The organism is Lentilactobacillus buchneri, from assembly GCF_018314255.1.
Taxonomy (GTDB): domain Bacteria; phylum Bacillota; class Bacilli; order Lactobacillales; family Lactobacillaceae; genus Lentilactobacillus; species Lentilactobacillus buchneri.
This window is the reverse complement of record NZ_CP073066.1, coordinates 1441784-1499454: the sequence shown is the minus strand read 5'-3', so window position 1 is coordinate 1499454 and position 57671 is coordinate 1441784. Positions and strand designations below refer to the sequence as shown.

Sequence of the window (57671 nt, the reverse complement as noted above, 5' to 3'; positions counted from 1 at the left end):
TGCCGTTAAATGTGTATCCGAAAGCACCATTACTTTGTGTCAGACCGTACAAGAACTGCTGGCCTTTCTTGATGCTTGATTCAACCGGACTGGTTGTTGATTGTCCTCGTGATAATCCAGTCAAAACCATACTCGTCGTATCGGCGTCCTTAGCTCCTTGTGCGTTGTTATAGGTCCAGCCATTATTCTTCAGTTGAACCTTTACCAACCGGGAACTCAAGCTGGCCTTGCTAAATTTGGCATTGCTGGGACGTTTGAAATGATTGCTCATCGATACGGCAATCAAGGTTTCGGCCTGAGAACTGGCCGTCTGCTTGGCAACGCTGCTTCGATACAGTCGTGAGACCAAGTTAATGCCCGTTTTATGGCCATACGGCTTGTAGTTCTGCGCGTTCATCCCCATGGCTTGGACGGCCATCACGGCATTGGCCAAAGTTGCGGCGGTGCTATTGCTCTTAATGACCAAGTTTTTCCTCAGGAGATTCTTTTCGCCTGTGGTGAATTGATAATGGTTCCCTTTCAGACCCAGTAAGAAATCAGAATAACCAGAGGAAGCCCCGGTTTCTGAGTAAAGTTTCCGGCTGAAAATCGAGCTGGTCTTACCAGACAAACCCGTCTTGTTTTCTTTAAGCATCTTCTTTGCGTAGGCGTATGTCAGTGCAGTCCGGCGGTGAATCGTTGACGTGCTGGCCTTATGAATGGAAGCTGCACCGGCATTGGCCGTCAAGGTGACGGTCATGACCACTGCACTAATCGAAGCTAAAATATTTTTAGTTAATTGATTCATTTTGAATACCCCTCTTATTTATTGTAATTCAGAGAAATCCGGTCACCATTGGCCACCACATAGGCACCAATCGATGTATTGGGCTGGTTACCATTAATCGAGTAAAGCCAGCCGGTCATCGTGCCGGCGGGGCCGGCGTTATAGCCGTTAATCCCTTTCACATAAGCCGTGATGCCGGAGCCGACCGTTGTGATCGACATGTTGTGCTGAGAAGCCAGCGCATTCAAAGCATCCAGCGCGGTGGCGCCTTTGGCAAGGGTAATGCTGCCACTGGCCAGCACTGATCCGTTGGCATTGACACTTACCGTGACCGTTTCGGTGGTGGCATTCGTATTCGTACCTGAATTGTCGTTAGTGGTCCCGGAAGTGTTGGTCGACGAAGAACTAGCATTGTTGGACCCGGTTGGCGTCGTAGTTGGCACGCTCGGAGTGGTAGTTGTCGTGGACGACGAACTGGACGTTGAGGTCGTCGGTGATGGCGCCGTGGCAACCGGCGTTCCAGCTGCATCGGTATTCTGGCCGCTGGTCTTGGCAATCTTGGTTGCCAGAACCAACCGTTTATTGGCTGACACGTACCGGCCATTGGTGAGTTGCAATCGGGACGTGTGCCCATAGTCGACCACTTTTTCAACATTTAACGACCGATTCTTTTTAACGTGTTTCTTTCGCCCGCTTAGTTGTCGATTACTGTATTCATTGATGCCCTTTGGATTAAGAACCTTAACCCGGGTGACTTTGGCTGAGTAGTAGGCACCAGTCAAATATTTCGCAGCCGAAAGCATGTAGCCGGTCTTGCCACTCCTCAAATCTCTAACCCGATAAATGGCATGACCCTGTTGGTTAGTCGTCTGCTTGAGGACCAAAAACATTGGCCGATTAATGCGGGCCTGCTTCTTGTAGATTTTAGTCAGCTGACGCTTATTAAAATCGGTACTCTTGTAAAGCTTAACGGTCGTTAAAGCATAAACAACCGATCCCTTGGCACTCTTGGCCTTCTTGGTTGTGGTCGGTTTAGTGACCGGTACCGCAGATGATGAACTGGAAGCCACTGAAGAACTCGATGAACTTGGGGCGCTGTTAATAATTGTCGTGTAGTTATTGGTAATCGTCGTGCCACTGCTGGACGAAGCTGCACTTGAATCAACGACTTTGACATTGTTAATTTCCGCAACACCAACTGCCCGATCGGCAATCGCCGCTTCATCGGTTGTATCAGCATTAATCTTGGTAATGTAGTTCTCAAGCGTTTGGTTAATCGTGCTGATCGCAGTTGCTTTGTCGGTAGCTGACGATTGTGAATCATTGTTGATTGCTTGCCGTTTGGTCGTTGCAGCCGCATTAAGTTTTGCCAGTTCCCGCGCTCTAAAGGTTGGGTTTTCGCCAAAATTAAAGATCCACCCCTGGCCGCCGTCTTTGGTAAATTTCGCTTGTTCCAACGTGTAAGTTGCCTGCTGGAGCAGCATGGAGTTACTGTCAGCACTAATATCTTTCTGGTCCAATAACCGTTGAACCGGTGCTTGATAATCAGATTTACCGTTTAATGATGTGTAGACGTCAACACCGGCAGCGGCAAGGGCGTTAACCATCGTAATGTTATTGTACTGATCTTCCTTATTGGTCTGATTCCCAAAGCCACCATTTTGTTGATAATAATCATTTTCAATCACACTAACCGCTTTTTGAATGGCAGCTGGAACTCCAGGCTGATCCATATTCATAGAAAGAGCTTGAATAGCACGGGCCGTCAGGTCAACATTTCCCCATGAGGACGTCCAGATTCCAGCAGCTGGATCGCGGTCGGCCAAGATCTGTTTAGTCAAAGTAGCCCGCGCCGTTTCGCTGGCTTTACCATAACTGCCGGTACTCAATGCTTCAAGATCGTTAACCAAGGTGTACAAACTCGGTTTGGCAATTTTGGCCAATGGATCATTGATAACTTGACCCACAAGGTCCTTCTTTTCAACATTAGCTGGGTCTTTGCCCAGTGCTCTTAAGCCAATGACCCCGGCAACATCTGAGACACCGCTCGGATCTTGCACAGTTCCGCTTAAGAATCCATTAGTGGTGATGATATCCTGATAAGCATTTTGGGCCTGAGCATCAGTGATGCCATTATCACTCGTCGCCAAAATCATGGCATCCCAAGCATCCAAGGTATCCTTTTGAGCGGTCAGCTTAACGCCGGTCGTAATCGCCGAATCAACATCAGCGGCGGTATCAGCTTGGGCGAAGGCTTCGCCACCAACAAATACCAGGAACATCCCGACTACCAGTGATACCCAATAAATAAACTGTTTCTTCTTCATACCTGCGCGCTCCTCCAAATCATGAAATAGTGATGGTACCCTCAACAAAAAATGAACACAACAAAAAAGCCTGGCTAGTTAGACTAGCCAGGGCCGTTTCTCAATCACTAATAACCTAAATTCAGATATTGAATCAGAGCACACAAAAATATCCGAGAAATACGCTATTAATTGACAAAGCCGACCCTAAGAAGCTTTGCAATCGGCATAACAAACGTATCCTGACTTGATCTCGTCCTACAACTGTCCTCTTTCCAGGGTGACCCAGTGAGTTGTGACAGCTTCGTCAATCTTACAGTAGCGAAGGGGCTGTAAAGGATTTGCACCTTTTTCCGTTTTACTATGCTTCTTAACATGAAAATTATAGCATGGAATTTGGGTGGATTTAGAGTAATTGAGAAATTTATTGATAATGGGGCTAATTGTTTCCTGGCTTGAGAAGGTGACGCTCCTCTTTTTTTGCTGGAGAGATATTGGTTTCTGCGAGGACTGGGCTGTTTTTGTGGACAGCTACGCAAAACAGCAGAATCTAAATTAGAGAAGAGCCCCAGCCACGCGAGTAATCGCGCAACTGGGAATCTGGTCCACGGTTACCAAGTGATCGATACTATTCAATTGATTGCTTCTTTAAGGATTTTCCCAGTTTGAGTCTGCTTTTGAGGACAGCTACGCAAAACAGCAGAATCTAAATAAGAGAAGAGCCCCAGCCACGCGAGTAATCGCGCAACTGGGAGTGTTTTCCGCGGTTACCAAGTTGAGAATGCTATTTAATTGTTTGTTTATTTAAGGATTCTCCCAGTTTGAGTCTGCTTTTGAGGACAGCTACACAAACCAGCGATACCTAAATAAGAAAAGATTCCCAGCCACGCGAGTAATCGCGCAACTGGGAATCTTTTCTTATTTAGGTATCGCTAAGCGGTTTGCTTCGCTCACTATTTTTCCACATTAGTCCCCTCATAATCGTCAATCATCAACTGTTTCAAATCGGCAATCAAAGGTTCCTTTGGGTTAGCAGTCGTGCATTGGTCTTCGTATGCTAATACTGCAAGACGGTCAACTGCTGCATCGAATTTGGCTTTATCAACGCCCCAAGCCTTCAAGCTTAAGGTAACGCCAACTTCGTGAGCCAACTTGATAATTCTTTGAACTAATCCTTCGATTAACTCATCGTCGTTCTTACCTTGGATCCCAACGTATCTGGCAATTTCTGCGTAGTCCTTGTTGGCACGGAAGTACTCATACTTAGGCCATACGGCGATCTTTTCCGGTAATTTGGCATTGTATCTGATAACGTGTGGCATCGTGATTGCAATGGCAATTCCGTGGGTTAAGCCGAATTCCCCACCCAGTTTGTGGGCGATTGAATGGTTAATTCCCAGGAACGCGTTACCAAATGCCATTCCGGCTAAGGTTGCGGCGTTATGCATTTCTTCTTTAGCGTGCATGTTGCCATTGTATGAGTCTGCCAAGTTGTCAAATACCAGCTTGATGGCTTGCAGTGACAATGGACGAGTGTAATCAGATGCCATGGTTGAAACGAATGATTCGATTCCGTGGCATAAAGTATCCAATCCGGAAGCGGCAATGTTACCCTTTGGAACAGTTTCCACAAATTGTGGGTCAACAATCGCTACATCAGGTGTCAAAGCATAGTCAGCTAATGGGTACTTAACGTGGGTCTTTGAGTCAGTGATAACAGCGAATGGGGTTACTTCTGAACCAGTACCGGAAGTCGTTGGGATAGCGATCATTTGCGCCTTCTTAGGCTTGTTGAAACGGTATGCCCGCTTTCTGATATCGATGAACTTCTGCTTGGCGCCGAAGAAACTCGTCTTAGGATCCTCGTAGAATAACCACATGTTCTTGGCAGCATCCAATGGTGAACCACCACCCAAGGCGATGATTGTGTCAGGCTTGAATGCGTTCATTTGACGAACACCCTTTTCAACTGTGTCAGTGGTTGGATCTGGCTCAACACCTGAGAACAGTGAGTATTCGATTGGGTTTGGACGGCGTTTCAATTCATCAAGCACCTTGTCAACGTAGCCAAATTCAACCATTTCTGGACTGGTAACGATGAATACCTTGTTAATGCCAGGCATGTCCATGAGGTAACGAACTGAAGTCTTTTCAAAGTAAACCCGAGGTAACTTAATCCATTGCATATTATTTCGTCTCTTTGCGATAGTTTTGATGTTCAAAAGGTCATAGTCGGTAACGTTATGAGAAATTGAGTTGGCACCCCATGAGCCAGTTCCCAATGTCAATGATGGGGTCATTTCGTTATAAAGGTTACCAATTCCACCGAAGCCGCCTGGTGTGTTAACCAGAACCCGGGCTGCCTTCATCTGCTTACCAAATTCCAAGGCCAAGTCGTCGTCCAGAGTTTGGATGCCGGCAGTGTGGCCCATTCCACCAAAGTGAAGTAATTCGTCACAGAGTTTGAAACCTTCTTCATGGTTCTTAGCTTTGTAAATACTGATCACTGGGCTGAGTTTTTCAGCTGACAGTGGGTACTTAGGACCAACGCCAGTAATTTCAGCAGCCAGAACTTTGGTGTTGTCAGGTACTTTAATACCAGCCAGTTTGGCAATCCCTTTAGCTGATTTGCCGGCGATTGGACCCTTAACACTGCCAGTCTTAGGGTTGAACATTGCTTCTGCCAATTTGTCATGGTCCTTCTTATCAACAAAGAAGACACCGTTCTTAACTAATTCCTTCTTAACTTCAGCGTAGATATCAGAATCGATAACCGCGCTGTTTTCAGTGGCACAGATCATACCATTATCAAAGGTCTTTGAGAGCACCAGGTCGTTAACAGCACGCAAGATGTTGGCAGTCTTTTCGATGTAAACCGGACCGTTACCAGGACCAACACCCAATGCCGGCTTACCAGTTGAGTAAGCAGCTTTAACCATGCCTGGACCACCAGTTGCCAGGGTACTTGCGACACCTGGGTGGTTGATTAATTTCGTTGTGGCTTCGATACTTGGTTCTTCAATCCATTGAATGCAGCCTTCGGGAGCGCCGGCAGCAATCGCAGCGTCGCGAACAATCTTAGCGGCTGCAATTGATGACTTCAATGCTTGTGGGTGGAAACTGAAGATGATTGGGTTTCGAGTCTTCATTGAAATAATTGATTTGAATAAGGTGGTTGAAGTTGGGTTGGTAACTGGTGTAATTCCGGCCAGGACACCCAAAGGTTCAGCAACGGTGATTAATTGACGTTCTTTATCGTCTTTAATGACACCAACTGTTTTGTGATCACGAATGCTGTGCCAAACTTCTTCAGTGGCGTACATATTCTTGATGGCCTTGTCTTCAGCAACTCCACGGCCGGTTTCTTCATAAGCCATGAGTGCCAGGTCCATGTGTTTGTCTTGGCCGGCCATTACCATTTGGTGAGTGATGTGGTCAACTTTTTCTTGGTCAAATGAATCCATAATTTCAAGTGCTTTTTGCGCTTTTGATACCAAGCCGTTGATGACAGTGTCAACATCAGTTGTGTTCGTCTTAGCTGCTTTGGTTTCTTTTACTTTATTATCAATCATTGATTTTCCTCCAATGAAAAGTTTATAGGTTGTTTGTGCTTTGTTATCTTTTTCACAATATTAATAATATCACGGATTTTTAAAATGTAAACAGTTTTGTTCAAAAAATCACAATTTATTTTTTGTAAGTGCTTGCACACTGATATAACAATATCCAAAACAAAAAGGACTTGTTCAGCAAGTCCTTTTTTTATGAAAGCGGTTCCATTATTTATATGTGAATGATTTCACGACTTTGGCTATTTGGTCACTTTCGTGAGTGGCTTTTGAATAATCGCCAAAAGTTTCTCGGATTGGATTCGGTCAATAATGACATTGACAGCCACCTGCATTAATTTGTCATTCAGATTCTTTTCTTCCAATGCCCGGCTGTTACGGCTATCCATGTTCTTGAATGAGAACATGAGCCGTTTGATAAAAGTGTCGTATGCCTGCTGCGGATAAATGTTGGCCGTCACCTGATCGATTCCGTGACGAATCGTTTCCAGGGAAAAGGCCGGCTTCAATAAGCTGATCAAAATCAGATCAGCAACCTGCATGGTCTGATACTTCCGCTTGACCGGTGCCATAATCGCTTTGTTCTTGACGTAATTGTTGATCATTGCCGGAGTGACTTTATCAATTCCGATTGGCCCCAACGTCTCGTTCACCAGTGCCACGAGTTGATCCATGTACAATTCAAATTTGGGTAAATCTGCCCACAGCGGCAATTCCACCTGCTTGAGTTTTTGTTCCCACTGCTCGTATTGTTCTTCATTGTATGCCATGTTATCACTCCTTCGAGTTTATTATACCACGTTAGCTAGTATGTGACACTAGATAGTCTAACTTGGAGTGGAGTAAGAGGCGCTTTGATCTCAGAATTTAAGCCGGCAAACCAAATACTCCTGACTTTGGAATAATTGGTTTGCCGGCTTAAATGGCCGGGATCAGCCGATTGCTGCACGTTTCCGCTAGATAACAGTGGCGCTCAGCATCTCAGTCGTCTCGCTTTTATTTACTTCCCGCTTGTTTGCGCAGTCGTCTCTTCTCGCGTTTGTCCAAGACAGTGGCAATAACCCCCTGCATGAACATGTAGAGCGGATAGGCCGTTGCGATAAGCGGAATGGCATACAGCCAAATGTCTTTATTAAAGAAGGAGACCAACGAGAAAATATTATTAAAGAAGATGATGATCGTTAAAAATGCCACCAGTACCAGGATGTCCATCCCAATCTTCAGCCGGTTCAGTGGCCGTGATACCATCACTAATGCCAACCAGCAAATTGCCCCGGTCAACAGGACACACAGCGTTGAGGTGAACTCGTATTGGAGTCCAAAAAGCTGGCCGATGATTTCAATTAACATCACGTAGCCAACAACCCAAATCGCTGCTGGCGTTGAGATGATCAACACCTGCTTCATGAACTGATTGGTAATCTTGTTGAAGTTAGGCTCCAAAGCCAAGAAGAACGATGGAATTCCCACCATTAACGATGTAATCGGAGTCAACTGAATAGGTTCAAAGGGGTACCCCGTGGCAAAGAAGACAAAGATAAATGACAACGCAACGGAGTACATCGTCTTAATCAGGTACATAGAAGCAACCCGCTCGATGTTATTAATAACCCGGCGGCCTTCTTTCAAGACATCAATCATGGCGTCAAAATTGGAATTAATCAGCACAAAGTCAGCAATACTCTTGGTGCTCTCACTTCCGGAAGCCATGGCGATCCCACAGTCGGCCTGTCTTAAAGCAAGTAAATCGTTAACCCCGTCGCCAGTCATGGCAACGGTATGTTTTTTGGACTGGAGACCGGCAATCAGCCGCTTCTTTTGGTCAGGGGTTACCCGGCCAAAAACGGTATTGTTGGCAGCAATTTCCCCAAAGTCGTCTTCATCCTTAACCGTTGTCATATCAACGCTGTTGGCAGCATCCTGAATGCCGGCCTGTTGAGCAATTGTGGAAACGGTGGTCGGGTCATCCCCGGAAATCACCTTGATATTGACATCTTGATTGCGGAAATATTCGAAAGTGTTGGCAGCATTGGGCCGGATGACATCAGAAATCAATACCAGGCCAATCAACTTTGGTGCGTCAAGTGGCTTTCGTGGATCCAAATCATCCACTTGGGCAACCGCCAGGACTCGGTACCCTTTCCGGGCATTTTGAGTAATCACGGCTTGAACCTGTTCATCCAAGTGTTCAAAAATAAACTGCGGTGCCCCAAACACATAGTCGTGGCCATCACTCAAACCAACGCCACTCCACTTTCGATCCGAGGAGAATGGGATGATCTTTTCGGTCTTTAGCTCAGGATCATCAACAGCATCTTTGATCGCGTTGGCCGTTTCATTCGCGTCACCGGTGCCATAGGTAATCCCGGCAACCACTTTTTCAACTTCCGCGGCAGAAACATCCTTCATCATGGGAATTGCCTCGACAAATTTTAGATCGCCGCTGGTAATCGTCCCGGTTTTGTCCAAACAAATCACGTCAACCCGGGCCAAGGTTTCAATGGCTGGCAGGTCCCGCACCAGCGTTTTCTTACGGGCCAAATGCATCGCCGAAACCGCCAGTGTCATTGAGGTTAACAGCACCAAGCCTTCCGGAATCATGCCAATCATCGCTGCAGCAGAACCCAGAATGGCCCGATTGATGCCGGTGCCGCCATATAATTTGGCAACAAATAAAATAATTCCCAGTGGAATGATGACGTACGTCAAAACTTTGATAATCCGATTAATCGTATTTAACAGAATGCTGGAGGCGTCCTCGCCCTGCTTGGCTTCGTTGGATAAATGGTTAACAAAGGTGTCCGCACCAACAGTTGTCACCTGCATTTTGCCGGAACCGCCGACCAGATACGTACCGGAGGTTAATGGATCCCCAATATTTTTGGAAATGGTTACCGACTCACCGGTAATCGGGGATTCATCGACTTCAATCCCCCGTGACCGGACGACGATGCCGTCAACCGGGATCTGGTCGCCTCGTCCCAACTGGATAATATCGCCCAGGACAATATCGTTGGAGTAGACCTGCAGATCCTCACCGTTTCTAATCACGTTAATTTTTCCTTCCGCCAATAAGACCATTTTGTCGACTTGGCGTTTGGAACGGATTTCTTGGATAATCCCAATCGCGGTGTTAAAGATAGCAATCCCCAGAAACAGCAGATTTTTGTAGCTGCCGGTGTAGAAAACCAGCGCCCCCAAAATCACGTTAATCAAGTTAAAAAGCGTGAACGTATTGTCGCGCAAAATATCCGAAACACTTCGGGTAAGTGATTCCTCGCCAGTATTTTTGTGGCCGTCTTTAATGAGTTGCTCAACTTGAGCGTCACTCAATCCAACTTCGGGGTCGACCTGTTGACTATTTCCGTCTGCCATCGCTTAACACCTCGCTTTACCATAATTGTACAAAATTACGGCCGAAAATCACATTTATTTGGACGCAACGAATTAAGTTTATCGGATTTTTATGATTTTCAGGCCAAAACGTTGCCAAACATCGACTGGCGGGTATGCTAAAATGAATCTAACTAACTCGCAAGGGGGAAATGAAATGTTTCAACCAGATAAAAGCACCTATCAATTAGCCGATGGCCATCAAATGCCAAAGCTTGGTTTCGGCACTTATAAAATCGACAATCCCGAATTAATGGATCATTCGGTAGCCACTGCCTATGACAGTGGCTACCGAATGTTTGATACCGCGCAACTCTACCGCAACGAAAAACAGCTCGGCGACGCCATCAAAAAAGTTGCCAGAAGAGAAGATGTCTTCATTATCGACAAGGTCATGGAAATGAACCAGGGCCATGATTTGACCATTAACAGCACCGATTTTTCACTCCAGCAGCTGGGCACCGACTACGTTGATCTCTTATTAATTCACTGGCCGGTCGCTGAACACTTCTTTGAAACTTGGCAGGCAATGGAAGAATTGAAGAAGCAGGGCAAGGCCAAATCAATCGGCGTCAGCAATTTCACCCGTTCCCAATTGGAATTACTGAAGACCCAGGCCAACGAAATGCCGGTGGTCAACCAGATTGAAACCCACCCATATCTCACTCAGCAGCCTTTGATCGATTTCGACAAGAAGATGTCGATCGTGACCCAGGCGTGGAGTCCGTTGGGAAGAGGCATTGTCTTGGATAATCCGATGCTCAATAAGATGGCCAAGCATCATGGCAAAACGCCGGCCCAAATTATTTTAAGATGGGACCTCCAACGCGGAATCTCCATCATCCCCAAGTCAAAGACGCCGGCGAGAGTCAAAGAAAATACCGAATTGGACTTTGAACTCAGCCCAGACGAGATGAGCATGATTGACGTCATGAATAAGAACCAGCGAACTGGCAATGAGCCTGAATTGGTCTATGAACTGGGCCACCAATACTAATTTGGGCTCGCAAAAAGGAGGCTTTCACCATGTCCACAGAAGAACAACGGATGCTGTCCGGTAAACTCTATAACGTTTACGGTAAGGACTTGGCCAAGAAGTACGCCAAAAAAGATCATTTGCTTCATCAGATTAATTTTGCCGAAGAAGGGACCGACGTTCAAAAGCTCTTCAGACAACTGCTGGGTCGAACCGGTAACAACGTCTATTTTGAACCGCCGTTTTTCTGCGACTTTGGCGGAAACATTACCGTTGGCGATGATGTCTACTGCAATACCAACGGCGTCTTCTTGGACTCCGGCAAGATTACCATCGGCAGTCGCGTCCTGATTGGGCCACGGGTCAACTTATTTGCTGCCGGCCACCCAATTGATGCCGGTGTCCGCAATCAATGGCTCGGGTTCGCCAAGCCAATTACAATCGGCGATGATGTCTGGATTGGCGGCAACGCCACCCTGAATCCCGGTGTGACCATTGGCAATAATGTGGTCATCGGTTCCGGATCGGTGGTGACTCACGATATCCCTGCCAATTCGGTGGCGGTGGGAAATCCCTGCCGGGTCATTTGACCAATCACCGCAGATGATAAAACTGAGTGGGAAAATCAGGAAGCTGAATACCGGAAATCTTTAAAGTAATATTTCAAATCTTAATAAGGAAGTGATGGCATGGCCCTTGGACAACTGACGAATCAAATTGTGTTGATGTTTGTATTGATGTTAATTGGTGTCCTCATCAACAAAGTCGGGTTTATGCATACCCAGACTTCCAACGATCTCACTAACATTCTGCTGTATATCGTTTCGCCCTGCCTGATCATTGGGGCATTTGAACAAACCTATTCGGCTGCTCGCATGAAGCAATTGATGCTGGTATGTGTCGGCATCTGCTTCTTTTACATAATTGAAATCCTCATCGCCAAATTTTCCTTTGGCCGCATCAGCAACATCGACCTACAGCGAATTACCAAATATGGGAGCATTTACTCCAACGCCGGGTTTATGGGCATTCCCCTGACCTCCGCATTATTTGGCAACACGGGGGTCTTCTTCGCCGTCGCGTCACTGGCTGGTTTTAACATTTTTAGCTGGACCCACGGTGTTTCATTATTTAAAACGACCAAGAAGCATCCCGACCACTGGCAGAACTTTCGCGAAATCATCATCAATCCCAACATCATTGCGATCTTTGTTGGCTTGGTTATTTTCCTACTATCGTTTCAGCTGCCGACACCGGTCGACCGCGTCATTCACTACGTCAGCTCGATTAACACGCCGTTGTCAATGATCGTCATTGGTAACAGCTTGGGAAATATTCGCATCAGCCGTCAACTGATTGACTGGCACCTATGGTTGGCGATCTTCTTTCGCAACCTGTTATTCCCAATCGTGGCGATGCTCATTCTCCAAGCATTGACCGTTTCCGGGGTTGCCTTGGATACGACTGTATTGATGGCTGCCTGCCCAACGGCTGGTTTGGTGGTTCTGTTCACCTTACAGGCATACGGAGATGCCAGCCCGGCAGTTGCGTTGATGAGTTTATCGACCATTTTGAGTTTGGCGACCATTCCGTTAGTGTTTGCTGTAATGATGGCATTTTAAATTTGATAAACCTGAATAAAAAGAGGGGGAAACAAAGCATTGCGCTTGTGTTTCCCCCTCTTTTAGCATTCATTATTATTCCAAAAAAAGGATTGACCCTCATCCCCACTTCCAGGGAATCGGCATCAATCCCTTTAGCTTTAGTGAAATTCGCAATCGTAACTGGATTGTTAAATTCACTAAGCAACTCAATTAAAAATTAACGAACGATCTTTTGACCCATTACGTCAGCTAATTTCTTTAAAGCATCGTCACGAGTCTTAATCACATCCATGTTCCAAATGATTGTGTCGATTTCACCTCCGGCATAGTCAAACTTTTCATAATAGATGTAAGGATCCTTGTCGCTGTCTTTAAATACATTATCGATCTTGTCGGCAAATCCCTTTGACCAGTCATCGTCATCCATTTCTGGAATATCCTTCTTGGTCACGTAACCTTGCTCGTTAATCAGATCAACTGCTTTTTTAATTTGTTCGTCGGTGTATTTGAGGTCTTTATCATTATCTCGTTCTTCGGCATCGGCTTTCTTTTCGGCAGCACTTTCCTTTACCTTTTCAGCCATGATAACATCCCCTTTATTTTGATCTATCTTAATGCTAGCACTGATTGAAGACAATAGTTAAGAAAAACGACCATTTCCATCAATAATATTTCAAACACTTTTAAAAATACCTTGTGGGGGCGTATAATTAGATGTAATCTGTAGGTTACAGATTGATCTAATTTGAATATATCATTTTTGAAATGAGGAATTGAATTTTGGACGATAGCCAGATACTGACTAATCTAATTATTGTGATAGTAACGTTTTTGTTCGCTGCTTTCTTCGTGGCAAGTGAATTTGCCCTGGTTCAAACACGGGCAAGTGCGCTGGAAGAACGCAAGAAAAATCTAGAAGAAGCCAAAGGCAATAAAGCCAAGGGGTTAAAGAAGCTCGACCGTGAGATTCACATGGTCACCAACCTGAATGAATATCTTTCGACCACCCAAGTTGGTGTCAGCTTGGCCGGAATTATCCTAGGTTATCTGGGTGAATCATTTGTGGTCACAATTTTGGTTGATGTGATGGAAATCCACAACTCGCCAATTGATCCAACCGCTGCTCACGCTGTGGGCGCTGTGCTGGGGATTATCATCTTAACTTATTTGGAAGTTGTGTTAACTGAAATTGTTCCCAAAAACATTAGTATTGATATGCCAATGCAGGTGCTGTCCTTTATCAGTACGCCACTGCATTATTTCCATGTCATCTTTTATCCGTTTGTCTGGTTGCTCAACATTTCAGCCAACGGAATCGTTAAGATGCTGGGCTTAAAAGTTGCCAACGAAAACGACGAGTCGTTCTCACAAGCAGAAATCTTGAACCTGTCGAGAAATGCCGTTAAGAGCGGTGCCCTTGAACAGAACGATTATCTGTACATGCAGCGGGCCTTCCAGTTAAATGATAAGGTTGCCAAAGACATCATGATTGACCGGACTCAGTTGGTCGTCATCGACATTACAACCACGGTTAAAGAAGCCGTTCAAGTCTATCTGCAGCAAAAGTTCAGCCGAATTCCTGTGGTTGCCAATGGCGATAAGGATAAGATTCTGGGCTATGTCTACAACTATGACCTGATTCGTCAATCTCAAGTTGACCCCACCATCAAGATCGACCGCCTGCTCAGAGATATTTCAACCACGCCGGAAATGACGCCGATCACTGATGTTCTCCACCAAATGATTCAGAAGCGGACACCAATTGTCGTCGTTGTTGACGAATACGGTGGAACTTCCGGAATCATTACTGACAAGGACATTTACGAAGAGTTGTTTGGAACTGTTCGGGATGAAATTGATCCATCAATTACCGACTATATCTTCAAACAGCCAAACGGCACCTATCAGGTGAACGGAAAATTAACCACTCATGACTTTGAGCGATACTTTGATGCTGATTTCCCAGAGTTTACCAATTCAGACGCCGTTACCCTGGCCGGATACTTCTTGGATAACTACCCGGATATCAAGGCCGGCGACGTGATCTCATTTGAGAACTTCGATTTCAAAATTGTTGACTACGAAAACTCATTTATCAACTGGTTTGAGGTAACCAAGCACAAGGTCGTGCCAAAGCCTGACGATGATGACGATCACCATGACAATTAATGGTTAAAGTTTCAATAAGACTGTGACAAGACAATTGTTTTGCGAGCAGTCTTTTTACATATTAGAGACGATTTAGACATCATAACGTTTAAGGGGGATCTAACAAGTGAAAAAGCTATGGCAAAAAACACCAGCGTGGATCACATACACGGTGCTGTTTACCGCGCTGATCTGTGTTTTAGTCGGTTGCTTGTTCTTAACAGGTCGATCAATGATTTGGGAGCTGGACGGGATGGCCCAGCACTATCCCATTTTAGTGCAGCTCAGGCACATGATACTGTCATTTCTGCACAATCCAAGTGGCGGCTTTACTCATTGGGCCTGGAACATCAGCTTAGGGTCCGATCAGCTGACCAATCTTGCTTATTATGTGATTGGCGACCCGTTCAATTACCTAATTGCACTATTTCCAAAGAGTCAGATCGAAAATGTCTTTGCCTTACTGGTCTTTCTCCGAATGTATTTTTCCGGTCTGAGCTTTATGTTGTGGGCTTCATCGTATCAATTTAAGAAGTCCAGCCGGATCATCGGGTCGATCGCCTATGCATTTAACGGTTACGCCTTGGCAACTGCTTTGCACCACCCATTCTTTATTCTGCCTTTGATTTTCTTCCCACTGCTTTGCTACGGCATCGATCGCGTTTTACATAACAAGTCATGGCTGCAATTGATCTTTGCGGTCTTCCTGGTTTTTTTAAGCAATTTCTACTTTGCCTGGATTCTGGGATTTGGTTCAATTGCTTATGTCATTCTGAGAATGCTGAGCCTGAGAAAATGGCCTGATTTTACGCCACTCAAATCCTTTGGTAAATTGGTCCTTTCAGCAGCGATTGGCCTTGGGATGGCGGCCATCGTCTTCTTGCCAACGATTATTTTGGCGACGGGCTCCACCCGACTCAATGACAACTTTGCCAATGGCATGACTTTCTTTCCGCTCCAGTATTACTTAGACATTCCTGGGGCAATTCTACCGACTGGTCGGGCGATGAACTTTTGGCTGGTCATCGGGATTTCCGGGTTGTCATATCTCGGCCTGGTGTACATGCTGAGGCACTTTAAACGCTATTTATGGCAAAATGTCGCCCTGATTACCATGTTCATCGGGATCCTATTGCCGGCTGTCGGCGCCATTATGAACGCGATTTCGACGCCTTCCAACCGCTGGGTCTTCCTGGTAAACATCCTGTTTGGGTTTGCAACGATGGTCTTTATTGAACATCTCAGCGATTTTACGAAGCAGGATATCGCCTGGTTCGGTTGGGCTTCGATTGGCCTGATTGTCTTAGTCTGGGCATTTGGCGGCTTCTTAATGAATCTCCAGCCCCACGATTTCATCGTCTACGGGTTCTTACTGCTGACAGTGATTGTGGTGATGGGCTGTGTCGTCTTTGATTGGAAACGCTCGACTAAAGTCATCCTGGTCTCAACCGTCTTCATGCTGAACTTATCCGCCAACATCATTGGCATTTACAGTCCGCACTCCAGCAAATTAGCGCTGCAGCAGCTAAACCGCGGTCTGGCAACCCGATTTAGCAACGATTACTTTAGTGGGGCTCAGAAATACCTCAAAAAAATGCCCGGCTTCTTCAGAGTTTCCATGAATCCGCGGTATCACTACAATACCCACATTCAAAATTTAGCCAACTATTCGAATACCAATACAGATTTCCCAATCAACAGTGGGCTCAACGACACATCAGTCTATCTGACCCTGCAGAATGGTTATCTGGGTAAATTCTCACAGTCCGTCGGCAACAGCCAATTTTCAATGAACACGCCGATTGCGCAAGGTGATTATCGAACCGCCTTTAACAACCTGCTGGGCGTCAAGTACATGTTTGCCAAAGCCAACACCAAGAATCCACCGGTTGTCCCTTATGGCTACAAACCAGTTCGTGACAAGAATGGCCAAATCAAAGTCTTTCCTGCTAAGGCGCGGACGGATGCCGTCCAGGCAATCGAAAATATGTATGGGACGACAATTTATAAATCCAATAACGCACTGCCGCTGGTTTATACGCAGTACAACACCGTTTCACCCAGTGCCTATGACAAAATGAGTGCTGTCGATCGGGAGCGTGTCATGACTCAAGGGGCGGTGGTGAATCAATCAAAGTATAATACCCATCCCCTCAATTACCAATCACCCAAGAAAAACATTGATTATACCGTGAAAATGGATACCTCCAAGATTGTCTATAACGGCCGTCAACTCACCAAGTATCGACTTGGCATTATCAATAAAGCCAACTCGGATCAGCTGGTCGACCAACCCCACGAACAGGTCAGCCTGGGTGCCAACCTGCAAAAGACCAAGGACCTCTTGGCAACCAACCGCTCGATCATCGAGACTAACCACTACAAGAACATTAATGGCCTAAAAGAGATGACCTCAGACGTTGTTGGTAATCCAATCGACTATACCTTGAAGGTTAAGAACCCCAAGGCCACCAAGAACACTGAATTGTTCCTGGTTCTCTCCGGGATTAAGCAAACCGATGGTACCCCTGCCGAACACAGACAGTGGATGGCTAACCAGTTCCTGTTGGATAACAAACTCTACTCGCGGATGGGCAAGATGGACGAGTATCGTCACAGCATTTTGAAGCCCACCTTTGGCGGTTACATTTTCAATGCCTTCGCTAAAGATCATCAAAATGGGTATAACCAATATGACAACAATAATCTATCCAATTACCGTCAGATCAGTAATATCGTCCTTAATCTGGGTTACTCAACTCACCAACGCAAGAACATTGACCTCAACTTCAATCAGGTCAAGAACATCAAGTTCAAGTCGGCCAAGCTGGTTGCCATGCCGTTCAATAAGACTTATGACACTCAAATGCAGAAACTCAAGCAGACTAAGCCTGCCAATTTGAAAGTCAACGGCAATCACGTCAGCGGCACGGCCAACAACCAGCGCTCTGGCACGATGGTTACCTCGATTCCATACTCAACTGGCTGGAAATTAACCATTGATGGGAAACCGACGAAGACCTTCGTTGTTAATAAGGGCTTTGTCGGCGCCAACCTGCCTGCTGGCCAGCACCAGATCAAGCTTGACTATACGACGCCAGGCATTAAAGTCGGCAAGTTGGTTTCAGGTATCAGCTGGTTGGCATTTATCATCCTGCTGGGCTTTGCGATCATCGGTAAATTCTTACCGGAACGAACCGGTCAACAGCACAAGCCAAAACATTGCAAGAGCCAGTCAAATTGAGGTTGCCAACTGGTGGCCCAATCGTTAAAGTTAGGATAACAAACAAATTTTTCAAAAATCATTTCCATCTAATCTGAGGAGGTCCATTGTGAGCCCAATAAAAATTCTATTCATTTCAATTGAGGGAAATACGCGTTCATTCGTTAAAAATTTAACCAGTTATGCGACTGGCATGCACGACCAAGATCCAGCCAATCCATTGGTGGTCTCAAAGGAAATCAGTGAACAGACAGATTTTGCTGACGAGACGGAACCATTCTTTGCTTTTGTCCCAACGTATTTGGACGGCGGTAACGGCATTGACAACGGCGTTAAAGAGCTGATGACCAATGCCTTAGGGGAATACATCGCCTACGATGACAATGCCAAATTGTGTCACGGAATTGTTGGCAGCGGCAATAAAAATTTCAACGAGCAGTATTGTCTGACCGCCAAGCGTTACGCCTCACAGTTTAATAAACCTTTCCTTGCGGACTACGAACTCCGCGGAACCGGCCGGGATGTTGAACGGATTTATAAATTGTTGGCCCAAAGCTAAACGGGTTCCACAATTAAATTAACAGGAATCAAATGATTCTGAATTAATATAAAGCAACTGGTTATCCTCACCCTGAGAATAATCAGTTGCTTTTTTATATCATCGTCAAAAAAATCCAGTTAGCAGCTGAACTAAGCCAATTGCTAACTGGATTGATTTCTACATTATTTCGTTTCAGCGAGCTGTTGCCGCGTCCGCCGTCGATTCATCGCCCACAAAATGACCACAAAGATAATGATCAAGCCGGCTGCTAGTGAGAACAGCTCTTTATAGGACGCAAAGTCCAGCACAATGCCGCCAATCAGCGGTCCAACTGCCCGGCCGCACGACATGAACAGGTTATACAAGCCTTGGAACTTTCCCCGTTGTTGAGGCGTCGATAAGCTGTCAATCCACGCTGGAATCCCAGGAAAGCCAATCATCTCCCCAATTGTCGTCACGATCATCACCAAAACAAAGGCAGTATAATCGCGGGCAAAGATTAACCACACAAACGATGCCGCAAAGATTGCCACCCCTACGTAGGTCTGAGTACTCAGTTTGAAGTGCGTCCCAATCCGATTGACGAACGGCTGACCGATGACAATCATCAACCCGTTTAACGTCCACAGTAAACTGTAATTTTCAAATGGAATGTGCAGGCTGGTCATGTGCACCGGCAGGACACTTTCCCATAAGGCATACGCCAGATAGACTGACAGGACCACGCCACAAATTGCCAGAATCATCCCGCCAACTTTGGCTTCAACTGGTGCGCCTGGCTTGACTGGTTTCCCAGGTGCCCGCCGATCAACGTGAACATTGAATTCCAAAATCGTGATGAGGACCAGCACGGCATAAAAGGCTGCCGTCACGGTAAACACCAAGGTGACCCCATGTTTTAACAGGAAGCCAACCATTAAAGTCCCAATCACAATCCCGACGTTTTGGCCAATGTACAAGATGTTAAAGATATCCCGTGTCGAACGGGTCTTGATACTGGCGGCATATGAATTCAGCAGCGTCAAACAAGCACCGTCACCAAAGCCAACGAACAGCAGCATAATCCCAAACATCGGCCAGCCATGGAAGAAGACCAACGTGACAATGGCCGTCGTTGAAATCAGTGAACCGATAATCGTTGCCTTGTAGGGAGACCAGCGATCAAATAAATAGCCGCCAAGATAGTTACCCAGCATCATACAACACGACATCGCCAGCAGGACCATTCCGGCTAGCGTCAACGACTTATGTAGGTAGTTATGCAGATACACCGTCACCAGCGGCCACATGAAAGCCGCCCCGGCGTTTAAAATCAGTGAATACACAATGACCGAATTAAATCTAATTTCACTCCGTTGTTTTATCAATTGCTCAGTCCCCTCTTACACTCATTTTTAACCACAAAATCTTCTACGTCCATTTTCGCATATTAATGACAGAAACTGTATTTATTACTGAAGATTATTTAAAATAATTCCTTTTTCAGCCTAATATCGTCTTGATCGGTAATCTTTCTCACCACGTGACAAGGATTGCCCACTGCCAGGGAATTGGCCGGAATATCTCTGGTGACCACACTGCCGGCGCCAATCACTGATCCGTTGCCGATCGTCACCCCACCGATCACGGTTACGTTACTGGCCAACCAGCAGTTGTCCTCAATTGTGATTGGCTTGCTGTACTCCTTGCCGGGTAAATCATTATTGGCAGCAAAGTTTCGGTCCTGGTAGCGCAGTGGATGCATCGGTGTGACCAAGCTGATATTCGGCCCAAATAAGACGTTGTCGCCGATGGTAATCATGCCGGTATCCAAAAATGTGATGTTGGTGTTGCCGTAGAAATGATCACCAATCTTGATGTGAGTGCCATAATCCACAAAGATCGGCCCCTGCAGATAAATTCGTTCAGATGAATTAGGCAGCAGTTGCTTCAATAAATCAGCCCGCTTCTCACGTTCATCATCAAAGGTGTCGTTATATTGTTTGACCAGCCGATGGGCCAATCGCTGACGCGCCAATAATTCGGGGTCGCGGGGATTGCTCAATTTGCCGGCAAGCATTCGTTGATCTTCATTCATCATTAAGGCCTCCAAACCTTTGAGTTACAGCTATCATAGCATAGGCAGAGTGGAACACGAGGCGTTTTGATCCCAGAATTTAAGGCACAAATCGAGTTATTCCTGTTCTTGGAATGACTCGATTTGTGCCTTAAATGGCCGGGATCAGCCTCGCGTTCCACGTTTAATCAAGGATAACAGTAGAAACTCAAAAAGAGGCTGGAACATAACATAAAAGCAGTCATGTCCCAGCCCCGAATCAAATAGCTGGTTAAAATTATTTAACTAAAGCAAATTTGTAGTAGTGAAGCGGTGTGTTGCCATATTGAACCTTGATCGCATGGTTGGCTTTGTTGACAATGATGAAATGCGTATTGTCAGTGAATCTCAAGTAGAACTTGTGGTAAGTCTTGCTGCCGCGTTCACGGTAAGTAATTCCCCAGAAGGTCTTTGAGTAAGTCGTAACTTTGTAGTTGGCGAAGTTGATCAGCTTCTTTTGATACTTGCCATTCTTATACAAGCCTTGGTTCAAACCACCCTTTTGGCTGAAGTTGGTGACAACGCTGTAGCCATTGTTGTTGCCTGATTGCCAACGACCAGTTGGTTCTGAAATGTTGATCTTACTGCTGGTTGATTTGGTGCTTGAACCAGTCGTGGTTGTTGTCGTGGCAGTCTTAGGAGTCTTAACGGTCATAATTCGGTAGAAGTATGAGGTTGATGACTTCCGGGCGTAGACATAAAGCTTCTGGTTGGCTTTAACACTGGTGTGCAGCTCGGCACTGAACTTGCCAGTTGAACTGTCAGCAGTGGTGCTGGCAATGGTGGTTTTGTTGGTGTTTCGAACAATAATGGCAACACCTTTGGTGGCAGTTCCAGTCACTGCCTTTGAGGTCGTGTAAATGTTATTGACTTTAAGTGACGGAGAACTTGCAGAAGCGTTGACACTGAACCCAATCAAAAATGATGCGAGGACAGCAAAGAACGCGATAAACTTAAATTTCTTCATTTGATATTGCTCCCTAATCTTTATTTTGCATGACTCATTATAAAGGATATGGGCAAAAAAAGCCGTCAAGTCGGCCTTCATTTATCCTTTTCTTAAGAAAACCGTCACTGTTTAGGCATCGCTTTTAGCGGGCTAATTATGAAAAGAATATGCTTGTAAATTTTATTCATTTACATTGGCAATTCGCTTTTGTTGGGGTCTCATGTGTTATATAATGTTGGGGAACTGGTATAGACATATACCAAATTACTTAGTTAATATTCTGATAGGAGTGAACATTTTGCCAACTGAAAGACGTTCTTTGATTATGCTCTTCGGAGCAACTGGTGACCTTGCCACTCGTAAACTTTATCCCGCAATGTTAAAGCTTTTCGAGAAGGGAAACATTCGCGATCACTTTGCTGTGATTGGAACTTCCCGTTACAAGTTCGATGATGAAAAATACCGTGAAATGGTCATCAAGTCTGTTTCTAAAGAATCTACTAATAAAAAACAAATTGCTGATTTCGCCAGCCATTTCTATTTTGTGACCCATGATGTGACTGACCTTGAACACTATTCTGTATTGAAAAACAAAGCCAACGAGTTGGACAAGAAGTATGAATTGAACGGGAACCGCGTGTTCTACATTTCAATGGCACCCAACTTCTTCGGAACCGTTGCTAAAAACCTTAAGGCTCAACACCTTCTCTCCGAAGGAAACGGCTTTAACCGCTTGGTCATTGAAAAGCCATTTGGCCGTGATTTCGAATCAGCCAAACAGTTAAACGACGACCTAAGCAATGCCTTTGAAGAAGACCAAATCTTCCGAATTGACCATTACTTAGGTAAGGAAATGATCCAAAACATCGAAGCTATTCGTTTCGGTAACACCATTTTCGAAGCCCTCTGGAACAACCGTTACATCGACAACATTCAAGTCACCCTTGCTGAGAAGCTGGGTGTTGAAGAGCGTGCCGGTTACTACGACAACTCCGGTGCCCTTCGTGACATGGTTCAAAACCACATCATGCAGATTGTCAGTTTGCTTGCGATGGAACAACCGGTTGCGTTCAAGGATACTGATATCCGTGCTGAAAAAGTCAAAGCATTGCGTAGCCTGCGGGTTTACAACGTTGCCGAAGCATCAAGCAACTTTGTCCGTGGTCAATACGCTGCCGTTGGTAACGATAAAGAATACCGTGAAGAAGACGGTGTTCCAAAGGATTCCAACACTGAAACCTTTGTTGCCGGCAAGTTGTTATTCGATAACTACCGTTGGTCAGGCACACCGTTCTACATTAGAACCGGTAAGAAACTCGCTGACAAGTTCACCCGAGTTGATGTTGTCTTCAAGAAGCCATTAGTTGACATCTTCGCCTTCCCACAAAGCGGCAGTGCACCACTGAGTGCCAACGTTTTGACTATCTTCATCGAACCAAACCAAGGCTTCTCATTGATGGTTAACGCCAAGAACTCCGAACAAGGATTCCACACTGAACCCGTTCAGTTGCAATACCTTGAAGATTCAAAGCGCACCCGCGAAACACCACAACCTTACGAACGCTTAATCCACGACGTTTTGAAGGGCGACGGTACCAACTTCGCCAGCTGGCCAGAAGTTGCCAGTGCTTGGAAGTTTGTTGATCAAATCCGTCGAGTTTGGGATATTCAACAACCAATGTTCCCTAACTACATTCCAGGATCAATGGGCCCAGTTTCAGCTGATGAATTGCTTGCCCGCGATCACCGTGAATGGGTATACAAATTGAATAAGTAACATCTAACCAATTTAGCTGACCGAAAACCAATTCGTTTTCGGTCAGCTTTTTGTTTGGGTTAACGTTTGAAATAAATTGTAAATTTTTACCATTTTGCTGAAAGTCCATGGATCCAGATTTACATTTTTCAAGCAACAAAATCCCTCAATGATTGAAAATCGGTCATTTTGAATTATGTAAGCGCTCCCCACAAAACGACTTTTCATTTTCACAATCTCTCATCTAACAAATTCGGCATACTGTTCCAACGCGTTTTTGTTTCACTTTCCACTTGTGAGATGGTACACTAATTGTGTAGTAATTCTTATATAGAAAAGGATGGTTTTGAAATGGCTGATCAAAAAGCAAACATTGGTGTTGTTGGTATGGCTGTTATGGGTAAGAACTTAGCCCTTAACATCGAAAGCCGCGGTTACACTGTTGGCATTTTCAACAGAACCGGCTCCAAGACTGAAGCAGTTATGAAGGATCATGGAGACAAGAAACTAGTTCCAAGTTACAAGATTGAAGACTTTGTTAAATCACTTGAAACGCCTCGTCGAATTATTTTAATGGTTAAGGCTGGTAAACCAACCGATGCTGTTATTGATGAATTACTGCCACTCCTCGATAAAGGCGATGTCCTGATCGATGGTGGTAACACAAACTTCCACGATACGATGGCTCGAAATGCCCGTCTTGATAAATCAGGAATCAACTTTATCGGCATGGGTGTCTCAGGTGGTGAACTTGGTGCCTTACAAGGACCATCATTGATGCCAGGCGGCCAAAAAGAAGCTTATGATTTGGTAGAACCAATTCTCAAGCAAATCGCTGCCAAGGCACCTGCTGACGGCGAACCATGTGTTACTTACATTGGACCAAATGGTGCCGGACACTACGTTAAGATGGTGCACAACGGTATCGAATATGGTGATGAAGAGTTAATTGATGAAAGTTACAACATTTTAAGAAACCTTGCCGGCTACTCAGTTGATGAATTGGCTGACATCTTTAAAGATTGGAACAAAGGTGAACTCGACAGCTACTTAATCGAAATTACCGCCGACATTTTGACTCATAAGGATGATATTGGTGCTGACAAGACCAAGCCAATCGTTGACATGATTCTTGACCGTGGTGCCAACAAAGGAACTGGTAAGTGGAGCTCACAAGATGCCCTCGAAGTCGGTGTTGACCAATCAGTGATCACCGAAGCCGTTTACGCTCGTTATATCTCAATGATCAAGAACGAACGTGTCGCAGCATCCAAAGTCCTCCCTAAGCCGGAAGGCAAAGTTGATTTTGATAAGAAAGAAATCGTTGAAAAAGTTCGTGAAGCCCTCTACTTCGGTAAAGTTATGAGTTATGCCCAGGGCTTTGCTCAATTAAAGGCTGCTTCAGAACAATACAAGTGGGATATCCAATTAGGCGAAATGGCCAAGATTTGGAGAGCCGGCTGCATTATTCGTGCCCGATTCCTTCAAAACATTACCGACGCCTACGACAAGAACCCAGATTTGCAAAACCTGCTGCTGGATCCATACTTCACGGATATCGCCAAGAAGTATCAAGAATCAGCACGTGACGTCGTAGCATTGGCAACCAAGGCCGGCGTCCCAGTACCATCATTAGCCGCCGCTGTCTCATACTACGACTCATATCGTTCAGAAGTTGTCCCAGCAAACTTGCTCCAAGCACAACGTGACTACTTCGGTGCCCACACCTATGAGCGTGTCGACCGTCCAGGGAGTTTCCATTATACTTGGTATGAAGAACAATAGAGTGCCCTTTAAGCCGGTTAGCTTTTGAGCATTAATGGAATAACAGGTGTTGATGCGCTTTTTGCATCAATGCCTGTTATTTTATTAAGCGGAGAAAGCTGGCTTAAATGGCACGTTTCCACTATGTAGAAGTCGAGAACACACTACTCAACCTGTTGGAAGAACAGTAGTGAGCGACGAAACCCGGGTTGACCCCGGAACATAAGTCAGAAAAATCATGGATGAACGCTTCTTGTTCATCCATGATTTTTTTGGCTTATGTGGTAGGGGTCAGGGTTGTCGGAGCTGTCCTCAAAGGCAGCCAAATCTGAAAAATAACCATAAATGCCAATCAAGCTTTTGAGCATTAATTTAACAAGGACCGTTAACGCTGTTTTTACGTTAACGGTCCTTATTGGACTAAGCGGGAATTCCGACTCTTTACAAAAAGAGCTAGCACTAACACACCAGCTCTTGGTATTTCACTTAATTGGCAGCCACAATGTCGACCGCCAAGGTACATAAGCGTTTACGAAGTTTATCAGGAACTTGACCAATGATCGCGCCGTTACGGGCAACATAATCATAATTGGGTGTTTGCCAAGTCACAATATAGCCATTGGTACGACTACTTGGGTCAAGAATCGGTTCGAATCCCTTTTGAATTTGACTAGTGCCGTGCGTGATAGGCATCACGACAACAAATCCTGTCAACCGATTATATTGGGCGTTCGATACCACCACTGCTGGTCGTCGCAGGTGGCTAGTCGTATGTCCGCCCATTTCATGCCCAGTGTGGGGGTCAAAATCTAAAACAATAATATCGCCTTGTTCAGGAAAGGATGTACTCATAATTCCCGACCTTTCCTTGACTCGTTTCCAACATTGAAACCAATCTCGTCAATCTGGCTACGAAAATCAACATTGTCATATGCGCCCGATATCCACGGGTTTTTATGGCTGTGGGCGCGCCGGATAATCAAAGTATCTTCATCCACTTTTTCAATTACCACCGGCTCGTTGCTCGAAAATCCTGTGCTTTTAGGCAAGGTTACGCTGACCGAATTGCCAGTTTTATGCGTTTTTGTGTTTGCAATTTTTAAGTTATTCATGATCAATTCCTCCCTAAAATTTGAGCTAAGTATATCGTAATTACAATGTTATTACAAGTACTTACCTTGGTAAATACCCATCCTTTAAGATGAGCTGATCTTGATATTTGAGCATCAAATTTGTTCACTCAAGCACTCAGATAACATACCCACTCAATCACTGTCAAATTAACACCAAATCCCTTTCCAGGATTCAAATTCAAAATCCCATTAATAAAAATTGCTCGCAATCATATTAAAATACTATATTTATTGTTATAATAATTATAGATAGGAAAACAGTTATAGAGTGAGGGCTCTTGAATTGACTGTTTCCAAGTAGACATGATGGCCAACTTGGCTCACACCATTGACAAGGATGCCGTCAGCAAAGCACTTCAGTGTGCTCAAATCAATTTTGAAAATAGATTATTTCAATGCTTCGACATAATATTCATGCCTATATCGTTATACATAACCAACAGGGGGGTGATGATAACGCATTACTTTTTGACGTCGCAGATTGATGAGAACACATCTGCGATCGAAATTGCGGAGATTCAACGATTACATTTGTTTTCGAAACTCAAGGTTCCTGCCAAGATTGTGACCCGCAATCGCAATCGTGGTAGTAATCGGGTGTTACAGCAGCTAATCGACAATCATCAAATCATTAACCTCTACCAATACTTTACTGAGCTTCCCAACCAAACCGAGCCGATGCCCAAAGCTGAAGATGTGTTGCACGATTTCACCAACATTCCGATTGAAAATAATCTGGGATATAAGGACGGCAAGCTCCGGGTTCGGGTCAATGAACAGAATGGCTGGATCAATAACATCGATTATTTGGACCCGTTCGGCTTCACCGACCGTCGCGACCTGTACGACTTCAATCAGCGGGTGTCTTCAGAATACTTTGACGATCATGCAAAATTAATCACGCGGGTATTCTATCAAAAAGATGGGCACATCGTCATGACTGAATACTATCGGGGTGGCCCTGGCAACCAGCCGGTGCTGACACTGATTCACTTACGGCATAACGGCCGGCTCTGGCAGTTCGATAATCAAGATGAGTTAATGGGCTACTTTCTTGACTGCCTGGCAACAGACGATTCCAACGCCACGTTTTATAGTGACCGCGAGGACGTTGCCATCCCCGCATTTAAATTGATGACCAAGCCCGCCAAACGCTATCTCATTTTGCATTCTATTTTTACGCAAAATGCCAAGCACGATGGTGAGCTATTTCCATATTTCCAGCAAGCAATTGAACTAAAGGACAAGTTATCCGGCATCATCGTTTCCACTCAGCAGGAAGCCAGTGACATTCAGTCGCGGTTCCCGATGGTTCAAACGACCGTTATTCCGGTCAGTTACCTTGACGACCAGCTGATTCATCAGTCGGAATCATTTAGCGACCGGATTCCCGGCAAAGTGATTGCTGTCGCGCGGATCACGCCGTTAAAACAGCTGAGCCACATTATTCAAGCCATTATCTTAGTTCATCAACACCTGCCCTTCGTTACTCTGGATACTTATGGGTACGAAAATGTCAATGATTTTCAGGAAGGCAACAAGCTGCGCCAACTCGTCAAAACATCTGGGGCTGAGAGCTATATCACTTTCAAAGGCTACGTTCACGATTTGGCGTCAGTCTATCAGCACGCGGACTTGTTAACCCTGACCAGTTCATATGAGGGGTTTGCAATGGCGATCTTAGAAGCCCTTGGTTACGGGTGCCCGGTCCTTAGCTACGATATCAATTACGGGCCGGCAGAAATGATTCAAGACAAGCATAACGGGGAACTAATCACAGCCGGCGATGAACGCGAACTTTATCGCCGACTGCTGCACCTGTTGACACACCGAGAGATCCTTCAACGATACGGTCAAAATGCGCCGGCGTCTGTTGAGAAGTATTCGGCAAGCCATGTGCAGCAGATGTGGCACAACTTTATTCAAAATCAATGAATGACAAACTAATTGAACAATTCAATTAAGTTCATTTCTACAAAATACATTATTCGAGGGGAAATAATACCATGACAAAATTAAATCGAACCAATTCAAAGGTTCATTACAAAATGTATAAGGCCGGGAAACATTGGCTGTACGCTTCACTACTCACCGTTGGCTTGATGGCCGGCGGTGCGTTTGGTGCCAGCACAGTCGAAGCCGATACCAGCGATAATCAGGCACCGGCACCAACTACGACAGCTGCGACTACTCAACCGAGTGCCGATACGCAAACCGCTGCCCAAACCAGTTCAGCTGACAGCTCGACAGCCACAACGGATAATAGCCAGACTCCAGCTCAGTCACAGAACACTGCAGCGACGACCACTTCTGATTCTAACCAAGCAAGTGGTGCAACCACCACGACTCCTGACGCTAATCAAACAAGTGGTGCAACCACTCCAGCAACGACGGCAGATGATCAGGGAACTGATCAAGCACCGACTGCGGATCCTGCAACAACGGAGACGAATAACTCGACCCAGACGACTGGGACTGATCAAGAGAGTAATCAACCCGCAACGACTACGAATACGACTAATGATCCATCTACAACCGGCACTGACAATGATGCCACCACGACTGACCCATCGAACCAGACAAGCGACCAACCTGATCAAAATGCGGCTGACGACCAGAACAAAGCCTCTGACCCAACCACAACCGATGATCAGAACACGGCCACTACTGAAAACACTGATGCAACTGCTGATTCCGCAAAGACAGCCACTACCGCGGACCCCACTGCTTCATCGGCAACAGCCGATCAGACTGCTTCGTTAGCCAAGACACCCATTGATACCCAGTCACTGGCGGACCCAAATTCCAGTGATTTTTGGGAACAGGTCTTTCAACTAGCGACTATTATTCCACAAGCCATTGCCGGCGCAGTCATTTCGGCACCTGCAATTCTTGGTGGTGGGACAATATCCTTGTATCCGATTAACTCCTCATCGGAACCGATCGTGATTCCTGGACGAGTTCTTCAGTTCTTAACTGGTGGACTGTGGTCTTCCCCTTGGGATATTTGGAATGCCTTGAAGGATGGGTTGGGGCTTAATAGCAGCTCAACCACTACCACCGCCCCTGTAACTAGTCCTAATCAAAGTGAAACGACAAACTTAGCGACCGCGAGTGTTTCCGGCCAACCTATAGATTTTGGTGATACGATTGGCGAGTTTATTGATTCCATGGTGGCCACCATTCTTGGGGAACTGCAGTACCCAATACTTTCTGACGTCCCTGGAATCATTCTGTGGGTTACTCCATCCACGCCTAATCAGCCAACTGAACCAAACCAACCAACTCAGCCGAACCAGCCGACGCAACCGAACCAGCCAACTCAGCCGAACCAGCCGACACAACCTAACCAACCAACTCAGCCTAATCAGCCAACGCAACCTAATCAACCAACGCAACCTAATCAGCCAACGCAACCAAATAAGCCAAATAAGCCAAATAAGCCAAATAAACCAAATCGGCCTAATCAGCCGAATAAGCCAAATAAACCAAATCGACCGAATCAGCCGAATAAGCCAAATAAACCGACACAACCTAATCGACCAAATACGCCGAATAAACCAAGTCGGCCAAATCAGCCTAACCAGCCAACCAAGTCGACTCACTCCAATTGGCCGACTAAGCCAAATCATTCAACGGGAACCACTACTAACCGCACATCGCGGAATTCCCGAGATATAACTGGCAAGACACCAATTGAAAAAGCATCCGTCTTACCACAAACTGGTGATAAGCGACAAAATTGGCTCAGTATTCTGGGTGACGTTTCATTGGCCGTCATTATCATTTCCGGCGCCATGATTTTCAAACGGCGTAAGCGTGATTAATTAATTTTGAATAAATCACGTAAGTTCTACATTTCATAAATCTTCAGATGCTTAAAATGGCCCATGGCCAAATTCCGATCATGATTGTTCTCACGAACATCATGTTACCGGGATTTGGCCATGGGCCATTCTTTGTCTAAATGGTTATTTAACGGGTCAACAATTAACCAAACGCTAGCCCTGCTCGCCAGCCTTAATCTTCTTACCAAAAGCAGTTTCATCAAAATGATCGATCACGTTTTGAAGATCCGCCTTGGTTAAGCTAGCGCCAAACAGCTCACTGCCGGGCTCCGTCATGATGCCGTCAGCAATGTTGTAATAAACCACGGTGTCAAAGCCCATGCTGTCGACAAATTCAGCCACTTGATCAACGGCTGCTTGGTTATCGCCGGTCACAAACAACGCTTTGCGATTGTCTGCTCCAGCTGGTTTGGCCTCTTCCTGCAGGTTGTGATAGCCCATGTGGTTAAATGTTTTCACCACGGTACTCTTATTGAAATACTGCTGAACCTGTTCACTGGAAGTCGACGATGGATCCAAAACTTCTTCTCGAATCCCGTCAGTTTCCCACCAGTAGTTCATGGCATCGATCACCAATTTGCCCTTTAAGAGCTTGGATTTGATGTTCTTGTAGCGGCTCAGTGGAATCGCTAAGATAATCAGATCACTTTTGGCAACAACCCCTTGATTGGTCGCCGGAACTGCACCCGGTACCAAAGTCTCGATGGTCATGGCAATTTTTTCGACCGATCCGGAACCGGAAATTCGCACGTGGTAGCCAGCCTTTAACGCTAACTGAGCTAATACGATACCTACTTTGCCGGCACCCAGGATGCCCACATTTTTAATTTCAGCCATGCTTAGCCCTCCTCAGACAAAATTTCTTTGACGCGAGGAATCACCTTAGTCGCGTACAGCTCAATCATGCGTTCACGCTGGGCAGCCGTCTGGTTGCCGGCACCGTAAACCAAGTCAAATCGACCCAGGTTCATCAGGTTGATGGTGCGGGCCATTCGTTGGGCGACGTGTTCCGGATTACCGACGTAAAATGAGCCGACCTTGGTTTCACCGTCAAATTGTTCCCGACTCATCGGGGCCCAGCCGCGAGTTAAACCGATGCGGTCGAAGTTGGCCTTGATATTCTTCCAAGCAACTTCAACGGCCTGATCCTCATCGTCAGCAATAAAGCCATGAGAGTGAACGGCAACGGGTTGAACCGGCATATTGTATTTTTCGGCAGCTTTCTTGTACAAATTCAAATACGGCACAAAACGATCCGCCTGGCCGCCGATAATCGCCAAGATGACCTTGTAACCATACCGGGCAGTCCGAATAATTGATTCGGGTGAGCCGCCGATACCGATGTAAGTTTCAATGCCGTTATAATCGGTCTTTGGATAGACATCCTGATCCTTCAAGGATTGGGTAAATTTGCCATCCCAAGTAATCGGCTTTTCCTTAATCAGTTGGCTGTACATCTCTAATTTTTCATTGAATAAATCATCATAGTCGGTTAAATCATAACCAAAGAGTGGAAATGATTCCGTGAAGGATCCCCGGCCAAGCATCACTTGAGCGCGGCCTTGAGATAAGCCTTCAAGCGTGGCAAACCGTTCATAGACTCTGACCGGATCATCAGAGCTTAGCACAGTCACCGCGGTCGCCAGCTTGATGCGGTCAGTCACTGAAGCAAGTGCGCCCAGGACAATTTCAGGACTTGAGACACTGTAATCGGGCCGGTGATGTTCGCCGATCCCAAAGACATCGACGCCCAGCTTGTCAGCCAGCTCGCCTTCCTTCACGATTTGGCGAATGGATTGGCCAGCCGTCAACAGCTCGCCGTCTTCTCCCCGAACGATATCGCCAAACGTTTCGAGGCCAAATTGTAATTTGTCTACATCAACCATGCTCATGCTTTTTCCTCCCGTTGCTTACTTTTTGTAAGTATGATAATAGATTATAGTAATTTGGGGGAAATTGCAACTAAAATAGCTGGGGAATTGGCTTCAAAAGTCTAAAGGCAGAAATTAGGACTCGCACAATAACAGGCAAGGCTGAAAGTTAGTTCAAATCATATTCAAACTGTTGGAAAAAGGATTGAAGCCGCCATTGAATAAATTAATTCATACCCTCGATTTAAAATTGAAGTGCAACACCTGCTCTACTAGACCAGTTCTTTATTCAGACTAGTCAAAAAGGCCATGAAGACCTATTCTTAATTCACCACAAACAAGAAAGAGGTATCTTCATGACCCGAATTAAGAATATCATATCTAATCAGTATCACCAACTCAATTTAGCTGAACGTGGTCGAATTGAATCCCTAAGGGACTTAGATTGGTCTATCCGCCGGATTGCCCAGGCCCTTCATCGTAATCCCAGCACGATTTCACGTGAATTAAAACGTGGGACAACGACACAGATTAACGCTAGTACTCATATCTTTGAACAGTCATATCTGGCAGAAACTGGTGAAGCAATTTATCGTAAGCACCGACTAAATAGCTGTTATCGTGGACTCTTTGATCATTGTCAAACCTTCTGTAATGCTTTGGTGACAGCTTTAAAAGCGCGTCCCAGGATGCATAGTGTGGATACTTTTGTCCACCAATTCAAGACTGATCACCCAAGGCTTGTCTGCCCCTCAACACCGACGGTGTACCGGTATATTGATGACCAGCGTTTAGTTATCCGCAATTCAGACCTACCAGCTAAACTACGTCGCCGGATTAAATGCCCCGGGGCAAAGCATCATCGAATCAATAAGAAAAATCTGGGCCATTCAATCGAAGAGCGTCCCGCCATGGTTCAAGCGCGTCAAGAGCTTGGACACTGGGAAGGTGACTTGGTCAAAGGCAAACGGGTTGAATCTGAGCCAGCATTAATGACTTTGACTGAACGTGTTAGTCGCTTAGAGATCATCGTTAAACTTCCCAATTATCATGCCGACACTTGCTTGAAAGCCCTCCAGAATACCTTATATGACTATGGAACCGAGCACTTTAAAACCATTACTTTTGATAATGGTGCTGAGTTCTCAAGCTTGAGTCAAGTCAAGGGAACTGACATCTACTTTGCCCATCCTTATTCACCATGGGAACGTGGAACCAATGAGAACACTAACGGCCTTTTGCGCGAGTTCTTCCCGAAGGGCAGATCCTTGGCTTCGGCCTCACTCATTGACATTCAGCTGGCTCAAGATACCTTAAACAACCGGCTACGGCGGTCATTGAACTATCGCTGCCCAGCCGATCTAATGCCTGAACTAGCTTAGCAACTAGACCACTTCTAAGAATAGATTCTTAGTGTTGCACTTGATTTGACAATTGAGGTTATGATTTAAATTCCAGAATACTGCAGGATATTGGCGCCCCATCATATAAAGCGTTAAAAGCCGCCTGCGTTGACAGTGTTAGTAATAGATGGTAAATTAAATGTACAGAGAAATAAATAGGGCCTTAAGGCCACAAGGCGGCAGTTCCTTTGGTGCCTTCGATAAAACAGCTACTCATTACGAGTAGCTGTTTTTGGTTTCTTAAGCTGGAATTTAAATTCTAAATGAGGCCAATTGTAGCTGTCACTTATGATCCTGCAAGAAATACATTTTAAGTCAACAATGAACCAAAAGATTGTTTAGATTCCTTCTGCAGTATTTGCTGAATGTATGTTGCTTCTGGAACACTATTCGTGGCCCGATATAATTTACCCAATAGCTTCCTCAACCGCATCCCGCAACTCCCGGGTAGCACTCGCCGGATCGGCAGCCTTCATAATCGCAGAAACCACAGCCACCCCATCAACGTGGGCACCATCAATAGCCTCGACATTATCGGCCTTCAAGCCGCCAATCGCATACACGGGAATATCCACCAATCGTTTGATCTTACCAAGGGTTTCTACCGTCGTATGAACGGTCTTAACGTGTGTCGTGGTTGGGAAAATGGCTCCGGTTCCCAGGTAATCGGCGCCCATCTCTTCAGCTGCTTTAGCCTGCTTCAATGTCTTGGCCGTTGCACCGATAATCTTCTTGGGTCCTAAGATTCGGCGAGCGATGTCTACCGGCAAATCACTTTGACCAAGATGAACACCGGCGGCATCAACCGCTTGAGCAATGTCCAATCGGTCATCAATAATCAGGGGAATCTTGTACCGATCGGTAATGGCCTTTACCTTTAGAGCAAGTTCAAAAATTTCGCGGCTACTGCCCTCTTTTTGCCTAAGTTGGACCAAGCCAACCCCATTTTGCACACCCGCTTCAATCGCGCCAAAGAATTGTTCATCAGTCAATCCGGTGTGGTCCGTCACCAAATAGAGTGGTCGATTTGTTAGTTTCACAATCATTTCCTCCAATATTTTCTCATTTGCCATCAGTGTAAATGAACCTCGGCAAAAAGTATAGAAGTATTTCTCACTTGACTTTCAGATTGTAAGCGGTTATAAATAGATTATGAGCTTGAGCAAAGTTTCAAGCCTAATTGAATATTTCGTCTGGGGTGCCTGAAACGGCTGAGATTACACCCATCGAACCTGATGTAGTTTGTACTGCCGAAGGAAGAGCGAATTTAATGTTGAATTTATTTTGACCTTAAACCTTCTTTTTGCAGAAAAGAAGGTTTTTCTTTTCTGTGAATCGAACTTAATGTTGAAAAGACATCCACTGACCTCTTTCTTCGGAATCTGAAGAAAGGGGTCTTTTTGTATGGTGATGGTTAACGGTGAACAAGAATCCGGTATGGTTGGTCAAACAATCACCGAGTTCTTGAAACAAAGAGAAGCACCAATTGAAAACATCGTCGTCGAACAGAACGGCAAGATTGTCCACCGCTCTGAATTTGACACAACTAAAATTGCCGACAACGACAAACTGGAGTTAATCTCGTTTGTTGGTGGCGGTTAGGATGGTGGTTCCAAGCAGGAGTCTCCTTGTAAGCACCTCGGAAGCAAATCCCCAAAACCAGGGAATTTACTTCCGAGGAGACTTACAATCCGACGGCCGTGAAACGCCTAGCCTACTTGGCGACTCCTAACCGCTTGGATCCGCTCACTGATTAGGACAGCTCCTCCAAGCAGGAGTCTGCCTGTAAGCACCTTCAAGATAAATTCCAAAACCGGGAATTTCTCTTGAAGGAGACTTACACTCCGACTCCTAACCGCTTGGATCCGCTCACTGATATAAAAGGAGTCGATTGACAACATGCAAGAACCAGAAATTCAAGGAATGAGTTACGATGACGTTTATCTCGGCATGAAAGAACGCAATGTTAAGGGGTCAACTGACAAATTAGCTGCCGCTCACGTCACGATTGCCGGGGCCGGTGGTTTAGGGTCCAATATCGCGATTGCGCTGACCCGGATTGGCGTCGGCCACTTGACGTTGATTGACTTTGACACAGTTGAGCTCAGTAACCTCAACCGTCAGCAATTTAAACTCAGTCAGGTGGACATGCCAAAAGTTGTGGCCTTAAAGCAAAACCTGCAGGAATTTAATCCGTTCGTGGAAATTCAAATTCACCAAACTAAAGTGACTCATGACAACGTCAAAGAATTGTTCGAAGACGCTGACATCATCACTGAAGCGTTCGATAACCCTGCTGCCAAGGCGATGCTGCTGGATGCCGCATCCGAGTTCTATCCCGACAAGCCAATTGTGATGGGCACCGGGATGGCCGGCATTCACAGTTCCAACACGATTACCACCAAGCATCCCCGCAAGAATTTATACATCGCTGGTGACGGTGAATCCATGGGGGCTGAGGGCTTGATGGCACCGCGGGTCATGATTGCGGCCGGTCACGAAGCCAATATGATTACCCGGTTAATTTTAGGAGATACAGAAATCTGAGGAGGATTTATTCATGGCAAACGAAAAAGATGAGTTAATGATTGGCGGACACGCCTTCACATCTCGATTTATTTTAGGTTCAGGAAAATATTCATACGATTTGATTGATTCAGCCATTAATAACGCCAAGGCACAAATCATCACGATGGCCCTGCGCCGCAACAAGACCGGCAAGGAAAACATCTTAAACTACATTCCTGAAGGCATCACCATTTTGCCCAACACGTCAGGCTCGACCAACGCTGAAGAAGCCATTCGGACTGCGCGAATTGCCCGTGAACTAAGCGGCAGCAATTTCATCAAATTGGAAGTCGTTCCCGACAAGAAATATTTGATGCCGGACAACTACGAAACCCTCAAGGCAACCGAAGTTTTGGCTAACGAAGGCTTCATCGTCATGCCGTACATGCTGCCGGACTTGAATGTCGCTCACCAGTTGGTCGATGCCGGAGCTGCCACCGTCATGCCTTTGGGCGCACCAATCGGTACCAACAAAGGATTGTCCACCAAAGACTTAATCCAAATTTTGATTGACGAAATTGACCTGCCAATTATCGTTGACGCCGGCATTGGTCGACCAAGTCAAGCTGCCGAAGCCATGGAAATGGGTGCCGCAGCTGTCATGGCCAACACCTCAATGGCGACCGCCGGCAACATTCCGTTAATGGCCGAAGCCTTCAAGCCGGCCGTTGAAGCAGGCCGCAAAGCTTACTTAGCAAAACCAGGCCGGGTCATCGAACACGGGGCGGTTGCCTCATCGCCACTTACTGGTGTCAGCGCGGTAAAATAGGGGCGGTCATATGACAACAACCCAATTAACTGAACTCGCACATCGTTTAGCGACAATCAACCAATTTAAGACCAACGAAGCCGGTCAAAACCGGCTGGTCTATTCACCAACCTGGGTTGAGGCTCAAAGACAAGTCATCAAATGGGGGCTTGAGCTTGGCTTTCAGGTAAGCGTTGATGACTTTGGGACTGCCTATCTGGATATGCCGGGAACCACAGAACCGGAAGCAGTCATTGCGACCGGCTCACACATTGATACTGTCGCGCAAGGCGGTCAATATGACGGCTTGTACGGGGTACTTGGTGGCCTTCAGGCAATTGAAAATCTGGTAACAGAATTCGGCCGTCCGCAGAAAACGCTTCGACTGATTTCATTCAGCGAAGAAGAGGGCAGCCGCTTTCCGGATACCTTTACCGGTTCGAAGCACTATACCGGCCAACAGGTGGATTTGACGATGAAGGATCCTGCCGGCATTCAATTTGATGATGCTCGAAAACAGGCGGTTATCAAGTTGATGCTCGCTGGCGTTCACCACCAACTGCCGGATTTACCGGACACCTTTACCGAACTGCACATCGAACAGGGACCGCGATTAATTGACCAGGGTTTACAAATCGGCTTGGTTAAAAGCATTGTCGGCCAACGCCGGTACACCGTCACCGTTAAGGGGATCGCCAATCACGCCGGCACCACGCCGATGAATGACCGAGCGGATGCCCTGCAGCACGCTGTGGATCTCATCGTCGCCCTGCGAGAACAGGCCCGTCGATTGAATCCGGATTTAACTTTCACGGTTGGGGAAATGCACATTTCGCCCAATACGTCCAACGTTATCCCCGGCCTGGTCACGTTTACGGTTGACTGCCGGAATAGTGATGAAGCCGTTTTGGATCAATTTGAACGACTCCTTCAGCAAACCGTTACGGCTCCTGGCAACCAACGGATTACCAGCACGGCCAATCGCTGGGCGAAAAGCGACGTTACCCGGCTGGATCGCCAATTGCTCGAGAATAATCAGGCAATTGCTAATCAACTGGGCTTCAAATCCATTCAGCTGGCCTCCGGTGCCGGTCACGACAGTCAAATCATGGCTAAGCACACTCGGACGACAATGATTTTTGTCCCAAGCATCAACGGCATCAGCCATGCGCCAGCTGAGAACACCAGCCAAGAAGATTTACTTCGCGGCGTTGAGCTGTTAGCCGCAAGCCTCCACCAACAAGCCTATTAAGTTTGGGGGAACCATTTTGAAACACATTAGTATAACTGCACAAATTGGAATCGGCATGATTGGCGGGGCACTTCTTGGATTGGCATTTGGTCCAAAAATCGCCGGCATCCAATTACTGGGAAATATTTTCCTTCGCCTGATTCAAATGGCGGTCGTCCTGCTCATTTTCGGGGCGGTCATCGAAGCACTGGGCAGCTTAAAATCCGATCAACTGGGAAGATTGGGTGGCAAAACTGCCATGTGGTTCTTGATCACAACCTTAATTGCAGCAGTCCTCGGCTTGGCCATTGGCTACGCAGTCAATCCGGGCAGCGGCATCAAGCTGGCTTCGGTCAGCACATCTGCAACGGTCGCCAAGGCAGGGACTAGTTTTAGCCAGACTGTCTTAGATTTCTTTCCGACAAACATTTTTGACGCCCTCGCCAAAGGTAATGTGATTCAGGTGATTATTTTCGCAATTCTGTTTGGGATCGTTTTGAACCGTGCCAATACTGACGGCAAATTCAATCAAGTGTTGAGTTTCGTCAAACAGATGAACCAGCTAACTGTCAAGCTGGTCATGCTGGTGATGAAGCTCGCCCCCATCGGAATTGCCGCCTTGATGGCCTGGGTCACCGCTACCAGCGGGATTAAAGTCATCCTGCCCCTGCTCAAGTTCCTAACCGCATTTGGGCTGGGCTCGATCGCTTTCTTGATTGTCCTGTTTAGCTTCATCAGCTGGTACGCCAAAGTACCGCTCAGAGGATTGGTCCGCGGCTTTTCAAGAATTATTTTAGTTGCTTTTACAACAACTTCGTCAGCAATTTCACTTCCAATTGAAATGGAAGATGCTGAAAACCGGTTGGGGGTCGAAAAATCGATTAGCCAACTGGTATTACCGCTGGGGATGGCGTTAAACAGCAATGGTTTGGCGATGTATTTGTCACTGTCATGCTTGACGCTCACCCAACTTTACGGGATGTCTGTTTCACCAATGTCGATGGTCAAAATTGTCCTGCTGTCAGTGATCGCTTGCTTGGGAACGGTTGTCGTTCCCGGCGGCGGCCTGGTTGCATTGACAATCGTTGTCCCAACTTTGGGACTGCCATTGCAAAGCATTGCCATTTTAGCCGGCATTGACTGGTTCTCAGGAATGTTTCGAACCGTCCTCAACGTGGTTGGAGATACGACAACCGCGATTGCAGTGGCATCCGACGAAAAATTGCTCAACCGGGACCTTTATAAACTGCATGTCGACAAGATGGCACCAAAAAACAACTTGTGAGATCACTTCTTCGATTTAAGTACCATAGATTCATGCAGGAAAACCTGCAACACTTTTCTACCACAAAAAAAGACCAGCACCTGAGATTACTAGACGTCTCAGCGTGCTGGTCTTTTGTGAAATTCGTTACCCGACGTCCATCAGTCCCAGTCGACCAGACCAGGTAATGAACGCCCGCTGTTTTATTCGTGGTGACTAATGCCACCTAATCGTTCAATCGTTTCTTGCTTGAGGTAGTAAGGGGTAATCCCGTCATCAATGGCCTTGGTTAACAACCCCTGAGCTTCCTTTTGTGCAAGAATCGTCGGTACCTTCAAAGACATGACTGATTTGTTGATAACCATTTGATGGACATCAACGTCAGTCTTATATTGCAATTTCTTGGAACTTTGCTTTTTCTTTGATTTTTCGGTCTTTCCTTTAGCCATGAAAATCCCTCCCACTACTCTGTATAGCTCAATAATAGCAAATTCACAATTGAATGTATATTCAAAAGCCTAGTCGCGATCAGGAACTTTTTCAAACTTTGCCTGGTACCATTGATCCCAAGAACCTGCCTTCAGGCTCCCGTTCTCATCATACTCTGGGTTGATCACTGAAATCACGTGTTTAAGGTCGTTTCCGCGTTGTTCCAGTAAATCTTTTCTCATCTGTTCTGGCGTGAAGGACTTGTTTTCGAAAATGTAATGGTTAATGTCAGCCAAGTAATAGTCAATCTTGTACTCAGCCAAAATTTCCAAATCATTTTTCTTGAACCATCGAAGGTAAAAATCGATAAAGTCTTCCACTGCTTGATTGGTTGCTGTCTCATCTAACTTGTCGAAAGATACTACATCTGCCACAGTGCCACCTCCTCTTGTATTTCCATTATGCCACAAATCCTGTATTGGCGTCTAATTTAGTAGTATTATTAAATTGAATCCAATATAAACAAAGGATGCGGATAAAATGTCAGAACGAAAAGTTTACACAGATTATTTTTTTGACGAACCAGCTTACAATACCCATGACGGTGGCTTTGTTCCCCTTGAGGAACCTAAGACACCACAGCAGCCGCTGAAGATTCCGGAATTGCTTAAGCCGGATAAAGAGACCGATACTGACATGTACTACACGGTCATCGCCCAAACCGGTGAAGCACAGCTGATGCCTGGTAAGAAGACCAAGACATGGGGCTATAATACTGATTTACTTGGTAAAACCATTTTGTTCAAAAAGGGCAAAATGATTCATATTACTTTAAAAAATGAATTACCTGAACTAACCACTTTTCATTGGCACGGTTTAAACGTCCCCGGTCCCATCACGGATGGTGGCTGCCACGCGCCGGTTTATCCAGGTGAAAGCACCCACATTGATTTTAAATGCGACCAAGTTGCGGCAACCTTGTGGCTTCACGCGCACCCATGCCCAGCAACGGCCGAACATGTTTGGAAGGGATTAGCTACGGCTGTCGTTGTCAAAGATGACGTTGAAGCCAAGCTACCATTCCCAAGAAATTATGGGGTTGACGACATTCCCGTCATTTTGCAGGATCGTCGCTTCCATGAAGACAATCAGTGGGATTACATGGCTGACTATGACCCTGACGGCGTGCAGGGGCCGACTGCGATGATCAACGGGACCATTAATCCATACTTTGATGTAACAACCCAGCGGCTTAGATTACGCTTTCTGGACGGTGCTAACCGCCGTGAATGGCGGCTGCATTTTAGTGATGATTTGAAATTTACCCAAATCGCTTCAGATGGTGGCATTCTCCCTGAACCGGTTGATTTTACCCACCTGATGCTCACGTGTGCTGAGCGGGCGGAAGTTATCGTCGACTTTGGCCAATACAAGCCCGGCGATGAAGTCTCCTTGTTCTGTGACGACGTGCCAATCATGCGCTTTAGAATCCATGAATTTGCGCCGGACAATACCACCTTGCCTGATCATCTGGTGGACATTCCTGATCCGGATGTCACCCCAGGTGCACCAGTCCACAAGGTTGTTATGTCTGGAATGGATGAAGAAGTCATGATGAACGGGAAGAAATTTGATATGCAGCGGATCGACGACAAACAAAAGCTCGGCAACGTGGAATATTGGGACATCAGCAACACCAACGATATGAGTAACGGGATGGTCCACCCCTACCACATGCACGGGACACAGTTCAGGGTGGTTTCCAGAAACGGCCATGCGCCTTATCCAAATGAAAATGGCTTGAAAGATACGGTCGGCGTCAACCCTGGCGAAACCGTTCGGCTGAAAGTTTGGTTCAATCATCTAGGCGTCTTCATGAACCACTGCCACATTATTGAACACGAAGATGGTGGCATGATGGCGCAATTTGAGGTTTATGATCCGGATCATCCAAAGCAATACAAGCTAATGGATATGGATACTTTGATGAATGCCTTTGCTAAAGAGCGTGGTGTTAAGGTTGAAGATCTGAATATTCCTGGAATGGATATGTAAGCCTAATTGTTGCGCATAATTGGTTGACGTGATATTATAACTTGTGGAATGAAAAATGAATAAAGCTGTTAGGTGAGGCTCCTATGTGGAAAATGCTACTGCTCAGAAACGTCGAAAAACGCCAATGAGTCAGCTGTCCAGGTCAAAGTAAGGCTTGGACTAACGTAGCTGTTAATTTTTAACTACATCACATAGTGCTAAAGCTCAACGACTGGCGAGAAGTATTTTTGATGTGTCCAGTCGTTGAACGGCTGGACACTTTTCATTACCAAATAAAACTTTGAAGAGGTGAGAGTTATGACAGCAGAATTTATAGACCCAGGAGCGACGAAGCATCAGTCTACCAAGGGAAGCCCGGTTGTGATAACTCTCTCACGACTTAATCGTTAACGAGAAATTGTTGTAACCGATCTTCCCGAATTGAATAATTGTTTGACGACTCTAAACGTTTTGTTTCTTGCTTACTAGCTTTACAGCTAAGCGCATCACAAGAAATTTCCCGACTTCGTTTGTTTAGATGAGTCAACTTTTGGGAATTCGGTTAATGCAATTTCTCGGTGGTCTCGAACACGTTGGTACTGGCGTACTTGTGTCCGGTCGACTACTCATAGTCGAAAAACGCTTCACCTTTTAGGAAACTAATTGGGGAGAAATCAATTAATCGTGTTAAATTGCCACACATAAAGCGATAATAATAGTAATTATGAGGACCATACCTCCAAGAATCCGGTGGAAACTGATTCTTGAAAGATGACTGCTATCTTATCGACCAATAACATTATAAAGCCGTCAACGTAAATTCGTTGGCGGCTTTTAATTTGTCGTTAGAATACAAAAAGGCCGGAGCAAAACATTCAGTTTTGTCCCGGCCTTTATCTTAGTAACCTATCCAGCTTCTTCGACAGGTTTTTTCTTTTTAAATGATGCAATATATTTCTTGGATTTCTCTTCGTCAAACTCTTTTTCAGATTTACCAATGACAACCGTAGCGAGTGAGTTCCCCACCACGTTCACGGCAGTCCGACCCATGTCGACAATTCGGTCAATTCCGGCGATAAAAGTGAGTCCGGTAACTGGTACCCCGATGGTCGAAATAGTCGCCAGCAAAACCACAAATGAGGCCCCTGGAACCCCGGCCATTCCTTTAGAAGTAATCATCAGCACCACCAGCAAAGTGATCTGTTGGCCGATCGAGAGGTTAATATGATAAGCCTGAGCGAGGAACAAGGCAGCAATCGATTGATAGATTGCCGACCCATCCAGGTTAAAAGTATAGCCTGTGGGAATGACAAACGAGACGATTCCTTGACTACTCCCAAATTTGTCCATTTTCTCAATCATCTTAGGCAAAACGGCTTCAGAACTAGCCGTTGAAAATGCCAAAACAATTTCATCCTTAATGACTAGCAAGAGATCAAAAATACTAAAGCCAAAGATCTTGGCAACGATCCCCATAATAATGAGAATGAACGCGGCCATCGTGACATAAGCAATTGCCACAAAATAACCGAGTGGGATTAAGGCACCAATCCCCATTTCAGCCAAGGCAACTCCAATCAAGGCACAGACTCCGATGGGAGCGGCATGCATGACCCAGTTAGTCACTTTAAACATGACTTCGGCAACTGCATTCAAACCGTCAATTAGAATCTGTCCCTTTTCACCAATGGCGGCAATTCCTAAACCAAAGAAAACTGAGAAGAAAATGACTGGCATCATATCCCCATTTGCTAGGGACTTGAAGATGTTGGTTGGAATAATTCCCAGCAATGTCCCCCAGATACCGGTATGCTGCGCAGTCTTGGCGGTTGCCATATATTGGCTGATATCAGATCCGTGCAGCGAGTGAATATCAATCAGTGTCCCAGGATGTAGGACGTTTGCGACAACCATTCCAAGGGCGATGGCGATGGTTGTCATCAACTCGAAATAGATGATCGTCTTGAGACCAACTCGACCGAGTTTCTTAATATCTCCCATACTGGCAATTCCAACTGTTAAACATGAAACGACAATCGGTAAAACAATCATTTGAATCAAGTTGATAAACATGGTTCCAATATTCTGCATGGCCGTTATCGCGGTATTGTTTTTGTAGAAAATCACACCAAAAAAGACACCAAGTAATAGACCAATAAGAATCTGCCAGCCGAGGCTCAGCCGGTAAGCTCTGTATCGTTTCATAATTTCACCCATTTTCCCAAAAATATGTACTATTTCAATATAAAACAAAAGCCTTCAATAGTAAATACCATTGAAGACTTTCTAAATTGCGTGGCAACGTCCTACCCTCGCAGGGGGCGATCCCCCAACTACTCTTGGCGTGCAGAAGCTTAACTTCTGTGTTCGGCATGGGAACAGGTGTATCCTTCTGGCTATCGCCACCACACTATTTTTCCTTGAAAGAACTTCGTTCTCTCAAAACTAGCTAATATTAATTTTCTGCCCTTGAACACCATTTCTACTTGGTTAAGTCCTCGACCGATTAGTATTGGTCCGCTCCGTACATCACTGCACTTCCACTTCCAACCTATCTACCTGATCATCTCTCAGGGGTCTTACTTCCATATAGGAATGGGAAATCTCATCTTGAGGTAAGTTTCACACTTAGATGCTTTCAGCGTTTATCTCATCCATACGTAGCTACCCAGCGGTGCGCCTGGCGGCGCAACTGGTACACCAGCGGTATGTCCATCCCGGTCCTCTCGTACTAAGGACAGCTCCTCTCAAATTTCCTGCGCCCGCGACGGATAGGGACCGAACTGTCTCACGACGTTCTGAACCCAGCTCGCGTACCGCTTTAATGGGCGAACAGCCCAACCCTTGGGACCGACTACAGCCCCAGGATGCGATGAGCCGACATCGAGGTGCCAAACCTCCCCGTCGATGTGGACTCTTGGGGAGATAAGCCTGTTATCCCCAGGGTAGCTTTTATCCGTTGAGCGATGGCCCTTCCATACGGTACCACCGGATCACTAAGCCCGACTTTCGTCCCTGCTCGACCTGTCTGTCTCGCAGTCAAGCTCCCTTCTGCCTTTACACTCGTTGAATGATTTCCAACCATTCTGAGGGAACCTTTGGGCGCCTCCGTTACTGTTTGGGAGGCGACCGCCCCAGTCAAACTGCCTACCTGACACTGTCTCCCGCCACGCTAAGTGGCGCGGGTTAGAGTGTTCACACAGCGAGGGTAGTATCCCACCAACGCCTCTGCCGAAACTAGCGTTCCGGCTTCAATGGCTCCTACCTATCCTGTACAAGCTGTGTCAACACCCAATATCAAGCTACAGTAAAGCTCCATGGGGTCTTTCCGTCCTGTCGCGGGTAACCTGCTTCTTCACAGGTATCTTAATTTCACCGAGTCTCTCGTTGAGACAGTGCCCAGATCGTTACGCCTTTCGTGCGGGTCGGAACTTACCCGACAAGGAATTTCGCTACCTTAGGACCGTTATAGTTACGGCCGCCGTTTACTGGGGCTTCATTTCTGGGCTTCGCCGAAGCTAACTCATCCACTTAACCTTCCAGCACCGGGCAGGCGTCAGCCCCTATACGTCATCTTACGATTTTGCAGAAACCTGTGTTTTTGATAAACAGTCGCCTGGGCCTTTTCACTGCGGCTGTGCTTGCGCACAGCACCCCTTCTCCCGAAGTTACGGGGTCATTTTGCCGAGTTCCTTAACGAGAGTTCACTCGCTCACCTGAGGATTCTCTCCTCGACTACCTGTGTCGGTTTGCGGTACGGGTAGTTGATGACTCACTAGAAGCTTTTCTCGGCAGTGTGACGTTGGTTGCTTCCCTACTTAAATTTCGGTCCTCATCACCACTTGTCAACCCGCCAAAAAGCATTTGACTCTTTGACTGACTTGTGGCTTGAACATCCCTTTCCAACTGGATGCACAACTTAGCCTCCTGCGTCCCTCCATCGCTCAAACATCATCAACTAGTACAGGAATCTCAACCTGTTATCCATCGCCTACGCCTTTCGGCCTCGGCTTAGGTCCCGACTAACCCTGGGAGGACGAGCCTTCCCCAGGAAACCTTAGTCATTCGGTGGATCAGATTCTCACTGATCTTTCGCTACTCATACCGGCATTCTCACTTCTAAGCGCTCCACCAGTCCTTACGGTCTAGCTTCATTGCCCTTAGAACGCTCTCCTATCACTTGACCAAAGGTCAAGTCCACAGTCTCGGTAATATGCTTAGCCCCGGTAAATTTTCGGCGCGGAATCACTCGACTAGTGAGCTATTACGCACTCTTTAAATGATGGCTGCTTCTGAGCCAACATCCTAGTTGTCTATGCAACTCCACATCCTTTTCCACTTAGCATATATTTAGGGACCTTAACTGGTGGTCTGGGCTGTTCCCCTTTTGACGATGGATCTTATCACTCACCGTCTGACTCCCGGATAAAAATCAATGGTATTCGGAGTTTATCTGAACTTAGTAACCCATGACGGGCCCCTCATCCAAACAGTGGCTCTACCTCCATGATTCTACGTCCGAGGCTAGCCCTAAAGCTATTTCGGAGAGAACCAGCTATCTCCAAGTTCGTTTGGAATTTCACCGCTACCCACACCTCATCCCAGCACTTTTCAACGTACACGGGTTCGGGCCTCCAGTGCGTTTTACCGCACCTTCACCCTGGACATGGGTAGATCACCTGGTTTCGGGTCTACAGCAACATACTAAAACGCCCATTTCAGACTCGCTTTCGCTGCGGCTCCGGCTTTTAAACCTTAACCTGGCATGTTACCGTAACTCGCCGGTTCATTCTACAAGAGGCACGCTATCACCCATTAACGGGCTCTAACTGCTTGTAGGCACATGGTTTCAGGAACTATTTCACTCCCCTTCCGGGGTGCTTTTCACCTTTCCCTCACGGTACTGGTTCACTATCGGTCACTAGAGAGTATTTAGCCTTGGGAGATGGTCCTCCCGGATTCCGACGACGTTTCACGTGTGTCGCCGTACTCAGGATCCTGAACTGAGGGTCATTGATTTCACCTACGGGGCTATCACCCTGTTTCGCCAACCTTCCCAGATTGTTCGATTATCAACAACTTTGGTAACTCAAATGTTCAGTCCTACAACCCCAATGAGCAAGCTCATTGGTTTGGGCTGTTCCCCGTTCGCTCGCCGCTACTGAGGGAATCGAAAATTTCTTTCTGCTCCTGTGGGTACTGAGATGTTTCAGTTCCCCACGTCTACCTCTATACAGCTATGAATTCACTATATAGTAACAGTCGATTAAAACTGCTGGGTTTCCCCATTCGGAAATCTCCGGATCAAAGCTTACGTACAGCTCCCCGAAGCATATCGGTGTTAGTCCCGTCCTTCATCGGCTTCTAGTGCCAAGGCATCCACCATGCGCCCTTTTTAACTTAACCTGTACATCACTACGTAATGCAAAGTTAATTGAGTATTTGCGATTTTTTCTAGTTAACAAACTCAAAATAACGCGGTGTTCTCGGTTGAAATTATATAAAATACAATTTCAAAAAAATTATTACAGAAAATTAATATTATCTAGTTTTCAAAGAACGAATTGAGAGTAGACCTCTCAAAACTAAACAAAACTTTCGACAATGTGCAGGATTCCGTTTTTCCTTAGAAAGGAGGTGATCCAGCCGCAGGTTCTCCTACGGCTACCTTGTTACGACTTCACCCTAATCATCTGTCCCACCTTAGACGGCTGGTCCCCGAAGGTTACCTCACCGGCTTTGGGTGTTACAAACTCTCATGGTGTGACGGGCGGTGTGTACAAGGCCCGGGAACGTATTCACCGTGGCATGCTGATCCACGATTACTAGCGATTCCAACTTCATGTAGGCGAGTTGCAGCCTACAATCCGAACTGAGAACGGCTTTAAGAGATTAGCTTGACCTCGCGGTTTCGCGACTCGTTGTACCGTCCATTGTAGCACGTGTGTAGCCCAGGTCATAAGGGGCATGATGATTTGACGTCATCCCCACCTTCCTCCGGTTTGTCACCGGCAGTCTTGCTAGAGTGCCCAACTGAATGCTGGCAACTAACAATAAGGGTTGCGCTCGTTGCGGGACTTAACCCAACATCTCACGACACGAGCTGACGACAACCATGCACCACCTGTCATTCTGTCCCCGAAGGGAACGCCTAATCTCTTAGGTTGGCAGAAGATGTCAAGACCTGGTAAGGTTCTTCGCGTAGCATCGAATTAAACCACATGCTCCACCGCTTGTGCGGGCCCCCGTCAATTCCTTTGAGTTTCAACCTTGCGGTCGTACTCCCCAGGCGGAGTGCTTAATGCGTTAGCTGCAGCACTGAAGGGCGGAAACCCTCCAACACTTAGCACTCATCGTTTACGGCATGGACTACCAGGGTATCTAATCCTGTTCGCTACCCATGCTTTCGAGCCTCAGCGTCAGTTACAGACCAGACAGCCGCCTTCGCCACTGGTGTTCTTCCATATATCTACGCATTTCACCGCTACACATGGAGTTCCACTGTCCTCTTCTGCACTCAAGCCTCCCGGTTTCCGATGCACTTCTCCGGTTAAGCCGAAGGCTTTCACATCAGACCTAAAAAACCGCCTGCGCTCGCTTTACGCCCAATAAATCCGGACAACGCTTGCCACCTACGTATTACCGCGGCTGCTGGCACGTAGTTAGCCGTGGCTTTCTGGTTGGATACCGTCAAGATGTCAACAGTTGCTCTGACACCTGTTCTTCTCCAACAACAGAGTTTTACGAGCCGAAACCCTTCATCACTCACGCGGCGTTGCTCCATCAGACTTTCGTCCATTGTGGAAGATTCCCTACTGCTGCCTCCCGTAGGAGTTTGGGCCGTGTCTCAGTCCCAATGTGGCCGATTACCCTCTCAGGTCGGCTACGTATCATCGCCTTGGTAGGCCGTTACCTTACCAACAAGCTAATACGCCGCGGGTCCATCCTAAAGTGACAGCCGAAGCCGTCTTTTAAACCAAAACCAGGTGGTTTTGGTTGTTATACGGTATTAGCACCTGTTTCCAAGTGTTATCCCCTACTTCAAGGGCAGGTTACCCACGTGTTACTCACCAGTTCGCCACTCGTCTCAATGTTAAATCTTTCAAGTGCAAGCACTTAAAATCATTAACGGAGACGCGTTCGACTTGCATGTATTAGGCACGCCGCCAGCGTTCGTCCTGAGCCAGGATCAAACTCTCATCTTAAATTGTTTAAAATGATAAGCCTGTGATAGCTCATGATTTAAATTTATTATTTGTTTTACGAATTGACTTCGCAAATGTTTGGTTCCAATTCCGAAGAATTGAAACGTCCTGCACATTTGTTTGTCGAAAATTTTGTTCAGTTTTCAAAGGTCTACATCAGAACACAAACATTTTTGGCGAATAAATTAGAATTGTTCGTTTATTCAAATCCTTGTGTCCCTTGCCTCTAACAGCAAGAACAATTATATAACAGCCAATCTTTCAAGTCAACAAAAACTTTTTAATTAGCAATTGGTATATGTGTTCATGTCATTGAAGCAACGAGTAATATATTATCAGCTATTTCGGCCGAGGTCAACAGGTAATTTCAAATTAATTCAATAAATCGTTGCTGACAAAGCTTAAAGATTGTTAATACCGGGAACAAATCCTCCCCGCAAACACCATTTAGCCTGTATACTGGCAATTGAAATCTTCGCGAAAGGAACTGTCATCATTTGAAGAAAATTGTAATTATCGATGCCAAACGATCAGCCATCGGCAAATTAAACGGCTCATTATCTTCATTAACTGCCGAACAACTTGGTTCAAAAGTCACGCGTGCTTTATTAAAAGATGCTAGTCTTTCCGGCAGCCAAGTTGATCAAGTTATCTTTGGCAACGCCATCCAGGCCGGAAATGGCCAAAACATTGCCCGACAAATCGAATTGAACAGTCAAATTCCAGAAAGCAAAACAGCTTTCACAGTCAACCAAGTCTGTGGTTCAGGACTGCAAGCAATCCATCAAGCACAATCCGCCTTGCTTCTCGGGGAAGTGGAAACGGTCATTGCCGGCGGAACCGAAAGCATGTCCAACGTTCCTTACTTGAACATGTCACAACGAAAGGCAACCAAGTTTGGGCCGGTCACATTATATGATGGGCTGCAACGAGACGGCCTAAGTGATTCCGCGACGGATGAACCAATGGGAATGACTGCTGAAAACGTTGCCGATCAATATCATGTCTCACGTGAAGAACAGGATGCTTTTGCATTGCGATCACATCAACTGGCTGCGCGAGCTACTGAACAGCATTATTTTGATGATGAAATTATTCCCATTGAACTCAACCAACCCAAATCACACGCTCCCCACATCGTAGCGCAAGATGAATCGATCCGGGTCGACACAAATTTGGAAAAACTGGCCGCCCTTCGTCCCGCTTTTAAACCGAACGGATCCGTCACTGCCGGCAACAGTGCACCACTAAACGACGGCGCTTCTGCTCTGATCATGATGACTGAAGACCGGGCAAACCAGTTGGGACTATCTCCAATGGCAGAGGTGCTGGGTTACGCCGAGCGCGGGATCAACCCGGAAGTCATGGGGTATGCGCCCTACTTAGCCATTAATCAATTGGTCTCCCAGCTCAACATGTCAGTCAACGACATCGACCTCTATGAAATCAACGAGGCCTTTGCTTCTCAATCAGTGGCAGTTGTTCGTGATCTGGGCATTTCAGTTGATAAAGTTAACATTAACGGTGGGGCAATCGCACTGGGTCATCCGCTCGGAGATTCTGGTGCCCGCATCGTGACGACGTTATTGCATAATCTGCGCCGGACCGACCAAGAATTTGGCGTTGCCTCTCTTTGTATGGGCGGCGGGATGGGCTCCGCACTGGCAATCAAACTTCTTTAATCACAAAAAATAGGACCGTAGGCTAAACGCTGACAACGTTTGACCCACGATCCTATTTTATTTTAATTAAGTTTTATCTGTTCATCTTCAGGTAAGTGGTCTTTAAACGAAGATTGATACAGCCAATAATAAACCCGCTTGGTGGCTTTTGTCATCTCAGCATACGCAGGATTGATCGATTTAACTTCCGGATAGACCCGCATTAAATGACTGAAGGCACTGAAACTTCCAGCAGCAGACATCCCGTCATCGTCCTTCTTCCCCCGTTCAACCAGGCCAATTAATTGATCAACCTGGAATCGCGCCAGGGCGTCCACATAATCAAAGAGGGTTCCGGCAGCTTGGAAACTCGGCTCAATCACCTGCCGTGACGTTGTGTACTGTCCGGAGGCAATTTGGGTCAACAACTGATTTCTGCTCATCGTATATTGCACCATCAATGGCGTTAAAAAAACATTCTGTAGAATCTGATGAGTGGTTTCAAAAATCCCATAGGCTACCTTGACCGTTTCACCGCGATCATTCACCTGTGGCCGGTCATTTTCCAACACCCGACTGTATCGCAATTGATAGTTCTGATGTTTGGCATTTCTGGCACTGCCGGCGTTACTTAAATTCAATACAGCCAACTTTTCTGCCAGATCAGCACCTGATTGGGGTAAGTTCAAATATTTCCCAATTGCCTCAACTGCGGCTTTGGTCTTGGCAAGAACCGTTGCCTGATCAGCGGCACTGGTGATCGGAGCACCGACTAAATCGGGATTATTTTGAGTGAATTTTGCGTAAACCAACGCATATAAACCGATTGATCCCAGTGAATTGACCATGCCGGCCAACGTGTTGTTGACAAATAGATTAATATCTTCTGTCAGCGAAACTTTGCCGATCGCATCGGTCATCATCTTGGGTAAATCGTGCTCGTCACTAAAATCGTCTTCATTATAGGAATAATTTCCGAGCAGCGACTGTTCATCATTACCGACTGGCTGGTTGCTTAAAAAGCCATCGCTAATTTCCCTGGCAACGCCCGTGGCGATCGTCTCATCGATGGCCGATGGCTTGGTCGTTTGGTTATTAATCGCTTTAAATGGTGAAGCACCGTTCATATAGCCGTTGACGTGGTCAAACCACTGATTAACCAGGGTCCGCTGTTGATTGAGATCCAGGTTCTGCAAGGCAGAGTTAATCCGGAAAACAACGCCACCGGCGCCGGCAATCGCCCGGACAAATTGAATCACCGCTGTCTTATAACCAACAACGTACTTTTCAGGAGCCTGGCTCTGACTTAAGTATTCAGAAAATTGAGTGCCGGCTGCCCGGTTGACGACTGAACTGTCGTCATCTCCGGTCGCCCACAGCGACATATAGTTAAATTGATCAATGCTGACATGTTTTAAATCCTTGGCGGCTGCCAAATACCCCATCTGCATTGGTTTGGACATTTTAAACTCTGCCAACGAAACACTTGGCTGCAGCGGACCGGGCAAAAACGACCGCAAGCCCCGGGTAATTCGTTCAGAATAGATTGAGCTCTTAGCGTAAGTATTTTCTCCCAGCACTTTTGAAGTCATTAACCCCAACATGCTGAGAATTTTTTGTTGTTTCGAACGGGTGTCGGAATCATTTACCGACGAACTGGCCTTATTCATTTCGAAACCACCCCCTAGTATTATGACTATAATATCATAAACTATGGCGAATCATTGCCAACAAATGGGGAATTAACCATTCTGAAACAATTTTCAAATCTGAGGCGTTATTTTTGTGATTCATTCAAAAAGTCTGTATGCTTATGGTAGAGATAAGGAAAGGGTGTGAAACTAATGGGAAATCTGAAAAACAAGTCCGATGAAGTCATCGGCAAAGTCAAAGAAACCGTTGGCGACGTAACCGGAAACGACAAGTTGAAGCTGAAAGGCAAAGCTCAAAAGACATCTGGGAAAGCCAAAGATAAGGTTGAAGATGCCAAGGAAAAGGCGTCCAAGAAAGTGAATGATGCCTTGGACGACAAGAAGTAAAATCCAGCTGTTAAATAAGAAACCCGATACCTGCGAATCGCATGGTATCGGGTTTCTTTCCCCAAAAATGAGAAAGTAAAACTTTTTACATGTTTTGTATTGCATGCCAAATAATATTGTTCTATAATTCACTCTCGTGTTATTTTGATCTAATCAATTGAATTAGAAATATGAACAGGGATGTGAATCGAAATGTCAGCAACTTATTTGCGTCAAGCAACCAATGCAGACCTTCCAGAAATCAAAAAAATTATTGAAGAAGCAAAAGCCTACCTTAAAAAGCAAGGCATCGACCAATGGCAGGATGGCTATCCGGCCACCGAAGACTTGGAGTTTGATGTCAACAACGGGATCACCTACGTGTTAATTATTGACGGCCAAATCGCCGGAACCGCAGCTCTCCACCAAGGATTGGACGTCAACTACCTCAACATTCACGATGGCGAATGGGTCAACGGCGTCCACGGCCGCTATACCGCCATTCATCGGATCGCCATGTCGTCGAATTTCCGCGGCCAGCACCTATCCCAAAAGATGATCAGCGGCCTAATCACCATTTCCGGTGTTCTGGGTTACAAAGATATCCGAATTGACACGCATCCCGACAACTTGGGAATGCAGCACGTGATCACCACGAATGGTTTTACCAAACGGGGCACGATTTACATGGCTGAAAAAGACAGCGAAGCATCCCCACGCTATGCCTACCAACTGGTTATTGGGTAAGCGAACAAGTTGGAGTACAATATGGTTAATGAGGTGATAATATGGCACAAGATGATGCTGCCGTAAAGACCGCACTAATCATTATGTACGTTATCGGCGTAGTTTGTCTGGGAATCACATTCTTCCTACTCGATAAAGTCAACGGAAAATGGTTTACCAAGTTCTCAGTCGGCCTTGTCGGGGTGATTTTAGTAATGGGAATTATCTTAGTCAATGTGATTAATCTAAATTAAAGAGTGGGACATAAGGCGTTTTGATCCCAGAATTTAAGCAAATAATCCGGTTATTCCTGTCTTTGGAATAGCCGGATTATTTGCTTAAATGGCCGGGATCAGCCGACTGCCGCACGTTTAAACTAGATAACAGAGGAATAAAAACAAACGGGTGAGACAACACAAATTGTCTCACCCGTTTGTTTTATTTAAACTAAATTTGTTGGAATGCCTGATCCAAATCAGCAATCAAGTCGTCAGCGTCTTCCAAGCCGACTGACAGGCGGATCAATTCGTCCTGAATACCCATTTTAAGCCGTTCTGGCTTGGGAATCTCGAAGTGTGACATGAATGCCGGCACTTCGACCAAACTTTCAGCAGCGCCCAAACTAACGGCCAGAATGATGAGCTGAAGGCTGTTGACAAACTTGGCAGCGTCCAATCCGGGTTGGACTTCAAAGGAGAGCACCCCACCGGCACCTTTAGCTTCATCACTGATGATTTGGTAATCCTGACTGGTTTTGTCAACAGTTGGGTAATAAATCTTGGCGACTTTGGGATTACTTTGCAAATAAGCGATGATTTTCTCGGCGTTTTGAATGTGCCGATCCATCCGGATGTTTAGGGTTTGAATACCACGGCGAAGCAAGTTGGCTTCTTGAGGTGCCAAAACTGCGCCAATGGTATTTTGAATCGCATAAATTTGATCGCTCAAATCCTTGGTTTTGGTGACAATCATCCCCGCCGTAAAGTCAGAATGACCACCCAAGTATTTAGTTGCCGAGTGCAGCACCACATCGGCGCCCAAGTCTAATGGGCGTTGGAGATAAGGTGTCAAAAAGGTATTGTCGACAACCACCAAGGCATTGTGTTGATGAGCAATTTGGGAAATCTGCTTGACGCTTGAAACCTTGAGTAACGGGTTGGTCACCGGCTCGAAGTAGACGCCTTTGGTATTCGGCTTGAAAGCCGCTGCCACCGCATCGGCATCTTGGGTATCAACTTCGGTGAATTCCAACCCACGTGGCTTCAAAAAATCATTCACCAGTCGGAAAGTCCCACCGTAAATGTTATCGCCGATAATCAGATGATCGCCAGGCTTAAAGAGCGCCAATGCCGCATGAATGGCCGCCATCCCGCTTGAAAAAGCAAAGCCGCGGTCACCGTTTTCCAATTTGGCACACACGTCTTCAACGGCATCTCGAGTTGGGTTGCCGGAACGTTCATAGTCCCATTTAACATCCGCCCCCAGCTTGGGGTAGCGAAAAGTTGATGAGTTGTAGATCGGCACGTTCACAGCTCCGGTGGAGTTGTCATTGGGACGGCCGCCGCGAACCAGTAATGTATTAAATTTAACCATTAAAAAATCTCCTATCTCTCCAAAGTGGTGGTGCTACTGAACAGGAACCAATTGATCTGATGATAACAGATACAGATATTTCTTTGTAACCGGCCTGCCGAGAATTTGATCCAAAGCAGTCGCGTACAGGCGGATCTGGCCGTCATAACGTTCATGAACCGTATCAACAGTGGTCTTCGGGGTCAGTCGGTCAGTCTTATAATCGAACAACACGACGCCCGCCTCCGACTCCACATAGCCGTCAATAATTCCGTGAATCAAGATCGGTTGATCATCATCTTGGTCAAAATCCTTGAAAGCGTTTTTAGCCTTCATTAATAGTGAAAACGGGACTTCGCGGTAAGTTGTCTCTGGGTTAGCCAAAACAACCGCGCCCAGAGATGACGCATAAAATCTCAGAATCCCGTCGACGTTAATTTCTCCGGCAACATTCTCTTCTAAAATGCCTTCCTTTACCAGGTTGGCGATCAACTCAACGATAGTGGCCTTTGTCGGCTGTTGGTGTAAATCAATCTGCTGCAGTACCAAGTGGGTCGCCGTTCCAACCTCAGTAGGTGCGGGTTTATGAGTTCCATTTTCTGAAATAAATTTTGGCGTAGCCAGACTGGGCTGCGTATAACGGCCGGGTTTGATCAGCTGATCGCTGTCAATCAGCGAATAATTGCCCAGCTGGACGTTATCGGGATCATCGAACAGCCGCTTAATTTCGGAAACGGATTGGTAGGCTGTCGTGCGAGTTGCTGCCTGGTGTGGGTAACGGAAATTCATGATGGCCTTAATTTGTCGGCGATCAACGGCTGAATCGGATTCGACCGGCTGCTGCTGATCGAGCCAACTACGAGGATCAACCGCTACACGGCCAGCCCGCTTCTTTCCTTCAGCCACCTTGGCATTGTCATAAAATTCCAGGCTCAACCGGCTGGGGTCATCGGCGAGCAGGTTGACAATTCGGCTGTCGCCATAGTCTTTAACCACATCCGGATGACGGGAAATTGCCGGACCAATCCAGTCCAAATAGCTTTTGGCGCTGTTGCGCTCCGCCATTGGCAATAAGATGGCCGATTCTTCAGTCTGTGACTGCCAGCTTTCAACGATCGACTGCAAATCTAACGTTGGTTTGCGAGACCCGCCTTTTCCTGGGTCGACTTTACCGACCAAGAACAGCCGCTGCTCGGCCCGGGTTAAGGCAACGTATAACTTCCGCATTTCTTCAGACAAACCGGCATTTTTGGTCACATCCAAGACGGCCTGGCGTTGCAAAGGTTCTTGAATCTCCCGGGTTTTGGTATCCAAATAAGAAATGCCAATTCCCAGATGATCATTCAACACGGCACGTCCCATGGTGTCCTGCTGGTTGAATTGTTTACCAATATCATTCAAAAAGACAATCGGGAACTGGAGGCCCTTACTGCCGTGAATCGTCATCACGTGAACCATGTTGTCGGAAGTGTTCGGCACCGCTGTGGCTAAGTCGTCATCCCTGGCCTGCATTCGCTCGATAAACAGGACAAATCTGAACAAACCCTTAAACCCATTCTTCTCGTAATCAAAGGCCCGCTCATACAAAGCATGCAGGTTCGTCTGGCGCTGATAGCCCCCGGGCATCCCGCCAACATAATCCAAATAGCCGGTTTGATTATAAATTTCCCAAATCAGGGCAACCAAGCCGTCTTGTTTGGCAACGTTTTTAAAATGATCCAGCTGCTTGAACAAGGTGTCGATTAACGGATAGATTGCCTGAGCATATTTGTTGGGTTCAGCGTTGGGATAGTCCCGGTAAAATTTCAATACCGACTCATAATAATTCCCCGTCTTTTGATTAATCCGCAAATAGGCCAGCTGATTTTCATCCAAACCGACGATCGGCGACCGCAGCACGGCTACCAAGGGGATATCTTGGTAAGGATTGTCGATAATCGACAGCAGGGATAGCATCACCTGAATTTCCGTGGTTTTCAGATAACTCTTGGCACCGGTAATTTCGGCCGGAATGCCATAATCTTTGAAAATTGAAGACATGGTAATCTGGCTGCCCCGAGTTGGCGAAATGACAGCAAAGTCACCGTAGTCAACCGGTCGATCGCCATCGCCATCCGCAATCCATTCCTTATCATCGACCATCTGGCGAATCTTTTGGGCAATGATTTCAACCTGCCCAACGTCAGCATCCATAACTTGCTCGGCAGGAAGGTTCTCACCTTCTGACAGCGGCTTTTTAGGGCTGTACAGCAGCACCGAAACGTCAGCGTTTACGTCTTTTGGATAATACTTGGCGCCAAACTGCAGCTTGGCATCTGAATAATCAATTTCGCCAACTTGGCGGTCCATGATCTGCTCAAAGATTAAGTTAATGAAATTATCGACGTTCTCAGTTGACCGGAAGTTATCGGCCAAGGTGATTAATTCATCGTCATTATCAGCCAGCGAATAGGTCCGCTGCTTATTAATGAACATCTGGGGATCGGCCAGCCGGAAGCGATAAATCGACTGTTTGGAATCCCCCACCATGAATCGGTTTCCGCCGCCTTCTTTGGCCAGTTTATTCAAAATGGCGTCCTGAAGCCGGTTATTATCCTGATATTCGTCGGTCATAATTTCATAATACTGATCCCGGAGCTTTGCTTGAACTTGGCGGGCCTGCGGGCTGTCGTCGTTCAAAATCCGGTAAGCAGCCTGCTCAATATCGATGAATTCCATCAAATGGCGCTGATGCTTGGTTGCCTCGTAAGCGGTTCGAAAGGCTTTGACCGCTGAAATCAGTTTGGCCACCCGTTGCTTGGCGGCTGCCATCAGGTCAACGTTGGCCTGTTCGTCCATACCGAAATATTTATTGCAAAAGGCATTGAAGT

At 46.2% G+C, this 57671-nt stretch carries 41 protein-coding genes, 3 rRNA genes and 3 riboswitches (2 of these 47 running past the window's edge); of the genes, 21 read left to right on the top strand and 23 right to left on the bottom strand.

All coding sequences use genetic code 11. The features are described 5' to 3' along the window. The 5 genes from KE627_RS07100 to KE627_RS07080 all read right to left on the bottom strand — a co-directional run. Nucleotides 1-787: the 5' portion of a prenyltransferase/squalene oxidase repeat-containing protein gene (locus tag KE627_RS07100; protein ID WP_013728912.1), read on the bottom strand. The gene continues 260 nt to the left of window position 1, outside the view; the window shows 787 of its 1047 coding nt (coding positions 1-787); it begins with the start codon at nt 785-787; its stop codon lies beyond the left edge, outside the window. A gap of 14 nt (nt 788-801) precedes the next feature. Continuing rightward, nucleotides 802-3093: a DUF5776 domain-containing protein gene (locus KE627_RS07095; protein ID WP_136861081.1), complete on the bottom strand. Its 2292-nt coding sequence runs from the start codon at nt 3091-3093 to the stop codon at nt 802-804. A 194-nt stretch (nt 3094-3287) separates the two neighbouring features. Continuing rightward, nucleotides 3288-3472, bottom strand: a riboswitch (cobalamin riboswitch). Nucleotides 3473-4025: 553 nt separating this feature from the next. Then, nucleotides 4026-6644: a bifunctional acetaldehyde-CoA/alcohol dehydrogenase gene (gene adhE / locus KE627_RS07090; protein WP_013728914.1), complete on the bottom strand. Its 2619-nt coding sequence runs from the start codon at nt 6642-6644 to the stop codon at nt 4026-4028. Nucleotides 6645-6883: 239 nt separating this feature from the next. Continuing rightward, nucleotides 6884-7411 (bottom strand): DUF1836 domain-containing protein, encoded by a 528-nt coding sequence (locus KE627_RS07085; RefSeq protein ID WP_013728915.1) that lies wholly within the window; start codon nt 7409-7411, stop codon nt 6884-6886. A gap of 226 nt (nt 7412-7637) precedes the next feature. Beyond that, nucleotides 7638-10016 (bottom strand): cation-translocating P-type ATPase, encoded by a 2379-nt coding sequence (locus KE627_RS07080; protein WP_056938690.1) that lies wholly within the window; start codon nt 10014-10016, stop codon nt 7638-7640. A 175-nt stretch (nt 10017-10191) separates the two neighbouring features. Between KE627_RS07080 and KE627_RS07075 the strand changes: the two genes are divergently transcribed. The 3 genes from KE627_RS07075 (at nt 10192) to KE627_RS07065 (ending at nt 12632) form a co-directional block, all read left to right on the top strand. Continuing rightward, nucleotides 10192-11031 carry an aldo/keto reductase gene (locus KE627_RS07075; protein ID WP_056938689.1) on the top strand — a complete coding sequence of 280 codons (840 nt, stop codon included), beginning with the start codon at nt 10192-10194 and terminating at the stop codon, nt 11029-11031. Between the two features lie 29 nt (nt 11032-11060). Continuing rightward, a complete protein-coding gene (locus tag KE627_RS07070; protein WP_013728918.1) occupies nt 11061-11600 on the top strand; it encodes a sugar O-acetyltransferase in 540 nt (179 codons plus the stop codon). 99 nt (nt 11601-11699) lie between these two features. Continuing rightward, nucleotides 11700-12632 (top strand): AEC family transporter, encoded by a 933-nt coding sequence (locus tag KE627_RS07065; protein WP_056938688.1) that lies wholly within the window; start codon nt 11700-11702, stop codon nt 12630-12632. 199 nt (nt 12633-12831) lie between these two features. Here the strand turns inward: KE627_RS07065 and KE627_RS07060 are convergent, their stop codons facing one another. Further along, a complete protein-coding gene (locus KE627_RS07060) occupies nt 12832-13197 on the bottom strand; it encodes a hypothetical protein (RefSeq protein WP_013728920.1) in 366 nt (121 codons plus the stop codon). Nucleotides 13198-13394: 197 nt separating this feature from the next. On the opposite strand from KE627_RS07060, the gene KE627_RS07055 reads away from it, so the two are divergent. The 3 genes from KE627_RS07055 to nrdI all read left to right on the top strand — a co-directional run bounded on the left by KE627_RS07055 (nt 13395) and on the right by nrdI (nt 18544). Further along, the gene (locus KE627_RS07055) at nt 13395-14783 is read left to right on the top strand and encodes a hemolysin family protein (protein WP_013728921.1); all 1389 of its coding nucleotides are present in this window, start codon (nt 13395-13397) and stop codon (nt 14781-14783) included. A gap of 106 nt (nt 14784-14889) precedes the next feature. Continuing rightward, the gene (locus tag KE627_RS07050) at nt 14890-18006 is read left to right on the top strand and encodes a YfhO family protein (protein ID WP_082602303.1); all 3117 of its coding nucleotides are present in this window, start codon (nt 14890-14892) and stop codon (nt 18004-18006) included. Nucleotides 18007-18094: 88 nt separating this feature from the next. After that, complete coding sequence (nrdI, locus tag KE627_RS07045; protein WP_013728923.1) at nt 18095-18544, top strand: class Ib ribonucleoside-diphosphate reductase assembly flavoprotein NrdI; 450 nt, start codon at nt 18095-18097, stop codon at nt 18542-18544. Between the two features lie 164 nt (nt 18545-18708). On the opposite strand, the gene KE627_RS07040 is transcribed toward nrdI, so the two are convergent. The 3 genes from KE627_RS07040 to KE627_RS07030 form a co-directional block, all read right to left on the bottom strand. After that, nucleotides 18709-19893 (bottom strand): MDR family MFS transporter, encoded by a 1185-nt coding sequence (locus KE627_RS07040; RefSeq protein ID WP_056938687.1) that lies wholly within the window; start codon nt 19891-19893, stop codon nt 18709-18711. Nucleotides 19894-19991: 98 nt separating this feature from the next. Then, a complete protein-coding gene (locus KE627_RS07035) occupies nt 19992-20606 on the bottom strand; it encodes a sugar O-acetyltransferase (protein ID WP_013728925.1) in 615 nt (204 codons plus the stop codon). A 253-nt stretch (nt 20607-20859) separates the two neighbouring features. Beyond that, nucleotides 20860-21588, bottom strand: coding sequence for an Ig-like domain-containing protein (locus KE627_RS07030; RefSeq protein ID WP_013728926.1), 729 nt, complete (start codon nt 21586-21588; stop codon nt 20860-20862). Between the two features lie 280 nt (nt 21589-21868). Between KE627_RS07030 and zwf the strand changes: the two genes are divergently transcribed. Both zwf and gndA read left to right on the top strand, forming a co-directional pair. Continuing rightward, a complete protein-coding gene (zwf, locus tag KE627_RS07025; RefSeq protein ID WP_013728927.1) occupies nt 21869-23347 on the top strand; it encodes a glucose-6-phosphate dehydrogenase in 1479 nt (492 codons plus the stop codon). 330 nt (nt 23348-23677) lie between these two features. Further along, nucleotides 23678-25111 (top strand): NADP-dependent phosphogluconate dehydrogenase, encoded by a 1434-nt coding sequence (gene gndA, locus KE627_RS07020; RefSeq protein ID WP_013728928.1) that lies wholly within the window; start codon nt 23678-23680, stop codon nt 25109-25111. A 465-nt stretch (nt 25112-25576) separates the two neighbouring features. Here the strand turns inward: gndA and KE627_RS07015 are convergent, their stop codons facing one another. Then, entirely contained in the window at nt 25577-25942 is a 366-nt protein-coding gene (locus KE627_RS07015; protein ID WP_013728929.1) for a type II toxin-antitoxin system PemK/MazF family toxin, read from the bottom strand. Continuing rightward, complete coding sequence (locus KE627_RS07010; RefSeq protein ID WP_013728930.1) at nt 25939-26202, bottom strand: AbrB/MazE/SpoVT family DNA-binding domain-containing protein; 264 nt, start codon at nt 26200-26202, stop codon at nt 25939-25941. Before KE627_RS07010 ends, KE627_RS07015 begins: the two co-directional genes overlap by 4 nt. 471 nt (nt 26203-26673) lie before the next feature. Between KE627_RS07010 and KE627_RS07005 the strand changes: the two genes are divergently transcribed. Further along, nucleotides 26674-28158, top strand: a complete 1485-nt coding sequence (locus KE627_RS07005) for a glycosyltransferase (protein WP_056938686.1) — start codon at nt 26674-26676, stop codon at nt 28156-28158. Between the two features lie 71 nt (nt 28159-28229). Then, complete coding sequence (locus tag KE627_RS07000; protein ID WP_056938685.1) at nt 28230-30050, top strand: KxYKxGKxW signal peptide domain-containing protein; 1821 nt, start codon at nt 28230-28232, stop codon at nt 30048-30050. Nucleotides 30051-30224: 174 nt separating this feature from the next. Here KE627_RS07000 and KE627_RS06995 read toward each other — a convergent pair whose 3' ends face one another. Beyond that, nucleotides 30225-30908: an NADPH-dependent F420 reductase gene (locus tag KE627_RS06995; RefSeq protein ID WP_013728933.1), complete on the bottom strand. Its 684-nt coding sequence runs from the start codon at nt 30906-30908 to the stop codon at nt 30225-30227. 2 nt (nt 30909-30910) lie between these two features. Further along, nucleotides 30911-31957 (bottom strand): LLM class flavin-dependent oxidoreductase, encoded by a 1047-nt coding sequence (locus KE627_RS06990; protein WP_041805990.1) that lies wholly within the window; start codon nt 31955-31957, stop codon nt 30911-30913. Between the two features lie 341 nt (nt 31958-32298). Between KE627_RS06990 and KE627_RS06985 the strand changes: the two genes are divergently transcribed. Then, a complete protein-coding gene (locus KE627_RS06985; protein WP_035181582.1) occupies nt 32299-33324 on the top strand; it encodes an IS30 family transposase in 1026 nt (341 codons plus the stop codon). 428 nt (nt 33325-33752) lie between these two features. Here KE627_RS06985 and thiE read toward each other — a convergent pair whose 3' ends face one another. Next, nucleotides 33753-34385 carry a thiamine phosphate synthase gene (thiE, locus tag KE627_RS06980; RefSeq protein ID WP_013728936.1) on the bottom strand — a complete coding sequence of 211 codons (633 nt, stop codon included), beginning with the start codon at nt 34383-34385 and terminating at the stop codon, nt 33753-33755. A gap of 144 nt (nt 34386-34529) precedes the next feature. Further along, a riboswitch (TPP riboswitch) is annotated at nt 34530-34622 on the top strand. Between the two features lie 127 nt (nt 34623-34749). Between thiE and thiS the strand changes: the two genes are divergently transcribed. The 5 genes from thiS (at nt 34750) to KE627_RS06955 (ending at nt 39177) form a co-directional block, all read left to right on the top strand. Continuing rightward, nucleotides 34750-34947 (top strand): sulfur carrier protein ThiS, encoded by a 198-nt coding sequence (gene thiS / locus KE627_RS06975; protein WP_013728937.1) that lies wholly within the window; start codon nt 34750-34752, stop codon nt 34945-34947. Between the two features lie 297 nt (nt 34948-35244). Then, the gene (gene thiF / locus KE627_RS06970) at nt 35245-35892 is read left to right on the top strand and encodes a sulfur carrier protein ThiS adenylyltransferase ThiF (RefSeq protein WP_056939271.1); all 648 of its coding nucleotides are present in this window, start codon (nt 35245-35247) and stop codon (nt 35890-35892) included. Nucleotides 35893-35905: 13 nt separating this feature from the next. After that, entirely contained in the window at nt 35906-36682 is a 777-nt protein-coding gene (locus tag KE627_RS06965; RefSeq protein WP_056939272.1) for a thiazole synthase, read from the top strand. 10 nt (nt 36683-36692) lie between these two features. Continuing rightward, complete coding sequence (locus tag KE627_RS06960; RefSeq protein WP_013728940.1) at nt 36693-37913, top strand: Zn-dependent hydrolase; 1221 nt, start codon at nt 36693-36695, stop codon at nt 37911-37913. Nucleotides 37914-37929: 16 nt separating this feature from the next. Then, complete coding sequence (locus tag KE627_RS06955) at nt 37930-39177, top strand: dicarboxylate/amino acid:cation symporter (RefSeq protein ID WP_013728941.1); 1248 nt, start codon at nt 37930-37932, stop codon at nt 39175-39177. Between the two features lie 182 nt (nt 39178-39359). Here KE627_RS06955 and KE627_RS06950 read toward each other — a convergent pair whose 3' ends face one another. Beyond that, nucleotides 39360-39605 carry a hypothetical protein gene (locus tag KE627_RS06950; protein WP_013728942.1) on the bottom strand — a complete coding sequence of 82 codons (246 nt, stop codon included), beginning with the start codon at nt 39603-39605 and terminating at the stop codon, nt 39360-39362. A 69-nt stretch (nt 39606-39674) separates the two neighbouring features. After that, nucleotides 39675-40019: a hypothetical protein gene (locus KE627_RS06945; protein ID WP_013728943.1), complete on the bottom strand. Its 345-nt coding sequence runs from the start codon at nt 40017-40019 to the stop codon at nt 39675-39677. 106 nt (nt 40020-40125) lie between these two features. Here KE627_RS06945 and KE627_RS06940 point away from each other — a divergent pair, with 106 nt between their 5' ends. Then, entirely contained in the window at nt 40126-41640 is a 1515-nt protein-coding gene (locus KE627_RS06940) for a multicopper oxidase family protein (protein WP_013728944.1), read from the top strand. Between the two features lie 57 nt (nt 41641-41697). Further along, a riboswitch (M-box (ykoK) riboswitch) is annotated at nt 41698-41863 on the top strand. Nucleotides 41864-42525: 662 nt separating this feature from the next. Here KE627_RS06940 and KE627_RS06935 read toward each other — a convergent pair. The 4 genes from KE627_RS06935 to KE627_RS06920 all read right to left on the bottom strand — a co-directional run bounded on the left by KE627_RS06935 (nt 42526) and on the right by KE627_RS06920 (nt 48824). Next, entirely contained in the window at nt 42526-43824 is a 1299-nt protein-coding gene (locus KE627_RS06935) for a cation:dicarboxylate symporter family transporter (RefSeq protein WP_056939273.1), read from the bottom strand. An 88-nt stretch (nt 43825-43912) separates the two neighbouring features. Then, a 5S ribosomal RNA gene (gene rrf, locus KE627_RS06930) occupies nt 43913-44029 on the bottom strand. Between the two features lie 76 nt (nt 44030-44105). Continuing rightward, nucleotides 44106-47025 (bottom strand): 23S ribosomal RNA (locus KE627_RS06925). Between the two features lie 224 nt (nt 47026-47249). Beyond that, a 16S ribosomal RNA gene (locus KE627_RS06920) occupies nt 47250-48824 on the bottom strand. Together the 16S, 23S and 5S rRNA genes form the textbook arrangement of a ribosomal RNA operon. 497 nt (nt 48825-49321) lie before the next feature. Here KE627_RS06920 and KE627_RS06915 point away from each other — a divergent pair. After that, on the top strand, nt 49322-50506 hold the full coding sequence (locus KE627_RS06915; protein ID WP_013728946.1) for a thiolase family protein: 1185 nt from the start codon (nt 49322-49324) through the stop codon (nt 50504-50506). 62 nt (nt 50507-50568) lie between these two features. Here the strand turns inward: KE627_RS06915 and KE627_RS06910 are convergent, their stop codons facing one another. Continuing rightward, nucleotides 50569-52155, bottom strand: a complete 1587-nt coding sequence (locus KE627_RS06910; RefSeq protein WP_013728947.1) for a hypothetical protein — start codon at nt 52153-52155, stop codon at nt 50569-50571. A gap of 174 nt (nt 52156-52329) precedes the next feature. Between KE627_RS06910 and KE627_RS06905 the strand changes: the two genes are divergently transcribed. The 3 genes from KE627_RS06905 (at nt 52330) to KE627_RS06895 (ending at nt 53483) form a co-directional block, all read left to right on the top strand. After that, nucleotides 52330-52524 carry a CsbD family protein gene (locus KE627_RS06905; protein WP_013728948.1) on the top strand — a complete coding sequence of 65 codons (195 nt, stop codon included), beginning with the start codon at nt 52330-52332 and terminating at the stop codon, nt 52522-52524. A 192-nt stretch (nt 52525-52716) separates the two neighbouring features. Further along, the gene (locus tag KE627_RS06900; RefSeq protein WP_013728949.1) at nt 52717-53250 is read left to right on the top strand and encodes a GNAT family N-acetyltransferase; all 534 of its coding nucleotides are present in this window, start codon (nt 52717-52719) and stop codon (nt 53248-53250) included. A gap of 41 nt (nt 53251-53291) precedes the next feature. Beyond that, nucleotides 53292-53483: a hypothetical protein gene (locus KE627_RS06895; RefSeq protein WP_013728950.1), complete on the top strand. Its 192-nt coding sequence runs from the start codon at nt 53292-53294 to the stop codon at nt 53481-53483. A gap of 193 nt (nt 53484-53676) precedes the next feature. On the opposite strand, the gene KE627_RS06890 is transcribed toward KE627_RS06895, so the two are convergent. Both KE627_RS06890 and addA read right to left on the bottom strand, forming a co-directional pair. Next, a complete protein-coding gene (locus KE627_RS06890; protein ID WP_013728951.1) occupies nt 53677-54822 on the bottom strand; it encodes a trans-sulfuration enzyme family protein in 1146 nt (381 codons plus the stop codon). 33 nt (nt 54823-54855) lie between these two features. Continuing rightward, nucleotides 54856-57671, bottom strand: partial view of a helicase-exonuclease AddAB subunit AddA gene (gene addA / locus KE627_RS06885; protein ID WP_146971953.1) — the 3' portion only. Its footprint extends 943 nt past the window's final position; only the last 2816 of its 3759 coding nucleotides appear in the window; the start codon falls outside the window, past its right edge — the gene reads right to left on this strand; it ends in the stop codon at nt 54856-54858.

What these genes read in the sequence shown, in the direction of transcription:
- KE627_RS06910 (WP_013728947.1), bottom strand. Translation starts at nt 52,155, where the DNA reads ATGAATAAGGCCAGTTCGTCGGTAAATGATTCCGACACCCGTTCGAAA.
- KE627_RS07080 (WP_056938690.1), bottom strand. Translation starts at nt 10,016, where the DNA reads ATGGCAGACGGAAATAGTCAACAGGTCGACCCCGAAGTTGGATTGAGT.
- KE627_RS06895 (WP_013728950.1), top strand. Translation starts at nt 53,292, where the DNA reads ATGGCACAAGATGATGCTGCCGTAAAGACCGCACTAATCATTATGTAC.
- KE627_RS06935 (WP_056939273.1), bottom strand. Translation starts at nt 43,824, where the DNA reads ATGAAACGATACAGAGCTTACCGGCTGAGCCTCGGCTGGCAGATTCTT.
- KE627_RS06965 (WP_056939272.1), top strand. Translation starts at nt 35,906, where the DNA reads ATGGCAAACGAAAAAGATGAGTTAATGATTGGCGGACACGCCTTCACA.
- KE627_RS07005 (WP_056938686.1), top strand. Translation starts at nt 26,674, where the DNA reads ATGATAACGCATTACTTTTTGACGTCGCAGATTGATGAGAACACATCT.
- thiS (WP_013728937.1), top strand. Translation starts at nt 34,750, where the DNA reads ATGGTGATGGTTAACGGTGAACAAGAATCCGGTATGGTTGGTCAAACA.
- KE627_RS07000 (WP_056938685.1), top strand. Translation starts at nt 28,230, where the DNA reads ATGACAAAATTAAATCGAACCAATTCAAAGGTTCATTACAAAATGTAT.
- KE627_RS07010 (WP_013728930.1), bottom strand. Translation starts at nt 26,202, where the DNA reads ATGAATAACTTAAAAATTGCAAACACAAAAACGCATAAAACTGGCAAT.
- gndA (WP_013728928.1), top strand. Translation starts at nt 23,678, where the DNA reads ATGGCTGATCAAAAAGCAAACATTGGTGTTGTTGGTATGGCTGTTATG.
- KE627_RS07095 (WP_136861081.1), bottom strand. Translation starts at nt 3,093, where the DNA reads ATGAAGAAGAAACAGTTTATTTATTGGGTATCACTGGTAGTCGGGATG.
- KE627_RS06950 (WP_013728942.1), bottom strand. Translation starts at nt 39,605, where the DNA reads ATGGCTAAAGGAAAGACCGAAAAATCAAAGAAAAAGCAAAGTTCCAAG.
- KE627_RS06995 (WP_013728933.1), bottom strand. Translation starts at nt 30,908, where the DNA reads ATGGCTGAAATTAAAAATGTGGGCATCCTGGGTGCCGGCAAAGTAGGT.
- KE627_RS06985 (WP_035181582.1), top strand. Translation starts at nt 32,299, where the DNA reads ATGACCCGAATTAAGAATATCATATCTAATCAGTATCACCAACTCAAT.
- KE627_RS06990 (WP_041805990.1), bottom strand. Translation starts at nt 31,957, where the DNA reads ATGGTTGATGTAGACAAATTACAATTTGGCCTCGAAACGTTTGGCGAT.
- KE627_RS07015 (WP_013728929.1), bottom strand. Translation starts at nt 25,942, where the DNA reads ATGAGTACATCCTTTCCTGAACAAGGCGATATTATTGTTTTAGATTTT.
- KE627_RS07060 (WP_013728920.1), bottom strand. Translation starts at nt 13,197, where the DNA reads ATGGCTGAAAAGGTAAAGGAAAGTGCTGCCGAAAAGAAAGCCGATGCC.
- KE627_RS07085 (WP_013728915.1), bottom strand. Translation starts at nt 7,411, where the DNA reads ATGGCATACAATGAAGAACAATACGAGCAGTGGGAACAAAAACTCAAG.
- KE627_RS07065 (WP_056938688.1), top strand. Translation starts at nt 11,700, where the DNA reads ATGGCCCTTGGACAACTGACGAATCAAATTGTGTTGATGTTTGTATTG.
- thiF (WP_056939271.1), top strand. Translation starts at nt 35,245, where the DNA reads ATGCAAGAACCAGAAATTCAAGGAATGAGTTACGATGACGTTTATCTC.
- KE627_RS06940 (WP_013728944.1), top strand. Translation starts at nt 40,126, where the DNA reads ATGTCAGAACGAAAAGTTTACACAGATTATTTTTTTGACGAACCAGCT.
- adhE (WP_013728914.1), bottom strand. Translation starts at nt 6,644, where the DNA reads ATGATTGATAATAAAGTAAAAGAAACCAAAGCAGCTAAGACGAACACA.
- KE627_RS07070 (WP_013728918.1), top strand. Translation starts at nt 11,061, where the DNA reads ATGTCCACAGAAGAACAACGGATGCTGTCCGGTAAACTCTATAACGTT.
- KE627_RS06960 (WP_013728940.1), top strand. Translation starts at nt 36,693, where the DNA reads ATGACAACAACCCAATTAACTGAACTCGCACATCGTTTAGCGACAATC.
- KE627_RS06890 (WP_013728951.1), bottom strand. Translation starts at nt 54,822, where the DNA reads ATGGTTAAATTTAATACATTACTGGTTCGCGGCGGCCGTCCCAATGAC.
- KE627_RS07075 (WP_056938689.1), top strand. Translation starts at nt 10,192, where the DNA reads ATGTTTCAACCAGATAAAAGCACCTATCAATTAGCCGATGGCCATCAA.
- KE627_RS07030 (WP_013728926.1), bottom strand. Translation starts at nt 21,588, where the DNA reads ATGAAGAAATTTAAGTTTATCGCGTTCTTTGCTGTCCTCGCATCATTT.
- KE627_RS06905 (WP_013728948.1), top strand. Translation starts at nt 52,330, where the DNA reads ATGGGAAATCTGAAAAACAAGTCCGATGAAGTCATCGGCAAAGTCAAA.
- KE627_RS07035 (WP_013728925.1), bottom strand. Translation starts at nt 20,606, where the DNA reads ATGATGAATGAAGATCAACGAATGCTTGCCGGCAAATTGAGCAATCCC.
- KE627_RS06900 (WP_013728949.1), top strand. Translation starts at nt 52,717, where the DNA reads ATGTCAGCAACTTATTTGCGTCAAGCAACCAATGCAGACCTTCCAGAA.